The following is a 57671-nucleotide window of genomic DNA, read 5'->3' as shown; positions in this document are numbered from 1 at the left end:
CGCATCGCTTCAGCGTCTAAACGCCGACGCTCGGCTCGCCACCAGAGTCGATTTGCTGCGTCGATATCGGAGTAGCTCTCTTGTTTCGGATGAATCGAACCCTGACACCACGTTTCCGACATCAAAATGAGTTTGTGGATCGGTTTCTGATGACCTCCGTTTTCGAGGAAGGTCGAAGCGAGCCAGTCGAGAAGCCTGGGGTGTGTTGGTGGATCAGAGAGAAATCCGAAATTGTTCGGAGTCCGGACAATGGCTTTTCCGAAATGATGCTGCCAGATGCGATTGACGAGGACTCGCGGCGTGAGTGGGTTTTTCGGGTCGGCAATCCATTCGGCGAGTTGAAGTCGTCTCTGCGAAGTCTTCGCCTCCGGGGAGGGTGATTGAAGTTTCCGCTCCAATGAAGGAATCGAGGAAATTGTTGCAGGAGTGACTTCCTGTTGCGGCGACTCTCTTTCCCCATTCTTCAAAAGAAAGATCGGTTCAGGAGCGCTCGTCAGGTCGGTCCAGCCCAGAACTTTTGCATATCCGAGTTCATCGGCGGAAGGTCCGCCAAGAAGCTTACGATCTCTCGCGGCGATCGGGCCTCCCCAAAAGACTGACGCCATGCGGTAGTAGTCTTCCTGTAGAATTGGATCGAATTTGTGGTTGTGACAACGAGCGCATTTAACCGTCAGGCCGAGTAAGGCGGAAGAGGTTGTGTGAACGAGATCTTCAAGGCGGTCATATTGGTAGTCGAGTGGATCGTTTGGTTCGTCGTTCCAGGTTCCCAGTCGTAGAAATCCGGTCGCGATCGCAGAGTCTTCCGTCGGGGATTCGATTTCGTCTCCGGCCAATTGATGACGAATGAATTCTGAATAAGCCATGTCTTCGTTTAAGGCGTTCACAACCCAGTCGCGATATTTCCACGCATACGGTTTCACCTGATCGCGCTCGTAGCCGCTTGTTTCTGCGAAACGTGCGAGGTCCAGCCAGTAGCGTCCCCAGCGTTCTCCGTAGTGCGGGCTGGCGAGGAGAGAGTCGACTTGTTTTTCCCAGGCATCCGGGCTTTCGTCGGTTTCGAATTGCTGGAGCTGTTCTTCCGTGGGAGGCAGACCGATCACGTCGTAGTAGAGGCGACGAAGGAGCACTCGTTTGGATGCTCTGGGAGTTGGGGTCAATCCGTTCTCAGCGAGTCGATCAAGAACGAATGCGTCAATCGGGTTGATGTGCTTGTCGTTGCTTTCGACTTCCGGAATGTCCGGTTTTGAAACGGGTTGTAAGGCCCACCAGTCTCGTCCGGCCCGCACTTTGTTCGTTGTGGCGAAGGGATCGATGACAACATCGTCCGGCCAATTCGCGCCCTGCTGAATCCAGTCTCTGATGACTGCGATTTCGGCATCCGGGAGTTTCTGGCTTTGGCCGCGTGAGGGAGGAGGCATTTCTCCGGAAATGACTCGATCGAGTAAGTAGCTGTCATCAGCACTCTGTGGGACAACGACAGCTCCGGAATCGCTTCCATCTACTTGAAATTGATTCGAAGCGAGATTGAGTCCGCCCTCTGAGATCTGATCATTGTGGCACTCGACGCATCGCATCGCGAGAATTGGTTGAACGTCCTCCTTGAAATCGACCTCACCTGCCGAAGCGACGTGCAGTCCCGCAAGGATCAGGGTGACGCATAAGAAGAAGGTCCCACTTCGAATCTTAGCCGGTTGCGATTCTATCGATCTTGAACCGTGGAAAGTTGATGCCTTCTCAACGGCGGTGGCTTGAAGTCCTCGTGCATTGGTGCGGTTCATGCAGCGGTTCAGAATCATGCGATGGTGACCTGTCGAGGGTACGGTGGATTTAGGCGATTGTCCGAAAATCACGCACTCACTTTTCTTTCGCTTGAGCTATTCGCAAAAGTGTCGGGCTCTATTTTTTCAGGCGAGTCGTGAGCAACTGATCATCTGGCCAATTCAAGGTAGGCTGTTGTTCTGTAGGTGAGATCGATGCGGGATCGAATTCAGGGAGGAGTTGAATTTTACATGAGTCGTTGCTGATGGGACAAGAGAAGTGGCGAAATACTCGGAAAACTGGGATGTCTCAGTACAAGTTTGATGTGCAGCCCGCCCTGAATGAAGCAGGAAATCGTGGACTTCGGACGATTGGTCCCGGAGAATCAATTGGGGGAATGAGTCGAGTTTGCCGTGAATGACAATCACAGAGCCTAGAGAGCTTGGTAAATTCGTGGAGGTTTGTAAGATTAAGTCGGTCGGATGCCTCTATTTCAAAGGACAGGGAGGATGGTTTCGCGCGCCGCGCTGAAAGAGTCAGAGAGATGTCGAATCAAGCGATAGCAAAATTCATTGACAACCAATCGATTTTCTTCAACACCATTCCCAGATTTCTTCATGGAGTTCTGGGATCGCTGGCAATTTTCGGTCTGGCAGTTGGTTGGCCTTCGAATCACTGGTTTGTGGTGACGATCTGGACCTTGATCGCTTCTTACTCCTTTTTCTGCTGGACAAGTTGTTTTCACGAAGCTGCGCATCAAACGTTATGTGGATCGAAAGCTTTCAGCATTCTCGTGGGGCGCTTCATCGGAACAATGATTTTCGTTCCGTATCACGTCTACCGTGAGAGTCACATCCGTCACCATGCCTATCTCAACAAGCCCAGCGACTGGGAACTGTGGCCGTATTCCGACCCGAATTCGTCGTTGTGGTTTCGCCGGATTTTCTGTTGGCTGGAAATTCCGTTCGGGATTTTCACTTCGCCTTATGTTTACGCTCGGCTCTTCTTTCGGTCCGATTCGCCTCTGACGAATCCTGAAGTTCGTCGAAAGATTCGGAATGAGTATCTGCTAATCGCTGTCACCTGGACGTTGATCCTCGGGACAGTTGCTTTGACTTCGACCTGGATTCCGTTCCTCTTCGCGTGGGTCATTCCTCATGCGATTGCGGGAGTGTTTCAGACCTTTCGCAAGTTCACTGAGCATCTTGGAATGCAGAGCTATGATCCGCTGCTGGGGACACGGACTGTGATTGGTTCGAACGTCATCACTCGAGTCAGTTCGTACTTCAACTTCGATATTTTCGTGCATGGTCCTCACCATCGTCATCCGCGTTATCGACATGAAGCACTCTGTGAGCGGATGGACCAATATCAGGAGGAACACCCGGAACTGTCGTATCCTGTCTTCCAAAGCTATTGGGCGGCGATTGCGGATCTTGTTCCCTCAATGGTCTTCAACCCTGGTGTGGGAATGAATGCGGGAGCACCGGCACCAGCCGTTGAGAAATCGCATGACGTCAATGATTTCGTTCAAGACGTCGCTGCGGAAGTTCTCGGGCAGGAAGATGCTGTGGTCCCAGTCGAAAAACGCAGAGAGCTCTCTTCTCAAAGCGAACCAACTGAGTCGCCCGTCGCTGCTCATTGAGTTGTACGATTTGACAACTCTGCGAATCCTTCATTGATCCGTTTCAAAGTCGTGTGTGAGGACTTTAAACGATCCGGGAAATTGATTCGTGGGCTACTCTCTCGGTGGCATTCTGCTTTCCTGAGATTTCTGGCGTCGATTGCGCGGGAGCACTTCGCGAGTGATTGCTTGGCCAGCGAAGAACGATCTGTGCGCGGAATGTGTTCGATCGGCGAGTGCGAACCGAATGACTTTCTGTCGTTGCTGTGTTCGGAAATTTCTTTGCGGAGGTAAGAAGTGGTGTCGCGAGTGCGTCTGATATGAAGACGACAAGCAAACAGGACTTCATCGCTTGCTGAGAAATTCAAGCACTGTGATGCAGTCGTTCGTCTGGATCGTCGAGAGAGTTCGCGAGGTCCTGCTACGAGTGAGTCCGGTCTTCGTGAAAACCTACGAGACGAGCACAAAGAGCGATTTGCTCTGTACCTCAGCGAACAGAATTTGAACCAAATAAGGAGATGAATATGGCAACGCTTCATGTTAATGATCAAGACTTCGATACCACAGTTCTGAATGGTGACGCCCCTGTCCTCGTGGACTTCTGGGCTCCGTGGTGTGGTCCGTGCCGTGTGATGGGACCAGTTGTGGACGAAGTCGCAGAAGAAGTTTCAGGCCGAGCAAAAGTCGTCAAAGTGAATGTCGACAAAGCTCAGTCTTCAGCAGCCAAGTATGGAATTCAATCGATTCCATCATTTGTCGTCCTCAAGGGAGGAGAAGTCCAAGAGAAGTTCGTTGGTGTTGTCACCAAAGAAAAACTTCTTGAGACGTTGAAGCCTCACCTGAACTGAACAAAGTACTCACATCACACGAGACAGCGAGCTGAGGAGAGATCCTTGGCTCGCTTCTTTATTCAGTTCTGCACTCCGAATCATGAGCTTAAGACGGCGAAGGGTGAAGCTCGGGATGTCCTTGAAGAGTCGGCGTATGAACATCAAACTCAATTGTGAATCGGAAACTGCTTCGGCACGTGTTGAGCGGATCGATTTTGAAGAGTTTGACGTTCGAGTTTCGTTTTGAACGAACATCAACGAAGATAAGGAAGTGCCTTGTTTTCGTCTGTGTGTCGTGTGGAATTGACACACAGAGTGATATTGTGAGGACAGGCACGCAGAGTGTTTTCGAAAAAGGTGTTTCAAAGTCGTAAGGCAAGGATTCAAATATCATGCGACAAACTGTGACGGTTTTTCTTTGTCTGATTGTGTTACTTGTTGCCTGGGTCTCTTTGCAGCAACTGACTCGTCCCGTCCGGGCAAGTGCGACATTCGAAGCTGAAGAATCGGATCTCCAAACAGCGATCTTCGCGGGTGGGTGTTTCTGGTGTATGGAACCTCCTTTTGAAAAACTCTATGGAGTGATCTCTGCAGAGTCAGGCTATACCGGCGGATTCACTGAAAACCCGACTTACGAAGAAGTCTCTCATACAGAGACCGGTCATGTTGAAGCTGTCCGTGTGACATTTGATTCGAGCCGCATTCGCTATGAGGATTTGCTCGAAGTCTTCTGGAGAAATGTTGACCCAACCGATGAGAACGGTCAGTTCGTCGATCAGGGTTCTTCTTATGTCACCGGGATTTTTGTTGCCGACGAAAAGCAGCGCGCAGCTGCGGAAAAATCGAAGCAAGCACTCGAAGAGTCCGGGCGGTTCGATCGTCCAATTGTGACTCCGATTCGAGATGCGACCGAGTTTTATCTCGCGGAAGAATATCATCAGGATTACTACATCAAGAATCCACTCAAGTACAGTTACTATCGAGGACTCTCTGGACGCGACCAGTTTATCAACGCATTCTGGGGCGCCGATCGGGAGTATCATCCGGAGCGACTGGAAACCGATCCCGGGAACGGTCGCACGCTCAGCAGCAAGACTTACACACGACCTTCTCTGGACGAGATTCGCGAGAAGCTCACGCCTTTGCAGTTTGAAGTCACACAGCAGGAAGGCACGGAGCGTCCGTTTCAAAACGAATACTGGAACAACAAAGAACCGGGGATTTACGTCGACATCGTTTCTGGAGAACCGTTGTTCAGCTCACTCGACAAATTCAGATCAGGGACTGGCTGGCCATCATTCACTCGGCCACTCGTCGAAGAAAACGTTGTCGAGAAGACGGACTACAAATTGTTTCTTCCGCGAACGGAAGTCCGGTCGCTTTATGCTGACTCGCATCTCGGACACGTCTTTGATGACGGACCTGCACCCACCGGGCTGCGATATTGTTTGAATTCCGCTTCGCTGCGATTTATTCCGGTCGATGACCTCGAAAGTGAAGGGTATGCGGAGTTCGTTCCAATTTTCGAGGAAGCGAAATCGTTGGCGAAATGATCTGCGATGTGCTTCTTGAAATCGCTGGTCGATGCCTTCTGCGCTTGCCAATGCAGCCTTCATTGGAAGGACTGAGTTCTGGCGTGCGACAAAAAACGATGAAAATGGTTTAAAGCAAAGATGCCCTTGGGCGAGCGATGTACTTGTACGCTTCGTCTATTTCGCATCATAGAAGTGCGGCCGTCCGAGTCTTCACGGCGGCGCGCTGGTAATAAACGATGAACGAAGCCTCACGTGGAATCGCGTCAAATATTGTCATCAAAATCATTGTGGCGATCTCGGTGGTTCTTCTCATCGGTTTCCTGTCGATTCAGTTCGGACAGTATCTATCGCTTGAAGAGCTTGCGAAACAGGAATCGCGTCTGCAGGAGTTTCAGCAGCAACGACCGGCGGTTTTCGTCGGCCTGGCGTTTTTACTGTACGTGCTTGTCACCGGGCTCTCACTGCCGGGGGCGGCTGCGTTGACGATGGTTTACGGTTGGTACTTTGGTTTGCTTCCCGGAGTTCTTCTCGTGAGTTTCGCATCGACAACAGGAGCAACACTTGCGTTTACTTTGAGCCGCTACTTGTTTCGCGACGCAATCGAGCAGCGGTTTGGGAATCGTCTCGAAACGTTTCAAGAGAACTTGCAACGCGAAGGCGCCTTCTATCTGTTCACTCTCAGACTCATTCCGATTGTCCCGTTTTTCGTCATCAATGTCGTGATGGGACTGACACCGATGAAGGTCTGGACATTCTGGTGGGTCAGCCAGATTGGAATGTTGGCGGGGACGTTTCTGTATGTTTTCGCGGGAGCAAGTGTTCCCAGCATTCAGGACCTGGCGGAAAACGGCATCAATTCCGTCTTCTCGTCTGAGCAGCTCACGCAGATTGTCATTGCGATGGTGCTGTTGGGAGTCTTCCCGTTCCTCGCGAAGAAAACGCTCAACTGGTATCGGGGACGCAAAAAGACGTCTCCCGAATCAAGTCGCCCGGGATAGTGAGTGTTCGACGAATGAATTTCTGACCGACGAATCGCTCAGTTCTTGAATGAGACGATGGAATCCTCGCCAATCCATTTCAAACTCGCTGGATGACCGATGACAGCTATGACCTTGCAACCCTTCGATGAACACAACCAGAAACTGGCGTCCAACGTCCGACCTGATGACTGGAGCAATCCGACACCGTCCGGACGATACAACCTTGTTGTGATTGGGGCTGGGACAGCCGGATTGGTGACCGCTGCCGGAGCCGCTGGTCTGGGAGCAAAGGTTGCGCTGATTGAACGTGATCTCATGGGCGGAGATTGCCTGAACGTGGGCTGTGTTCCCTCGAAAGCACTGCTGAGTGCTGCTCGAACAGTCGCCACTGTCCGTGATGCTGGCAGGTTTGGTGTTGAAGTTCCCGGCGATGTGCAGGTGGAGTTTCAATCGGTCATGGAACGCATGCGCCGCCTGCGTGCGGAAATCAGTCCGCACGACTCAGCAGCACGGTTTCGCGATCTTGGAATCGATGTCTTCCTGGGGCAGGGGACCTTCACGTCTGAGGACTCGATTGAGGTCAATGGTCAGTCGCTGCAATTCAAACACGCCGTCGTCGCAACTGGAGCGAGAGCGTCGATGCCTCCAATTCCGGGAGTTGATGACGTCGATGTTCTGACAAATGAAACGGTCTTTTCTCTCACCGAATTGCCTTCAAGAATGGCAATCATTGGGGGCGGTCCCATTGGTTGCGAAATGGCTCAAGCGTTCGCGCGATTCGGAACGAAAGTCACTCTCATTGAAAAGTCCGCCCACATTCTGCCACGGGAAGAAACTGACGCGGCCATGGTCGTTCAAAGTTCGATGGAACGTGATCAGGTTCAATTCCTCTTCAACGCCAAAGTCGTTCGTTTCGAGAAACGAGGTAATGAAACAGTCACGTTTGTCGAGCAGGATGGAGAGACACAAGAAGTTGTCACCGATCGGGTACTGTTGGGAATTGGTCGGACACCAAATATTGATGGAATGGGATTGGAAGTTGCTGGAGTTGAATACGATTCCGGATCGGGTGTTCAAGTCGATGACCGATTGCGAACTACGAATCCGAAGATCTTTGCCGCGGGCGATGTCGCCTCACGTTTTCGCTTTACGCATGCGGCCGACTTCATGGCCCGGATCGTCATTCAAAATGCATTGTTCCTCGGGCGGAAGAAGGTCAGCTCTTTGGTGATCCCTTGGGCGACTTATACTTCTCCTGAAATCGCTCACGTTGGATTGACTCCGAAACAAGCGAGCGAACAAGGAATTCAGATCGATACCTTTACTCAACAATTCACTGGAGTTGATCGCGCCGTGCTCGAGGGGCAGTCGGAAGGGTTTGCCCGAGTCCACTTGAAACGTGGAACCGATCGAATTTTCGGAGCGACGATTGTTTCCGAACACGCTGGCGAAATGATCTCTGAAGTCAGTCTGGCGATGACGAACGGGCTTGGTCTCAAGAAAATCGGTGCGACGATTCATCCTTACCCCACTCAGACAGAAGCTGTTCGTAAGCTTGCAGACCAGTACAACCGCACACGACTTACTCCCTTCGTTGCGTCTCTGATGAAAAAGTGGTTGGAGTGGACGAGGTAGTCGTGCATTCTCCTCATGTGATTGTTTCTGCAGGTAAGAAACCGTTTTCTATCAACGTCTAAAGTGTGAAATGCGTGACAAATCTTCTCTTTGATGGAACTCGTCGGACCTTTGTGCAACACTTTGTGTGTGGAAGGATCAACTGAGTCGGGCAGAAGGAGATTTGTCGTGTCACCTGAACCAGATCGTGATGAATGGGTCACTCGCTTGCGCAGTGATTCAGATGATCGCGATGCCGCAATTGAAGAACTCAGGGGGATCATCCTGCGCGGCCTCTCCCGCTCATTGAACCATCGTTACGGAGGGTGCTTGCAGGCGGAAGATGTCGTCCAGGACGCGCTCCTGAAAATACTCGACTCACTCGACCGTTTTGAAGGAAGAAGCCGTTTTACAACCTGGGCAATGACTGTTGCGACTCGGGTTGGAATCAGCGAACTTCGTCGGAAGCATTGTCAGGATGTGTCGCTCGATTCGCTGAAGCCCGAGGACAGCATGAAGATCGAAGTTGAAGACGATGAAGAGGCTTCTCCCGCTCAGCGTATGGATCGAAAGTTCCTGACTCAAAGACTGAAAGACCTGATCTCCAGCGAACTCTCAGGCAAGCAGAAAATTGCTGTGCGAGCGTTGCTGGAAGGAATGCCTGTTGAAGAAATTGCATCACGAACGGGAAGTAACAGAAACGCCGTTTACAAACTGGTTCACGATGCTCGGTTGAAGCTTCGTGAAGGGTTCGAGCAAGCCGGAATCGTCGCTGACGATGTCACCACGATTTTCGCCTGAGGAATAATCCCAATGCCACTATCAGAAGAACAAATTGCCAAGCTGCTTGGGATGGTCGCTGCCAGTGAAGCGGATTGTATTGACTGCGATAAGTGCTTTGATCACTTGGCGGAGTTTGCGGAAGCAGAACTGACCCATCGCGAAATCCCTGACGCAATGAAACACATTCAAGTGCACCTCGAACAGTGTCCCTGTTGTCATGACGAATTCACCGCACTGATGACCGCACTGAGAACCCTTGAAGGGGAAGTCACTTCGGGGTGAACACTGTGTCCATTTGAAATAAGTGACAGGGCCAAGGCTAAGACTCATCGACGACAGTTTTTCTTAAGATCGAAATTGTCGCGATTCTTTGAACGGGCTGAGCATCCATCGAACGGGCCTTCGGTGATTTGCACGAGGCGACACAGCTTTCTTCCGAATCGATGAGTTCAAGGGTCTGCAGGCGATCAGGAAAATGGGTTAGCTGTCTGACGTCGGGGCAAAGCTTCTGACGATTTCTCTTGCACTCCGCAACCCATCAACAGCTGCACTGATAATCCCTCCAGCGTATCCGGCTCCTTCACCAACAGGGTACAGCCCAGCGCCTCCCGGGATCTGCCTCGTGACGCGATCTCTTTCGAATCGAACCGGAGCACTTCCACGCATTTCTGGACCGACGAGCGTGGCATCTTTGAGAAATGCTCCTCTCATTTTTTCGTTCATGATCGGCAATCCGTCTTCGATCCCTTTCAGAATGGAAGGAGGAAGGACTTGCCGAAGATCGCAGCTGATGGTTCCCCGTTCATACGACGACGGGAGATCGGTCGCTCCAACAGTTTGCCGACCTTTGAGGAAATCATCCGCTGTTTGAATGGGGCATTGGTACGCTCCTCCACCGATTTGAAAAGCGATTTCCTCATACTTGCGCTGAAGCTCCATTCCGGCGAGAGGGTGTGAGCTTCCGAACTCGTTGGGCTCAATGGTGACCATCAATCCACTGTTGGCGAATCTTGAATCGTGGCGCGACAGACTCATGCCGTTCGTGCAGAAGTAGCCCGGTTCGGAAACACTCGGGATGACATAACCCCCGGCGCACATGCAGAACGAATACAAATCTCGTCCCCCTTTCGCGACGATGGAATAATCAGCTGCGCCGAGGAGATCGAGATAGCGATCGTGCCCATATTTCCAGCGATTGACGTTCTCTTGTGGCTGTTCGATGCGCAAGCCCAGTTGAAAGGCTTTGGGCTGAATCGGAAGACCCGCTTCGTGGAGCATTTCGTAGGTGTCGCGTGCGCTATGTCCAATCGCCAGAATCAATTGATCGCACTGGATCGATCCACTCGATGTCTGAATGGAGTCGAGTTGACCATCGACGAGTTTGAAACCTTCGAGGCGGCACTGGAATCGATACTCTCCTCCCATCGATTCAATTTTCCGGCGATAGTTTCGACAGATCATCGGCAACTTGTTGCTGCCGAGGTGCGGACGATGTTCATAGCGAATCGATTCCTTTCCCCCGCAAGCGACGAAGGATTCGAGGACCCAGTCGACGTCTGGTCCTGACATGCGGCAGGTGAGTTTGCCATCCGAAAAAGCTCCGGCCCCGCCTTCTCCAAACAGGTAGTTGTTTTCGGGATCGTGTGCTGCGCCGTGGCGATCGAATGCTCGGATCTGCGGAACGCGCTCTTTGACTGCGACACCCCGCTCAATCAAAATCGGTCGATAGCCTTTCAACGCGAGATAGTACCCAGCCAACAGGCCGGCCGGACCGGTCCCAACGATGACAGGTCGGTGTTTCAGCGGTTTTGTCCCGCAGTCGGGATCATCAAACCGGCTCTCTTCAAAGACTTCTGCGTGTGTTTTCTCCAGAAGTTTTTTGCGTAGTTGTTCATCGTCAGGAAGATCGATTGCGACCGAATAAACGAAAACGAGGTTCTTTCGAGAGCGTGCGTCGAGGCTCTTCCGAAGAATTCGCCAGCCGGAGACGTCTTCTCGGCGGACTTTCAGGGCGCGAGTAATCGCTGCTCCCAATTGTTCCTCCGGGGCGTCAACGGGAAGTCTCAAATTCGTCAGTCGGAGTTTCATAAACGCAGCGTCAATCGTTGGAAAGAGGAGTGTTGATGTCAGTCGAGCGAGTGGCTTTGAAAGTGCAGATCCTCACTCGATGAATTTTCGCCACTGGCTTGGGGGGCACGCGAGTCGTCATGAGAAATGATTTCCAAACTGTGCTCGCCTGGAAGACAAAATAACTGATCCTGGCGAACGGTCTACTCTCATTGAACCGGTTCATCGTCGTGATTTCTGAGTATCATCCCCGCGCGGTTCGAATCGACCGCAATTTCTCCCCCAATTCAGAGGGTGTGGAGTATTGGTTCCTGCCAGTACTCTTTCTACGCTACGGGCGCTTGCAGCATTCATCGAAAGTCGCGAATTCAGGCGGGTGCAAACCAACCGTGGAAATGGTTTAATGAGTTTCAATCTCCTGTTTCGCAACGGAGAGTTTTGATTGGACTCGAATTGACTATGAAATTAAGCGTCATCGCTACTCATTCAGATGTCGTCCATGTCTTGCACGCTATCGACGACAGTGATCAGCTCACCATCGGAAGCTGTTGGACTCCTGATTCCTCGCTCCAAGTTTCCCTGAAGGGGACATTCCCCGCGCTGAAATGGGTCTCTGGATGGGACGAAATGCTCGCTGATTCCAGCCTCGATGCTGTTGTCGTTGTTGGGGCGAGCCCGGAAATTCTGGCGGCCGCCCGGCAGTTTCAGGTGATCGGGAAACCGGTCGTAATTCTGACTTCCGCTCTGAGAATCTCCGAGCTGTTCGACTACACAGCTTTGTGGCAAGAGTCCCCTGAGCTCATTCGCCCACTATTTGCTTCTGCGATCACTGAGTTCGTCCAAACCTCGCTGGACCGGTTTCGTTCTCTCAAGTTAGGGAAATTGTGGCGGGTCGAATTTGATCGCCAATTCGATCAATCGAACTTTCCAAACAGCGGATTTACGAAAGAGTGGGTTTCGGAAACTCTGGAGCAAGATCTGTCTGCACTTTCGGAAATCTGTCCGACGCCTGAACATGTGATGATGCTCGCCACTGGTCCCGACTCAGAACGACCTGTTGAAGTGACCGTCCGTCTGGTCGTCGAAGATGAGATCGAACTGAATTGGAGTTTGAAGAAATCAGCGAACCAAATGGCTCAGATCAAGTTGTCCGGGACTGATGGTGAAGTTGTTGGAGAGCGAAATTCTGACAACCAGATCACGATCGATGGGGGGCCAGCAGCTGATGGAACGATCACTCCCGAAGCTGATCCGGAGAGGACGATCGTCAACGAACTTCGTGTTCAGCTTGAAGAGCTTGCGAACGGAACCAACCAGCGGTCCTGGCAGAAGGTGATTCGCTACGGGGAGATTGGTGCGGCTGCTCAGAGGTCCCTCATCCGAGGACGCAAAGTGCCTCTTCATTTCGAAGAGACTTCGGAGCGGAACCAATTCAAGTCCCAAATGGCGGCGTTCGGTTGCGGAACTCTCTTGTGGACGATGTTCGGTGCAATTGGTCTATTGATTTTCGGTTCGGTGACGGACCCACGCGATCGAGAGTATATCGCCTCAAAGTCTGCCGGTTTCGTTCTTGAAAGCAACGACTTCACCGACGACTCTGCTTCGTTAACACCGAACGGGGAAGTGGAGCTTGAGAAGATTCGGTCGAATTGGACGTCGACGTCACCCGTTTTGATCATCGAGTCCGACGACCAACTTCCCGGAGACATTCTTGATCAGCGGAGATCTGAGGTCGTCGAGAGAATTGAAAACGACGGTCTTCGAAGCGTGGAATCGCGCGTCAGTGTGCGTTCGATTCCGGGAGCATGGTACGAGAACATGATGAAAGTTGGCTGGGTGCTCGTCTTTCTTCCTCTCGGTCTTGTTCTCGTCGCGCAATTGCTTCTCTTTGTCGCACGTCCGACGGAATCGTCGACCGATTGAATAAGCGACAAAGATTCCCCGCGACTGCTGCTTACCATTTCCATTCGCGAAAGTAAGCGTCGCTGTCAAACTCGCAACACGTCGGGCAGTCGCCGAGCGTCGGCATACATGTTCGCGGAGGGGTCACGATGAGCGTGTAAGGGAGGAAGACTGCGTCGGCATAGAAGCAAGCAGCCGACTTGACTGTTGTGAAGCAACCGCAACCGATTCCGCAGCGTTCGAGATTGGGATCTTCGAAATAGAGCGGATTGTGAGTAAAGCAATAGGTGTTGCGGGGCGGATGGACTGCCGAAAAAGTTGGGCCAACGAAATACGCCGGGGAGAGCGGGCGCGTTGCGGTGGCGAGATACGCTTCCGTCTTCAGTCGTGATTCCGGATTGCTTTGAGGTGTTGTGAAATCAGCAATGTCTTTCGGAGGTTCCGTGCTGGGACCTTCAAGATCGATGTCGGTGACCGGTGCGAAGAGATTCGACAATCGATAACGGGCTTCGTCTTCTTCGAGAGTTTGAAGTTTCTCGCTGTCCTCGGGAGTCGGAGGGACTGCCGGAGGATTGTAGGCTTGAGCAACGACTTCCACTTCTTCGTCAACGTCTACTGAAGCTGCAGGTACGGGAGAAACGGGAGATTCGTTGATGAGGATTTCCGGTTCGGGGATCGATGGCACGTCGATTTCTTCGAAGGGAAGTGCTGTCGACTGAACGTTCGTTTCCGCTTTGCTCGGGACGACGACACGGGTTTCGTCGGTGATGCTTCCATCCTCGACGAGTTCTTTGAGTTCATCCAGAAAAACCAGGGAACCTTTCATCTGCGAAGGGGAAGTCTCTGGAACTGTCATCGATTCGATCAAGTGCCCGCTCAGCTTGATGGGCTGAGTCGCCACCGGGGCAGACTCAGCGCGAATCAATCCGTGAAGCTCGCCAAGATAACTCTGTGTTTGAGTTGAGTCGGTCACGACGTTGCTGAGCGGACTGTTGCGATGAATCGTGGGGTACCAGTCGTTGTTCTGTCGCAGCAGGCGATCCACATCTTCGTTGATTTCTTCTTCGTCTGACTGAACTCTCACTTGAACGGGAGTCCATTCAATTGGTGGCGTTGAGAATCGTTCTGCGGCCGAGCGAATTTCCGGGAGGCGATCTGCTTTGCTTGTTTCCAGGGAACTGGAGAGATCGGCACTCACTTTGACGGTGCGCCCCGGATCAGTCGATGTCCATCCTGTGTGAGGAGCGGATGGTTCGATTTGGGTGTCAGCGACCTTTCGCCGCTCCCGGATAATGGGAGAGTTTTGATCTGACGACTGGGCTTCTTTCTGGCCCTTCTCCGGATTGTATGCAGTCCATTCGGCATGACCGCAACTTGTGAGCCCCAGCGTGAGCACCACAATTGTGGAGAATGAAAGAAATTGATGTGGTATGACAATGTCCATTTCAGACTCCGTTCTGAACGTGACCCGTGGATGGAGAAGTTGAAGAAATGCGCAACTCCTCACAATCGTCAAATCGGTCACTCTGTACGGTTGACCCGGAGAAACTCGGCATTCCGATTTGACTTTCGGAAAAGAGACGAGCAAAACCCGCTTAAACATCGTAAATTATCTAATCGGAACTTCCGTCAAAGATTGGTTGAAATCGTTCCTCGGGTAGCAGATGTGTCGATTCTGTGAATATGAGGTGATTTCCAGTCAGGCAATTTGTGAGGGCGTCGACTACTCCCGTTCGCTCTCTACGGATTTTCCGTCCTTCAGAATCTGTTCAGAACTTTAGAGTCAATGTTTCGTGCGAAAATCGATGACGATCGAAATTGGGAACGCACCCTGATGACTCGTTCTGCGATAATGGAATTCTGAGAGGAAGAAGTTCGAGAGCCAAACACTGTGGAACGGTTCACAACGATCTGGAGTCATTCGCAAAGCGATCACGGACCCAAGGGCAGTTATTCATGTCAGACAACTGGTTTACAAACCTCGTGCGGACTTGCTTTGGGACAAAAACACCCTCCGCTCAGACCCGGAAGAAACTTGGGCTGAAGAAGCTGGAAGATCGCCGACTTCTGAATGCTGACTTCACGTTGATGGGTGGCACGGAGTTGATCCTCTCGAACTTCGGGGGAGATGTCACACAGTTGCAGATCACTCAAGGGACTGCTGACCTCGATCCCGATGCAATGGGAACGAACAACGAGGATGTTTACTTCTTTAATCTTGATGGTGAGACCTGGAACAATCTGGGTGGACTCGCCGACGACCAGTTCGAGATTCTTTCAGGTGGCTCGGACGACCGTATTCTCGCAGTCGCTGTGGATGCGTTCACAAGTCTTTCCATCAACGACACGAGTGGCGGGGTGGATGTCGCTGTCGTTTTCGGTGGAGATGATTCTGGAACGAACCGCGACGGCGATACGTTGATTCTGACGTCGCCTGAAGGAATTCAAAACGTCACGGTCACGGATGTCGGGACGATCACGCACGCCGGACAAACCAAAATCACTGAACTCGATGTCGTCAACGCAGAGAGCGTCACCTTTAGTGGGCGCGTCCAGATGGATCTCGATGCGTTCTCTGCGACGACGCGCGCACACGTGGATGTTATTGACACCGACTTCGGAGATTTGGAAACGCCGGGAATTGAAATGACCGGGATCAAGACGGACATCGATCATGGATTCGCCGCTTCCACCGATGGCGATGGTGATATCACCATTCGAACGAATCGCGGAATTCGTGTGACCGGCACCGTGGAAGCCGTTGATGATATGGACGTTCCACAAAACGAGGTTCGCCTGCTGTCGGCGGGAGACATCACGCTGGAAGGAGAGGTGACCGGTTCCACTGTTGCTTTAGTCGGGAATGGGAACATCACTCAGAATGACATGGGAGTGATCACCGCCAACGGGCTGCTTGTTGAGCAGAATGATGATGGTGGGCCATTTAATGTTGATCTCTGTGCTGATAACGTCGTCGACACATTTGCGGGAGTTAACTACTCGGAAGAAGGCGCGATCAACTTTCATAGTACCCAAGACTTGACGATCGGCGACGTCTACTACTTCGGAGATATCGGGGTGACCGGCGTCACCACTTACGACGGCACGATCGGTCTTCACTCCGATGGAGATCTGACCGTTGTTGACCTACAGAATGCTTTTCTCGTGAATTCGAACGGCGGAAGCCTCGCTTTCATTGCGGGCGGCAGCTTCGACATTCCGCAAGAGTTCGTGCTTGGTATGGATCGAGAGATTTATATCGAAGTGGGTGAGGATCTTGACGTTGATTACTATCTGGAAGCAGGCACAGTTCGACTTGTTGCGAATGGTGAAATCACTCAGTCGAGTCTCATCACAGCGACGAATCTTGGTGTTCGACAGGAGTCGACAGATCCTGATTTGGACATCACATTGATCGGCGACAATGCTGTCACCAATTTCGCCGCCTTCAATGCGTCTTCACAGGGAATGGTGACCTTCAAATCGATCAATGATTTGACCATTTCGACGGTCGCAACCGGAGTGGGGAAATTCTCCGAATTTGAAACCACAACGGGAATTCAAACAACCAACGGTGACGTCACGCTTCTGGTGAACAATGGCGAATATGAGACACTGACCATTGATTCACCGATTGTGGCTGGTTCGGGCGTCGTCCGAATGATTGCGAACGGAGAGATCTCCCAATCTGAAACGGGACTCATTTCGGCCAGTGCAGTCGGCGTCCGCCAGATTCACTCCGGGACGGATGATGTTGATATCCAACTCTGCGAAGACAATGTTGTCGGTGTTTTCGCGGCGGAAAATATGTCTTCGGGAGGACAGGTGACATTTCGAAGTGTCATCGATCTCACCGTCGGAGCGGTGACTGGAAAAATGGTGTCGATGGATGAAACGAGTGTCGACTTCGCAGCGACGTCGGGAGTCAGAACTGCAAATGGCAACATCGGCCTTGAAAGCGCGATGGATCTGACGATCACTCACATCATTCAGCCAGGAAACGGGCCAGACGGCGACATCGTTCTCGATTCGGGAGCAACTCTTGAAATCAACGTTGCGCTCGTTACTGCAGGGGATGTTCTACTCGATGCAGAGAATGACCTTGAACTAACCCAAACGATTAACGCAGACAACGTGCGTATCAAAGGGGCCGGGGATATTACCCAGACAATGACTGGGATTATCACGGCTTACGGGCTGGGCGTGATTGCGACCGGTGGCGATGTCACGCTGTGTGAAGACAACATGGTGACCACGTTCGCTGCTTCAAACACCCATGCAGGCGGCGAGATTGATTTTTACAGTGATCGCGGACTGACGATCACAGACGTCGATGCGCAAGCATTTACAAAGAATGTCCAATTCGGCGCGCTGTCGGGAGTGACGAGCAATTCTGGTGATATCGTCGTTGCCTCCGCCAGCTATCTGGAGAATTATTCGGTCGTCGATTCCAACGGCGGTGACATCCTTCTGCATGGGGATTCGTCGGTCTTTCTGGGAGCACGCGTTGAGTCGAATGCCGGGACTGTTCGCCTTCTCGCCAACGATTTTATTGGACAGTCAGAATCAGGTATCGTTGTCGGAGAAGCTCTTGGAGTACGGCTCGAAGCGAGTTACTCGGGGAATCACCTCACTCTTTTCGCGGACAACCGGGTTAATCAGTTCGCAGCGTTTAATGCCTCCGATGGAGGAATGATTACCTATAACAACGCGACGGCGCTCACAATCGCGACGGTCTCCGCAGGAACAGGGAAAGCTGCTGCATTCGCGACCACGACTGGTGTTCAAACAACGTCGGTCGATCAATCGACGAATGATATTACCATTCGAGTTACCGGTCAGAATGCGATGGGCGACAGCTTGCTGGTTAACCAAGTGATCTCAGTCGGTGATTCCAATGATCTCGCCGATGTCCGACTTGTCGCCAATGGGAGCATTCGACAGGACAGCGTTGGTGTCATCACTGCCAATGAACTGGGAGTTCGACAGGTTAACACCGGCGATGACTTTGTGATTTTCCTGTGCGAAGAGAATGTCGTCGATCTGTTTGCGGCTGAAAACCTCTCGAATTCTTCTTTCACCGGAGCGAATCCCGAAGCGTTCATCAGTTTTCACAGCGTTGAAGATTTGACTACCGGAACGGTTGGAGAAAAGATCATCGGCGACGAGCAGTCGCTCTTTGTGTTTGAGTCGTTGACGGGCATTACGACTGACGCCAATGACATGACCAACGGAGGAAAAATCGAACTTCAATCGGATCAGAATCTGGTTTTCCCTGACATGTCGCTCATTAACTCTCATGGGGGAAGTCTCGCCTTCATCGCGGGGAATACATTTGATCTCAACACTTCGATCAGCATTCCCAATAGCGACTTGTATATTAACGTCGGAACCGGTTTTAAAGTCGAGCACGCCCTCACTGCGGATACAATCCGAATCGTCGCGGACGGAGCGATCTCGCAGTCAGAAACGGGAATCCTTACCGCGAACACGCTTGGTGTCCGCCAGGAGAGTACCGTCGTCGACGATGTGGATGTACTTCTGACGCTCAGCACCAACGCGGTCCATGAATTCGCTGCATTCAATGCTTCAATTGGTGGAGAAATTGCCTTCAATACGAGTGAGTCGCTGACCGTTGTGACTGTCGGGCCGGGCGCTCAGAAGTTTGGAACGTTTCTTGAAACGAATGGTGTTGTTTCGTCAGGGACCAGTCAAAACGTTGGGAACAACATTACTCTGCAGGCGACGGATGGAGACGCGTTTACTGTCGAGAGCTTGACGATTGACGCACAGGTGAATTCCGGTTTGGCAGATACCCGGCTGATTGCACATGGCGACATTTTGCAGGACAGCGGCGTGATCACTGCCAACCAACTTGGTGTCAGACAGGAACTTATCTTCAACGAGGATGAAGGGGCTACTTATGACATCGAACTCGTTGGGAACAATGAGGTCGATGAGTTCGCCGCTGACAATGCATACGAAGATGGAATGATTTCATTCCGATCGACTCGCGATTTAACGATTGGAAGCGTCGGTCCATGGACGGTCATCAGCGAATGTAATGACGACACGATTAACTTTGCTGATACCCGTGGAGTGACGAGCACTTCCGGTGTTCTCGGCGGGAATGACATCACACTTGCCTCAGAAGCAAGCCTCTCCGTCGAGCAGGAAGTTTCGGTCGGTGACGAGTTTGACGAAGCCGATGTGCGACTGATCGCTCGCGGCAATATCTCTCAAACTGCATCCGGTGTGATTACCGCCCAGCAACTTGGTGTGCAACAAATCGATGACGTGTTGAACGTCAACATCGAGCTCTGTGAGGATAACGTCGTCAATGAATTTTCGGCTCTTAATCAGTCTGTCGGGGGATTCATCGGATTTCATTCGATCACCGATTTGACAATTAATTCCATCGCAGCGAAGCAATTGTCGACATTGACTCCCACGTTGACCTTCACGCAGGTGGATGGAGTGACGTCGATCGACGGAGACATTGAGGTGACGACCTCTCTGGGTCGAACGTTGACTGTCGATTCAGGAGTCCGTTCCAACAGCGGTAATGTTTACCTCGGAAGTGGCAGTTCGCTGGAACTTAACGATCAGATCCTGGCAGGTTCCGGGACCGTTCGATTGCTTGCCAATGGGGGGATCTCGCAATCGTCTCCCGGAACGATCGTCGCTCAGAATCTTGGCGTTCGTCAGGTTTCTGCGACTACCGAAACAGATGTTGAGTTGGGATTCGAGAACGCCGTCGGTGAGTTCGCAGCTTGGAACGATTCGGATGGCGGGATGATCATTTTCCGCAATAGCACGAGTCTGGCAATTGGCGATGTGGCTGCGGGGACCGGGCTCAAGTCTTCCGATTTCGATTCGACCGTTGGTGTCACATCGACTCTGACGTCAGGGGCTCAGGCGAATCGTGATGATGACGTCGATGGGATTCTCGAAGTCGACGATACGATTAACGGAGACATCTTGATTGATGTGTCGGGATCTCTTGTTATCAATGAAGCGATTCATGCTGGGATCGGCGGATCGAGCGACGGAAGTGCGGACATTCGGTTGACGACCACCGGAGGGATTTCGCAAACAGGGAATGGAATTCTGATTGCGAATGAATTGGGAGTCGACCAGACGAGTGGAACTTCCAATCTCGACATTGAGCTGACACTCGAAAATCGAGTCGACGAGATTTCGATGGAGAATGAATCGAGTGAAGGAGCGATTCGCTTCAACAACTTCAACGATGGGGGGCTGGGAAATACTGCGGATCAGTTGAACGTGAATTTTGTCAGTGATCTGGAAACCGAACAAAACGCTCAGTTCTCGCGAGTCAATGGAATTCGCGCCAACGGTGGTGAGATTGTCATTGAGGCTGGCGGCAATCTGAATGTCGTCGGGTTTACCGATCCGATGCTGGGGAATTCGTTCCGGAGAGATATTGTCTCTTCCCAATCGGTCGATGGGGAACGGATCGTTCTGAGAGCAGTCGATGGAAACATCTCATTAGGGGCCAACGTTAACATCTCAACCGATGGAAATTTGGCTGCTGGTACCTCGGTCGATACAACGAACGATTCTCTGTTGATTGAAGCGGATTCCAACAACGACAGCGTTGATAGTGCGCTCGATGGCTCCTTTATCGTTTCCGAGGGTGTTGTGCTCAGAACCGACGGTGGTGTGGCAACAACATTCGGTCCGCGTCCTCATGCTGATAACGCCGCGTTCTTCAATGACTTAATCCGCGAGTTCAATTTCGAAACGCTCCCGGTGCCGAATTTCTTTCTCACTTCGTTCAGTCTGATGATCGGAGCAGGTGATCCGGATGGCCCTGGCGGTCCGCTCGTTGCTGAAGAGAACTTGCGAATCAGCATTCGCTGGAACGATCCCCAAAATGATGCCACTGGAGACCTGGACGAAGCAGCGAATACCTTGAACAACCAACGCAACTCACGAGACTTCTTCAATGAAGTGACGTCCGATGCCGATATTGTGCCTTCCCCTGATCCGACTTCGAACGAGTTTATGCTTGTTCCGATGGGGGGCGAGATTCACGAGTTTGGCCACATTTACTCCCAGTTCGATGTGAACAGCTTCATTCTCGGAGACAATACGAATGAAGTTCCGGCCGACTTCGGTGTTTCTCATCACGAGTCGATTGTTGTGAATGGTCGGAGCGTTCAACAGAATGATGTCGGGCCAATTGATGTCGGAGAACTCCCGGAAGTGCCTGATCCGGTCGATCCCCGCGAGAATCTCGGCAATCTCAGTCGGACCGGGGATGATGTGAATTTCAATTCTGACAGGTTCCAGAATGGTCGAATTGTCTTCCAGATTCCTGTGCCAGCTCGCGTTTTTGTCGCAGCTGAGCCGGAACCGCCACCGACTGCACTTGCCCCGCAGCCGGCATTCGAGCCCATCGAAGTCGAAGAAGTTCTTGCAGCGAGTCCTTTGATTCCGAGTTATCCGTCGCGGACCAGTGTTTCGACTCAATCGTTTGACTTCTTCGAGCTTCGCAGGGAAGGAGTCGACGAACCGATCATCGACTTTATCTCCGAAGACCAGGGAGACTCGCTTCTCGACCCGGACCAACTCCGTGAGTTTATCCGCGAGAAAGGGATCGGCGATGAAGTTGGATACGAGCTTTGGCTGATTACCAGTAAGCAGAAAAACGGAGAACCGATTCGAATCGAGCGGATCATTCTGAAGTTCGACATCATCGATGAAGAACCAATTCCGGCCGTTGATGCTCTCGAAGGGGAATTCCCTGCATTGCGTCTTGTGCCCGTCGACTCGGAAGGCAACGCCATCGATGAGCAACCCGTAGAGTTGGAAGCTCAGGATGGAGCGATCGAGGAACTGGACCCGTCCGTAATCGGTCCAGACGATCAGGAAGAGCCACCCATGGAGAGTGAGGAGATGGCTCTCTCTGAACCGGGGACAGAGTCGGCAACTCGGACACAGCGAAGCCGGGAGACCAACGAGTTGGATGAGAAATCCGGATCGGTCATCTCGCCATTGACGTCGTCAGTCACAGCAACGCTCGTTGTGACTGCTGCAAATCGTCGTGCCTCCTCAGATTCAACGAATCCCGGAACGGAACGTGCCGCGGGCAGTCGGCTTCTGAATCGATTATTCAGCAAGCGTCACCGCTCCTGAGAGACAGCTTCCATCAGACCGAAATGTTGGTGAATCGGAACTTTGGAATTGGTCTCTCGTGGTTCAGACGAGATTGCGATTGGTGGCATTTTAAGGACGTGCCATAATTGGGGACGTGCCATAATAAGGAACAGGGTTTCGAAGTCGTCCGAACACGAGAATTTCAGTCGGCTCTCCGTCCACACGTTGACTCTGAGGGGGAGAACTCAGGCTCAGCGTCGAGGGAACCGTCAAAGCCTGTCGAGCAATCCAATCCCGGTCGATTCACAAACGCTGCTTTGATTTTTTCGAACATGTCGTAGCAGACAAAGCGTTCATCCGCAGAGTTCATCGAGAGTAGATAATTTGGACGGGTGCTGAGAGACCGTGAAAACGGTCTCGAACTTGTCCTCATCGTAATTGCGACGGAAGTAATGTTTCGGCAATGATCCGATTCGCAGCGTTGAGAATGGCTTTATGAAAGTCATTGACGCGACTGCACAGAAAAGACAACTTGCTTTAGACAAAGTCGGGGACTGACTGTGAGAGATTCATCTAGCTCATCCGATGACAAGAACAAAAAACGTCCGGTCTTCGGGACGCAGATGCCTGGACCAATTGGAACGGACGTTCCCGACTCGGAACCGGGCAGGCATATCGCTGGCACTTACGGTCCGCCCAGTCTTCAAACACCTGCTGGGTCAGGAACCGGGACGGCTAAGCCGGCGCAATCCGCCGCTTCTGGAACGGTTCGGCTTCCGAATCCAGAAGGATTCAAAAGTGTTTACCAAACAAGTACTCCAAAGGACGGCGACGTCCGCCGAGTGATTGGTCAACTCGACGAGACATCTGACCAGTCGAGCAGTTCTCAAGGGGCTGTGAAAAGTGAAGGCTCTGTTTCTTCCAGGAGCCGAGGGACAACGGTCGGAAAAGGAACGTGGAAGCTCTCTATTCGCGAACGAAGCATGAAAGGGGATGTTTCCGGTGTGCGCAACCGGATTCCCGAACAGCCAGATGAAGCGTTTGGATTTCTCTCCGCGCTTGTCGACGACCCGGAAGTTTCGGAGTACGAGATCCTCGGGGAAGTCGGAAAGGGAAACATGGGGATTGTGTATGAAGCGCTTCAATCCTCGCTTAATCGAGAACTCGCAATTAAATCGTTAAAACCGTCAGAGGAGACTTCTGACTACGAGCAGGAGATGTTCGTGTCGGAAGCGGTGGTGACCGCGAATCTGGTCCATCCGAATATCGTTCCGATTCATGATCTTGGTCGCACAGACGACGGCAAACTCTTCTATTCAATGAAGAAGGTCACAGGAAAACCATGGGATAAGGAGATTCGAAATCGTCCGCTTGAAGAGAACCTCGACATCTTCATGAAGCTCTGTGATGCGGTTGCTTATGCGCATTCACGAGGCGTCATTAACCGAGATCTCAAGCCGGAAAATGTCATCGTTGGGCGTTACGGAGAAGTGATTGTTCTCGATTGGGGGCTCGCGGTGACCACTGCTGAGTTCCCCAAGAACGAAAGTATTCTGCAAGACTTTCGCGGAGGGGCAGGAACCCCTGTGTACATGGCACCCGAGTTAGTCAGCGAGGATGTCAATTCGATCGGGAATCACACCGACATCTATCTGTTGGGGGCGATCCTCTTTGAGATTCTGGAAGGCTTTCCGCCTCACTTGCTCAGAACATTCTGGGCGATTGAAAATCCTGACGAACAGTTTGCGTCAATCGTTCACGCTGTGATGACGAACCAGATCGAGCAGGATGTCAATCATCCTGGCGAACTGATGGACATTGCGACCAAGGCAATGTCGACCGATCCTCAAGAACGTTTTTCGTCTGTCGAATCGATGCAGGAAGCGATTCGTCAGTATCGAATTACCGGAAACGCGGAAGAGTTTTATCACAAAGCGACAAGTCAGGACGACGACCAAAGCTACGACAACTACCAGTCGTCGATCGCCTTGTTCACCGAAGCGCTTCACAAATGGCCTTCCAATCAGCGAGCTCTCGTCGGAAACAAGTTGGCTCGAAAGGGTTTCTCGAAGCTTGCACTTGCTCGCGGTGACTACGATCTTGGACTGCATGTGATCGAAGGGCTCACAGGGCCAGACTTCAATGACATTCGCAGGCAATTGCGTCGCAAACGACGAAGTCGAACGATCGTGCGTCGAACTTGGGCAGCGATGGCGGTTCTGATCGTCGGGATGGCGGCATTGGTCGTTTCCATGGAACTTCGCACACGAAGTGCAGCCAAGCGATTGAACGAAGTTGAGTCTCGGCTGACCACGACGAACCTTGAACTCACCACAAAGAATCAGGAGATCGCAGACGCTGAAGACAAGGCACGGACAGCTTTGGACGCGGCGGCAATTGCTGAAAAAGAAGCAGAAGAAGCCAAAGCGACAGCTGAAATACAACTTGCCGAAGCTGAGAAGGCCCGCGAGATTGCTGACAAAGCAATTGAAGAAGCTCAGGTCGCAGCTGCTGAAGCCGAGACGGCAACAGAGTCCGCCAGACAGGCCCAGATGGATGCAGCCAAAGCTCAAATGGAGCTGAAAACTGCGGAGGCGGAACTCAGTAAAGCGGAATCTGCGCAGATGCTGGCAGAGCAGAAAGCCAACTCTGCGAACGCGGCAGCAGAAGAAGCGATCGCCAAACAAGAGATGCTGGAAGAAGCAGTCGAAGCTTCTGAGGTGCAGCTACGTGAAGTGCAAGAACGTATCACGCGGGCAGGATGGGAATCATTCGTCACTCGGTTCGAACTGTTCACCGCAATCGGCCGGTACGAAGAAGCTGAACTCGAAATCAATGAAGCTCTGAAAGCTGCCGAATCGGGAGATGCTGCCTTCGAGAAACGAAAGCGGACGATCTTTAATCTCAAGCGAGATCTCGATCGACAGCGAAGTCTTCCGCTGAGGAGGAATCTTCAAAGTGGGATTCTCGAAGAGGCGACGATCGGTCGCACGGGAAGAGTCATTGCTTCGGTCATCCGTTCGGGAATCGAAATCTTCGTTCGTCAGGGAGCCAATCCTCCCTTTCCTGAATCCGGAAACTCCGAGACTGGTCGTTTGATTGCCTTAAACGGTCGGGATTTGAAACTCGCAATTTCGCCTGTGGAAACACATGTGGCAGCGATCGGCCCGGGAGAGACGCATCTCTGGGATGTTCGTAGCGGAGAAGTCGTAGAAGTTCCGCTACAGGTTTCGCCTTCGCTTGACCAATTAAACAGCGTCACATTCTCTCGCGACGGGAGATACCTATTCATCGCCGGAGACAATGATGGAATGGCGATTGAAGTCTTCGATCTCGGCGGAGAAACACCAAAAAGTGTCCTGCAAAAGACCTGGAAGAGTACCAGTTACAAGATTGCAGATTTTCAAATTCTCGCTGATCGAGTGAACCCGTCGATGTTTCACATTCTGTTTTTGGGTGACATGGATGGTTCTCGAAACTGCAAGTATTCGAATGTGAATTTGCAGACTCAACAGTCAGCGACTCTTACTGACGCGAAAGGTCTTACTCGCCACGATGAGAGAATCCGGGCATTGCCAATCGAGTTCTTTTCGCTCTCTCAGGATTCACGAAGACTTGCTGTCGGAATGGGCGGAGATCGCGTTTTCATCTTTCCCGTTGATCCAGCAGGCGAAAACCCGTTCGAGAACGTCCTCGAAGACTCAAAAGAAAGTCAGATTGCTGAACTGAGAACGGATGGGAAGATCCGGTCATTCGCATTCTCTGAAAACTCAGAACGTTTACTGCTTGGGCTTCAGATCGGGCTCATCGAAGTTTGGGACTGGGACACGGGAGCAAACAGCTATCTCCCGGAGAAAAGCATCGAACTCTGGAGTTTCGACAATCGAGATGATGAAGGTGAGTTGGAGTCTGCCTATCGGATCGCTGGATTTTCTCGCGATGTCCTCGCTGTTGGATTCGTTGATGGGAGTCCGGAGGATGTGATTGCGATTGGAGGAGTTGACAGCAAAGACGAGACAGCAAATTCGATGGTGCAATGGTCGCTTCCCGAGTACTCCGACTATCGAGCGGTGTATACGATCGTGGCCCAGGAACTCGCAAAAATTGAGAACGTCGACGAAGCCAGAATCGATGACAATCAATCGACGAGTCAGCTGGAGTCACCTTCCAAGAAATTGCAGAGCGATTCATCAGTTGCCGGAAGCGTATTCGAATCCGAAGGAATTGACTTCGCCAAACTGATGCCGACGGCACTCATTCAAGAAACAGATGAAGAGGGTGCAAACGGAATCTTCAACAAACAGTGGAAAGTGGCGCGTTCGACTCAATCCGCAAGGTTCAGTCGCGATGGCGAGCGAATCATCGTTGGTGCCGATGACCGCGCTGCTCACGTTTACGAACGCGGTAGTGGCATGTTTATGTGGATGATGGGGGGCCGCCAGTCCAACTTCTATCAGTCTCAGAATGTCTTCGAAGAAGGGCACATCCCGGAGCTTTCACAGATTCTCTTTCTTCCTCCTGACGGAAACCGTCTGGTCACGAGAGATTTTTTCGGATCGATTTCCGTGTGGGATGCGACGAAGGATGAAGATGGTGTGGCTCGTGAGATTTCTCGATTGCTGAGTAGCGATTTCGGTTTCGCTGTTTCTCCCGATGGAAAGTGGATCTTTGCTTCTGGAAGAGAAATAAAAGTCCGAACCGACTCGCAGAATCAGGAAGTCGATGTCACCACATTTATTGGAAACTTGTGGCAGACTTCATCGTTGGAAGAGAGTGTCATTCCTCAACCAACGCGGCAACTCGTGGGCGAACACAACCATTTCTTGACAGCTGCAGAATTCTCCCCTTCGAGTCAGCTTATCGGAACGGCAGATCGTCGCGGGACCATTGTCGTCTGGAACGTCTCGACGGGCAGCGTGATCGCGAGGGCGGAAGGGGAACATGGACGCGATCAAGTTTCGGGGCTTTCATTTCTCAGCGAAGATGAGTTGATCACCACCGGATACGATGGAACGATTCAACGGTGGGTCATCCGTGAGGACAAGTTAGAACCAGCTTCTGAGTCTGAGCAGTTTCGTATTCGGCTCGATGAACAACCATCAGACGTTGGACAGAGTGAGACTCTGACGTCAAATATCGGTGATTATGTCATCGCCCTGTCGATGTCTCCGGATCGGCGACAGTTTGCCACGTTGAGCGTGGTGAAGACCAAACACGATCTCTCATCTCAAGACGAGACGACATCGGACTATGCCGCTCGACCGAAACGTCTGCGATTGATGGTCTGGTCCGTTGAATCGCCTCATGCACCGATAACATTGGCGACGTGGATCTCAAGGAAGCGGGGGGAAGAGTTTCATCAGGGGCTGGCGTGGTCGAGTGATGGGCAGCTTTTGGCACACCTTTATACCGTCGCCTCTCAGAAGGGTGAAACGAGCGTCTTGAACCTGTATCAGACCTCAGACTGGTCCGTCGCTCGTCGTGTCAGTCCGAAAGGGTTGATGCAGTCTTCCTCGCGAATTGCGTTCGCCCCTTCGAAGTCAGAAAGCGGAGAAGAACTTCTCGCGACGTTCGACGGTCGTGTTGCTCACCTGTGGAGTTTGGAGTCTGGCACACATCAAACAGAGTTCCGATCTCACGAAACGGTCTATGCGGCCGACTTTTCTCATGACCGAAAATATGTCGCGACCGCGAGTGAATCGGTTCGAGTCTTCAGCGCGGATGAAGAGAACCCCAACCTCGGTTTGACGATCTTTCGACTCGGCTCAGCCCACAGTGGCCGTGTCGACGATATTCGATTCTCGCAATCGGAGGACTCCTACGACTTCGTAACTCTCGGCGGAGATGGACTCCTCAAGTTCTGGGCGTGGAATCCTGGTCTCAAGAGCGCTCCTCCGACGGAAGCAGCCATCATCCATGAACTCTCTGCACCGCATGACGACGTGGACAGTTGGAAGTCCGATCTCGACTGGTCGGTGTCTATGGAGATTCTGTGTGCGACATTCGATGGCAAATTGACAGTCTTGGAAGCGATGCCTTCGAACCCGGATGAACCACCAGCGTTTCAGGTTGTCGAACTCGAAGAACCACGGGAGAAAATCGAGTTCTACTGTTGTGCGATTTCTAAAGACGAGCAATCCATCGCCGCTGGCGGTGTTCGACTGGGAGCAGACGGCCGCGCTCAAGGAAGTTTTGCTTGTGTCTGGCGACGGAATCCCGATGGAAAGTTTCTTCTTGAAGCGGAGTTCGATGGCGAACACTCATCTCAGGTGTTCAATGATCGTGTCGGCATTACAGCTGTCCAGTTCGTGACAGAAGAAGGATTCGGACTGCTGACCGGTGGAGCTGACGGCTCCGTTCTCGAATGGGATTGGATTGATCGTGATACAGAAAGTGACCCGCCATCGCGCGGAGAACGAATCTATTCGTATCCCGGTCGAAGTGATCAGTCTGCTCATGAAGCGTCCGTGACCTCGATCGATGTTTCCAACAACGGAGACATTGTTTCGACCGCCGAAGATGGGTACGTTTGCTTTTGGCCACTTCCCGAAGAGATTCAGTAGTCGCATTTCGGTTCTTCAGCATTGCACCGCAACCCGCTTTCTGAGGATTGTTGTTTCTAAGCGATCATCCTCCCGGGACCGGTTTGAGAAAGTGCCCGGTCAGGAAGCACTCCATGCAAATGTCTGGCGAAGCAGTCGCAAGAGTCTCCCACTTATGGACATCTTCAGGCCGTCAATTTTCACGATTCCCGTCGAGTACAAGGCACCGGGATTCCCCGATTCGACTTCAATCGACACTCGATACAGCGTTTCGACCGGGGCGTATGTGCCGTCGCGTGGTTCAACGATGAGATACTGATTGTGAATCAACTCACGGGGGATTTCGCGAACGACTTCAGCTCCAATTTCGCTCACCTTGCCGCTGCACACTTCGCCCGGGTTTGAAGAAGAAACGATCCTCACTGAATTGCCTTTGCGGATCAATTCCATTTCCGCTTGAGGAACGAAAGCAATCACCCGCAAGTCTTCGGGATTTCCAACCCATCCAAGAATTGTCTGCTCCTGAAGCCACGCCCCGTCGTTTTCTTTGTCTAAAGGGCAGCCGGACCACGTTTGCACACCTCGCTCCATCGATTGAGTTGCCGGAGTATTTCGAGGAGGAAAGAAGATCCCATCAGCTGGGCTCACGATTCGTAACCGCTTTTGCTGGAGACGTTCCGTATCGAGTCGATCGGCTGCCGCTTTGAGTGAGCTTCGGATTGTGGGGATCGTGGAATTGGCAACCTTCGATGAGGACCGAAACTTCTCCAGGTTGGAGAGGTGAGTGGCTCGCTCCCGGACTTGGGCTTCTGACTGGGAAAGCGAGAGCTCAAGGTCGTCATTCACGAGTGATACGATGAAATCGCCGGTTTTCATTTCGCGGGATAAGAGTTCCTTGGTCGTCAGAAAAGGGGCTGTCAGACGACCTGGCACGGTCACGTAAACCGGTCGGCACTTCCCCGGCTCCAGAATGAACGGAGCATTTGTTGAACGGGGCAGGGGGATCAGAATCAAGATCGCTAGAACGGCAATCGTCGTGAAAACTCCCAACGTCGCGCGGATTGTTTGAGCAGGTGAGACCCCACCTTTCAAACTTCGAAATCGACGCACAAGAAGCGAAAGAATGGACACGATCAGACTCATCAACATGGGGGCCACGATCAGAAACGTGAGTTCTTCCAATCCGTACTGCTTCAAAAACTGATGGACTGCCCAAACGATCATAACGAGAACAAGCACTCGATAGAGACTCGAAGCGAATCCGTAAACGGCAAGCGGAAGGCGTGAGGCGGAGATCGTCGCATCGCCGTCGGTAGACTGACCGAAGATCACTCTTCGAATCCATGATCCGGCCATCTGACGTGATTCGGGGCCGAGGTTTGGGTAGTCGCAAAGATCGGAGAGAATGTAATACCCGTCATAGCGCAGCAAGGGATTTCCGTTTACAAACAGAGTGTTGATGGAACAAATCAGCGTCAGATTGAGAAAAACAAGATTGAGAATCCCGGGCGAACTGGCGACCCACAGCAGGCAGCAAACGCTGGCAATCATTAGTTCCACAAAGATTCCCGCGCCCGCAACTTGTGCTCGTTGCCATCGATTCTGTCGCCACGAATCTGTCGTATCACAATAGAGCAGCGGAAAAAAAGCGACGAGAAGAACACCGAGTTCGTGACATTCTCCCCCGTGATGAACACATGCCAGCCCGTGGGCCATTTCATGAAGGATCTTCACCAGCATCATCGAAATGATAATGACCGGGATATTTTGAACCGTAAAGATCGGCGAAAAGTCGAATGAATTAAGTCCGACCTGCGATGTGCGAAGCGATGCCATCACAATGGCGACGAAGAGAAAAATCAGGCCCAGCACGAGCATTGACGGGCGAAAAATCCAGCCGATCCAACCGTCGAGCCACTTGAGAAAATGTTGAGGGTCCATCCCTCGCCATCGGATTGTGATGATGTTCAGTCGCGCGAGCAGCTTTGCGGGACCCGAATTTTTCGCCGTCGCTCGTCGGGCGACGAGTTGGCCGTATCCGGGGAGAGTGCTGACGACGAGATTCTGCGAAACCAGCTTCTTCACAAACTCTTTCAATTGCCGATCGAAGTCCTCAAAACTCTCCTCGGAATCGAATTGGCGGTAAGCTTCGTTCGGGGTCAGTTGACCATTCAAACTTGTGAGAAGGTCGAATTCTTGTTCGGAGAGGCTGAAGTACTGAAGAGTGATCGGATCTTTGACAACAAAGACCAGACGCCCACCTGTGATCGATTCACTGACTTGCAAATCGAATCGCTTCTTCCATGGGATGGGACGTTCAGAGTCCATTCACATCATTCAGTATTTGGAATCCGGGGAGACTTGGAAATCGCGGACGAACGATATCAGCACAGAAATACGTTCGCTGATGCTCTGATTGGTTCTTTCGTTCAGGCTCACAAAGTTGACATGTTCGTAAAGTTATCAGCTTCACTTTTCGGCCGAAGCTTCCGGGGCCAGCGTAATTTCCACCGATTGCCCGGGACGCATCCGACCATCGGTGTTGTCGACAATCACTTGTATCTGAACCTGCTGATTAACCGGGTCGACTTTGGGGCTGACGTAATTCAATGTCCCTCTCACCGTGTGACTCGATCCGTTTTCATTGAAAGTGACAGCCGCGGGGATGCCCCGCATCGAGTGGTGAATCAGGTTCGCATCGACATAACCTTCCACGAGTAAACGATCGAGCCGCATCACATGAAAAACGGGTTCCCCCGGTTCGAGCCATTCCCCCAGTCGGTGATACTGTTCCGTCAAAACACCAGAGAATGGAGCTGTGAGCATTCGACGCTGTTGACGAATCTGTGCAAGCTTGACTTGCTGGACAAGTTTGTCGATTTCAAGTTCTTCAATCCGGTGTTCGGATTTGGCAAGTCTCAATTCGTGTTCCAGTCGTTTCAATGTCGCCGAAGCAGTGCCGACAGACGCTTCCTCAACCTGAATCTGCAGCGCCGCAATTGTCTGGGCTTCGCGAGCCGCGATAATTTCCAGTTCTGATTGATCTCGAAGATACTTCAGCCGGTCGAGTTCGGAGTCTGAAACACTTCCTGAGAATCTATCTCGTGCAGCCAGTGCACGATTGAGTTCGACCTGCGCGGTGTCTCTCGACTTGATGGCCTTCTCGACAGCCACTGTCGAGTTTGCGTTCTCTTGGGCAATTCGTTGTTTGGTCTGAGACTGTGCAATGACTTGTTCGGTTTCAAGGATCTTGGCGTTTGCGATTTCTTCAGCTAGAGACTGGGTGTGCCTTTGTTTGGAAATCGCAAGTTCCAGTTCGCTCAGGCTGACTGCGATCGCAGCTTCTGAATCATCCAGTTTCGCGAGTACGGTTCCCGCATCAACGTGATCGCCGATTTCACAGAAGACTTCTGTAATTGCTCCACGTTCCAAAGCAGGGATATCAGCTTCTTCGTAAACTCGAACAAAGCAGTTTCTCGCAACGATCGGATTCGCGGGAGGATCGGCAGCGAAGATACCGTTTGCGGGGATCACGAATTGAAAACTGACGACAAGGATCCAGAGTTTCTGCATACTTGCTGTGGGTGCAATATGATGTGTCATTGGAATGTCCCTTCCTCCTCGCACGTTGATTCAATTTCTCGTGACCATTCACTGGAAATCGTCTCGAAACTGCCTTCGCATTCATCAATCATCATCATCGATCTTAAAGGCTATGTGAGGTCACTGATTGGATAACTTTTGAAGTTGGTTTTGAGACTGCATTCGTCGGGGCGGATTGCTGGGCTGTCAAAATGGTGAGTAACGCAACCAGAACTCCGAGAACCCGCGGGTCAGCACGCTGAACCAGGTTCTTTGACCACAATGAACTCTTCCTAAGACCCCGGCACCGAGTCGTCGCTCGAACGGTTGATCGTCTTGAACAGGAGCCCAGGCACGCGTCGACAGATTCCCAGTGCTGTCCATTTCCGTCGCATCCGAAATACGAATGATCTCGGAGGAATGCTCATGCTCCGGGGACGTCTCGAGTAGATAGGTCAATGGAACCAATTCTTCTTCGGTCTGTGCGTCGAGGACATGCCGTAACTCGCGCTCGGGAATCCTGACCACGACTTCCCAATCTGATTTCGGATCAATCAGCTGAAAGAGAAACTGACCTTGCTGGACTGGTCGGCCGAGCAGTTCTTCGCGGACTCGTTCCCGGATTACTTGTCCGTCAAACGGGGCTCTAATCGTTAACGTGTTTAGTTGATCCGTAACGAGTTTGAGCTGTTCTTCCAGTGAAGACACTCGCTCGGCCAGTTCGGACTGTTCAACAGTGACCGGCAATCCTCCGTTGACTGAAGATGTGTTCATCCTCGGAGAAATTGTTTGGAGCGCTGCCAGTCGTGCTTGAGTCGAGATCAACTCTTCACGAATCTGTTCTCGGAGGACTTCGAGGCGATCGCTTCTCAGCTGACAGATGAAGTCTCCTTGTTTCACCTGCTGGCCGTGTTCGACGAATACCTCGGTGATGACCCCTGTTTCGGGAGAAAAAATCTGTTGTCGGACGACTGGGTAAATTTCACCCACGACGTGAATCTTGAGGTCGGTCTTCATCGTCAAAAGAACAATGATGATCATCCCAGCGAACGCGAGCGTTGCCGCTGTCAGCATTCTTTTGATGAACTTTTTCCGCGACCGCTGATGGGCTTGTCGTTTGCGATTCGGCTGATCAATTGCCATCGCGAATTGATCCGCCAGAAGCCTCAAAATGTTGGGGGCATAGCTCGAGGATTCTGAGGAAGCGTCGACGACGCAGGCATACGTTGCGTCCTCCCAACTTCCGGATGGACTCAATGGAAACAGATCGTCGGTCGACTCATTTTTCTCTTGTGCTTCGACTAAGCGAGCGCGCAGCTGATTGATTTCCGAGGAGCGAGACGCAAACGAGTCGGTTCCGGTCGAGCAACAGAATTCCCAATTCCGTTGTGACTTCCGCTTGAACAGTACGATTCGATCAGCACCTGAAAGCAAAGCCCCATCGGTCGCCAATGCGTGAAGCCGCTCCGTTTCAGAGCGATCCATGTGGATTTGTGTAATCCAATGAACGATCTGAGCAGATTTCTGGGAATTCGACGAAAGTGTCGCCAGCAGTTCCCGACGTCTCAGGTCCGACAGTAGATCGGAGAGTTGCAAAGCTGAAGCTTCGTCGATTGATCGATTCTCGGAATCCAGTGCCACGATGACAGACATCGTTCCCGCAAGTGGGCTGCCGGCACACACGATTGTCCGGTTGGGAGATGCCGTTGAATTCTGAAGGACCGCTTGCACAACGGATCCGGGTTGAATCCGCGAGATTTCCGCCTCGAGTCCCAGGCTCTCCGGAGTCGGCTCAACCGGCCACAGGCGAACGCATCGTTGATCGTCAACCTGCCAGAGACCAACGATCCACGTTTTCAGCTGTTGAGAGATGTTCTTGGCAACGATCGGAATCAAGCTGCGGCGTTGATTTCCAAGTTGAGCATGCTCCTCGAAGGATGACTCAAGAACGTCGGCCAATTCAGCTTCCGAAAACATTGCTCGAACGCCGATCTTTCGATGAAAATTAGGGAATGGAACACTTCAGCAAGCAGATTCTTTTCGCTTCGTCGCGGCATTCTTGGAATGAGACGGCGCTGTCCAACCGGTTGGTGGGAACTGTCGGACAGGATTGATTTCGATTGCAGCGAGATTGACCTCAGCTACCGCTTTCGCTCTCCGTGTGAAAGCATTCATTCACTGACGTTGGTATCAGATTCTGGTTGCCAGCAACCGTTCGCGACATTGGAAGAACACTCAATCTGCTCCGACGTGTAAAGGCGAACTTTCGAGCAATGGTAAATTAGGGAGATGTTGAGAGATAGGGGTGCTGAATTGGAGGCCATTGGTGGCAGGATTTGCCGCTGGAACGGGAAGATTTTTCTTCTTCCTGAAGTTTTCACGTTCCCCCGGTCAGATTGCCTTTAACGAATGTGAGAGTTGTGCCGATCTAGCACATGGGATCATGCCAGTTCGACAGTCTGCTCGAACATCAACGGCGAATCCACACTTCGGGGGTAAATGACCGCTGAGTGTTTCTTGCGACGGTCTAAGTGGATTAACAACGATGCCGACGTATCCAGAGAGACATACTCGACTCAAACAATATCTCTCATCGAAAAAGTCACGGGCGGCTTCTCTCTTTCGAACCGTTGTCCTTGCTGTCTCTTCGGCCGGGATTATTGGCTGCGCTTCGAGTCCAGACGTTTGGGACAAGACCGTCTGCAACGACACCTGTGAGATTGATCAAATCTCTGCCACGGTCGACAATCCCGTCCCTGAGATCTATCCAACAAGTTATTCCGGTCCGCCGGTCACTGCTGAGACGTTGACCAGTGGGGAATTCGAGAACTTCCGAGACATCCCACTTGAGGAAGTGTTTCGAATTGCGCTCGAGAACTCGACAGTGATCCGTGAACTTGGTGGGGTTGTCCTGATTAACCCCGACACAGTGAAAACCCGGTTCTCGTCAGCACTCGCAGAATCTGATCCCCGTTTCGGTATGGAAGCGGCGCTGAGCGCATTTGATGCCCAGTTCACCGCGTCGGCGATGTTAAGCGACAACGATCGATTGTTTAATAACTCATTCTTTGCAGGGGGAACATCGGCGTTTGTTCAGGACCTCCACGAGTATGATGTCGGACTGACGAAACGATCAGCGACTGGTTCACAGATCAGCTTGCGGAATCGAACGGTTTATGATGCCAATAACGCGCCGGCAAATAACTTCCCGAGCTACTGGGAATCGATCATTGAAGCGGAAGTTCGTCAACCGTTGCTTCAAGGTGCCGGGTTGGAGTTCAACAGAATTGCCGGGCCAGGGTCAGTGCCGGGGATTTACAATGGTCTGTTGATCGCGAAAGTGACCACCGACATTGACTATCACGAGTTTCAACTCGCTGTTCGAGACTTTCTCAGTAATGTCGAAAATGCCTACTGGGATTTGTATTTCGGATACCGATTGCTTGATGCTCAGAAGAAAGGGATGGAAGAGGCGCTGAGGGTCTGGAATATCAAGAAGGCGACCGCCGGAGTCGGGATCGATAAAGCACCGGAAGAGGCACTCGCGCGGCAGCAGTATTTTGAGTTCAAATCAGACGTTGAGGACTCATTGAGCGGGAGGCTGATTCAGGGGACTCAAACTCGTAACGGAAGTGGAGGGGGAACTCTCCATGGACAGGGCGGAGTTCTTGCTGCGGAGCGGCGTCTGCGATTGCTGATTGGACTTCCGGCTGCAGATGGAAATCTGTTGAGGCCGAATGATGAACCTCCACTGGCAGAAGTTCAGTTCGATTGGGCGACCATTTCTCAAGAGGCATTGACGCAACGGATCGAACTTCGAAAGCAACAGCTTGTCGTCAAGAAGAGTGAAATGGAGTTGCTTGCGGCTGAGAACTTCCTGAATCCTCGATTGGACGCTGTGGCACGCTACCGAGTCCGCGGTTTGGGAGACGATCTTTTCTCGGGAGGATACAATCGCGGCGACACTCCCGCGTCATCGTTCGGGAACATGATGACGGGAGATCATCAGGAATACATGCTCGGATTCGAGCTCGAAGTTCCTCTCGGATATCGACAGGGACATGCTGCCGTCGACAATGCGGAATTCCGGGTTGCTCGTGCTCGTGCAATTTTCAAAGAGCAGCAACGCGATGTCATCAGCAATCTTTCAGGAGCAGTTGCGGAGGCAGTTCGTGCTCGTCGGTCGATTACGAATGCGATGAATCAGTACCTCGCAGCGAAGGAGTATCTCGATGCTCTCGAACGTCGTCAGCGAGAAGGGCTCAACGATCCGGTCGATCTGATTCTCGATGCACAGACTCGTGTTGTTGATGCGGAAATTCGACTGTTCAGAACCCGCTCCGAATATGCAGTCGCTTTGAAGAATGTTCAGTTTGAGAAGGGGACCTTACTGACATACGCCAATCTTCAAATGGTCACCTATGGGCAAGAACCGGCTCCCGCTGAACTGGAGCAAATTGACAGCGTTCCCCTCTCGATTGATGAGGACGTCACATCGACCTTCGAGCGAACTCCGGGGTCAGATGAAGACGCGGGGCAATCGAAAATCATTCAGGTCAGTGCAAATGAAGGAAGTCCCGCAACGATTTTGACCGCAGAGCATCATGACGTTTCAGGAAGTGTTGCTCCAGCTGTTGGTGAGCAAGTGGTTTTGATGAAGAGAGAAGCCAGCCCGACAGAAGCGGAACCATCTGCCAGCACTCCTGAAAGTGCGGGGCAGGCAGCGTCAACAGCGCCACGGCAGTCGTTCATCTCGCGATTAACGAACTGGAAATAGAACACGCTAATGGGAATCGTGCTCTACTGATCGAGCAGATACCACGAGAGCAGAACGAGCATGCAAAGAAGCATCACAGAGAAGATCGCGCTCGCGGTTGTTAATCCGGTCGTTCCGGGTAGCGGATCAATGTGACCTTCCAGCTTGCTTCCCTGAAGTTCAGGCGACGCGTGTTGATGTAACCGTGACTGAAGTTGTTGAGCCCAGAACTTCCTCGCTTCGTCCGGATCAGTCTTGTGTCCGGGCATATCGGTATTCTTTTCCTGAAACGCTCCCTGAATGTCGCCGACAAAGCCAAGGACGACAGCCAGGTAATACAGCTCCGCAACGTCTGGAGATCCCGTGACGAGGCTGTTTTCACCTTGCAGGTAAAATTTCCAGGCGCGGTTTCGTTCGTCGTAGAAGACATGCTCCAGCACGAAGTCTTCCCAGTCATCAATGTGTTGGACGAGGATTTCGTCGACCCAATAGATGAGCCCACGTTTCGCCAGTTGCCAGTCTTCAGGAGAAACTCGCGCCTGACCGGAATTCACTTTGTGCTCAAGCGCCTGCAATTCTGCAGACAGCTCTTTCTGGAGGCGCGACAGATCGCGTGCCGAGTCGTGGCTGCGATCACTGATCAGATTAAGTGACTTAAGGAAGAACGGTTGAGTCAGAGTAATCAGAGTTTCTGCCATAGCCTCGTTTTCATGGAATGAAATGACTCTGTGACGACAGGCCGACAAGGGAATCTTGCTGCAACCTGAATGTTTCGTTGATGAAGCTCAACCTGTTTGCTGCACTCAGTTTCCGAATGATCGTCGAGTCCGTTCTCTATGTCAAATCCAAGTTGCGAGTGTTTCGTTGTCATGATTGCAGTCAATTGACTGGCTGCGAAGCATGATCGTGAAACGACTCGCCTCAATGAGTTCACAGCTGCAGAGACAAGACACTTCCACTCAGCAGGGTGAAGTCAGAAAACGGAGAAAGTTGACAGGTATCTCAGGACTCGACGTGGCGGATCGCAAACAGTGAAAACGCCATTGTCTTGTTCTCGTTCGTGTCACGATTCAAGACAACAATTCTGTCCTCACCAGCGATCTGACTTTCAACAAACTTTTCGTTGAAGCGAATTCCAAGATTGAGAGTTCGTTCAACTTCCGCCCAGGAAGCATCCCGTTCGACTCGATAATAATGCCAGTTCGCACGCGGAAAGACTCGCGGAGGATCGGCGACCGGTGCAATGCGAACACCTTTGCGCCCCATCTTGTAAATCTGATCGACGTCGTCTGTGCTTCCGACTTTCATACCGAGAGCCCGTTCCGAAAGCAGTTCCGAAACGTTCGCTGTCGGAAGATCGCACTCAACGCCGATGTAGAATCTCCAGTCGGGTTGAAGCCATTCCGAGTTGAGACGCACCATCATCAGAAGGCCTTCCGCTCGGAACGGTTCGCGGACGTAGGAGCGTTCTTTCTTCTCTCCTGCTGACATCAACTGGAACAGGAATTGAAAGCTGAGAATCAAATTGTCGTGGTCGTAAGCCGGGATTTGGGGAAAGCTTCGATTTCCCCGGAAAATGGCTGTGAAACCGGCTGCACGGCAGAGTTCTGAGTAAACTTGGAAGGGGTGTAAGCCCCGGCTCGAAGGGAGATGAGCGATTCCGCCGAGACTCGCGTTCACGGCTTGAAGCCGCGAAATCATTTCGAGATCTTCACGATGTCCGCTGGAGAATGCGACGCCTCGATCTCGAATCTGTTGCGCGAGTTGTTGGGACTCTGCTCCCAGCTGATCGCAGATCGAACGAAGGATGTACGAAATCTGAGAGGACGATTCGGTCGTGATCGTCGGGGGAATATATTCAGGATCAATTTCCGGAGGCGATTCCGCGGCAGTTCCGAGTTTCAACTGCATGATGGGAACGGCGTCATAGCCACGGGCTGCTTCGTCGCCTATGAGAATCCGGGGATTGAGAACGCGAACGCCAATCTGTTCGACGTTTCCGGCACTATTATCGTCAGCGACTTCCGCTTCTCGCTTCAAGTAGCGGGATTCAACTTCCGGGCCATCTGCCTCAGCGTTATTCGCTCCGCGTCGAATTTCACGGATTCCCACATAAACTTTGACCCGTGCGTCTGCATTCGGGAGCGCGTCCCGTGGAATTGCTTCGGCCGCGACGTGTGAATCTTCCGGAATTCGAATCAGAGTCCCGTCTGGCAGGCGGACCTGACATTCTGAAAGTGAGACTCGCCAGTTGGAGAGTGAGTCGCGATCGATCACCAGATGGTGAATACCGTAGTGATACGCATTCTCCCAGCGGCAAGACATCGACAATGCCTCGCGATGCAGCTGATCAGCAAGTTGGAAGTGCTGGGGACGAAGGAAGACCCCTTCACCCCAATGAATCGAATGAGAACTCATATCTTGCTCGTATCAAACGCCCGGGAAATACGCAGAGCGTAATCACAAACCGAGGATTTTCCAACGCCGAGATTCTGAATCGATATTCTTGAAGGACGTGGGGTCGATTTGTTTTTGGATTCAACGACTGGGAATTCGCGAATGCAAGCCGGGACGAACTACAAGCTCAACTCACCGGATGCGATCTTCAGTCCGATTTCGGTGAAGACTTTCTGTTTTTCAAATGCCATTTCCGGCTTCTGAAAGACCGATGCAAGAATCGCCCCACCGGAAATTGCTTTTCCCAAGAGTTCGTCCTTCGGCTCAACAGGTGGATTTTCCGCCGGGCCCATGCTTCCGCCCGACCAGAACGCGCCTACCGCAGCCCAACTCGTGGGTGTGGACATTTCGAGAGCTTCTGCCTGCTGCATTCCATTCCGACGAAGCTCGTCGGTCGGATCGATAACCCATTCTTGAACGTGCTTGAGAAGCTTCCCGTCTTCCTCGCCGTGGAGACTTTCGACTTCTTCAATGCATTGAGTGAGCCACCAGACAGCTGCTCGTTTGGGCAGTGCGTACGCCATGAAAGTGACACAATGATTGGGTTCGCCAGTTTCGATCAGTCGATTTGCGAAGCTCTCTGGAGTTTCGTCAGGGTTTGGCGAGATTGGAAAGGCGTCGTTCAATTGAAACCGTTCGACTACCAAAGGCGCCGTTTCTTCGATAAATCCTTCGACTTGAAGCGAAACTCCGACGAAGACCGGGGCAGCTGGTTTGGGAGCCTCCGCAGCTGGGGCCGCTCCGGCCGCAGCAGGGACGACAGTTTGAGCCGAGGCTGGGGGTTCTGGTGAGGTTGTTTCAGCCGCCTTGATCACGAATTCGGTGATCCCGCAGCGGAACGTGTCTTCATTTGCCAGTGTTGAAGAGGTCACAAGGTTGTCGCGGACGAACGTTCCGTTCGTACTTCCCAGATCTTCGATGAGTACAGTCTCTCCGGAACAGGAAATCTGGAGATGGTTCCCCGACATTTGCGAGTCGGCTTCGAAACTGAGATCCACATCAGGGTTCCTTCCAATCACATACTTTTGACCCTCGATCAGATCGACAAGTTTGTGAGTGTGATCCCCCGCGACAACATGGAGCTGAACGGGCATGTCTGGGCCTTCTCTCTACAAGCAGCCTGCTCGGCCATGGAATCAATTCGGGGAATTCGAGGAGGCAGTTGCATGCTCCTCAAAACTCGCTCGAACGAATGACCGCGACATTTGCTGAGTTCTCTACTGAGACATTTAATAAGCCGCTCGAACGTTGTTCTTACGGCATGGGATACAAATCGTTGATTCAGCAGTTCTTCGTTTTCTGTGACTAATCTAGTTAATCATGGTGATTCCGCCCTTGAGCGTCAGCATTCCGTCACCTTTGACAGTTGTCATTGGGGAACTTGCCTCGACCATGGCATCGCCGTTGATCTTGACCATAAGTCCCTTGATTGTAATTCCCGACTGATCAATCTTGATGCTGTTTGATCCAACCTTCAGCTCGATGGACTGCATGGCTTCGGTTTCGATTTTTCCAAGAGAAACCTTGGTTTTCTGGTTCCCCTGAGAAACCGTGAGTGAGTCGTCGCCGGTGTTGAGCGTAACGGTACGGTCTTTGCCAATCTTGATCGTCTGACTTCCTCCATCCGAGTTGCCGACACCAACTGTCAAGTCCTGATTGTTATAGATCTTGACTTCCTGGTTTCCTTCTTCTTGCTTCTCGTAACCAACCTCTCGTGTTTCATTATTCTCGATGATACAGTTCAGGTCACGTTCGGCATGAATATAAACTTCTTCTTCGTCCTTCTTATCTTCGAAACGAAGTTCGTTGAAGTTGTCTTTCCCGCCTTCAAGAGTGCTGCGGGTCTTAATTCCCGTCTGAGTCTTGTTGTCTTCCAACGCATAGGGCGGCATATTGTCCTTGTTGTACAACATCCCCATCACGACGGGATGGTCGATGTCTCCATTCAGAAAGTTCACGACGACTTCCTGCCCGATTCGAGGAATCGCAATCATCCCCCAATTCGTGCCAGCCCAGGGTGTGACCGTTCGGACCCAGCAAGAACTCGTATCGTCCCGCCCTCCTTCAAGATCCCAATGAAACTGAATTCGAACGCGGCCGTATTCATCAGTATGAATCTCTTCGCCACTGGGGCCGACGACAACTGCGGATTGCACGCCATGAATCATTGGCTTTGTGCGAGAGTACCGGGGACGCGGAATTCTTTCGCTGGGGATTGCCCGAAACGTGTTTGAGTAAACTCCTGAAACCGCTCCCGCTCCCGCAAGGTATCCGCCACTATGGGCACGATGCTGCACGTTCATCAACAGCCAATTCGTCCCAGATTCTGAGTCGGCGAAGTGTTCGGTGACTTTGAATTTTCCTCCGGCATAGAAGGTTCGCCGGTCGCTGGAACTGTACAAGGTCTCATGGTCGGCTTCTTCGGCCTCAATTCGGTTCGTGGCACGAGACTTCAATAGACCCGAATCTGGCTTCACGGCTGCAGACGCCGAGGTGTGGTCGTAGACCGTTGAGCCTGCGGAGCCCATCGTTTTGATGACGGTCTTTTCCTTTGTGACAAAGTTTTCTGAAGCCGTCGGATCTTCGAAATCATAGTCTGTTAACTTGAATTCGGAGGAAGTCACCTCGCGAATGTGTTGCCAGGTGGCGAGATGATCAAGGGAGTCTTTGACCGAAAAGTTGAACTTCAGATTCACCTCGTTCTCTGGACAGTCACTGCAGTCCGAGGTGTTGTCACTCATGACGAGCGTGTGTTTTCCTTCTTCATGTGTGAAGTAGTAAAAGATCCCTTCCTCAGCCAGCAAGCGAGTGACGAATTCGAAATCGGTCTCTCGGTACTGGAGGCAATAGTCTCGATTGGAAAGAGTGCCTCTCAAGTTCCACTGATAGTCGGTAAAACTCTTTTCGTCGAAGAGATCAGAAATGATGTCCTGTGCAGATTTCCCTCCTGCGGATTCATGGACTTTGCAGTTCGCTGACTTCGTCAGTTGCCAGAACCAGGGAACAATTTCCATGTGGTAGTAGTGAGCGCGGTCATCTCCGCCACTGTATCGGAATGACTTGACGACTCCGTTAAAGAACCGCCATTCATCGTCAGCCGTCCGAACCTTAATATCGACTGATTTCAAAAGGACGGTTGCCGGATCGAGGTTGTCCTCTCGGGAAATGAGTTCGATATCGAAATGGAACAAGCCGTTCACCATTTCTTCGCCCGAAAAAGACTCGGCGACGGCATCGTCTCCGAAGGGACTCGTCATCTGTAACGGTCGATCATCTTGGTTCAACTCGTGCATTTCACACCTTTTTCGTACGGCACGACTCGGATGGACTTCGTATTTTTAACGTCCACCGGCGATCGCTTTCAAACTTGATGACTCAGTTCAGCCTGACCAATCGTAAACCGGCAAAGCGATATCACAAAAAAAGCTGTGACTTCAACCGCAAATCGAAGGACATGCGGTCGAAGCACACAGCAATCCAGTGCATGAGTACTCTTCCTAAAACGATTTCTGACTCGACGAGTGTATCGAGAAAACTCTGCATTCGCAGGTTTTAGGATCAATTCTCGATCATCTTCATCTCTGGTTATCAGCGACTCGCACTTGCAGCCGTTGCATCAATGAAAGAAACGGAGGCAAGGCGAGTGCAGGAAATCCATGCCAGAAAATCGTCAGTCCATTCCTGGAAGGTCAGCATTCGTTTCCTTACGAAGCTCCCTTTCCTGGGTTGTATTTCGCAGGGACGTTACCCTTTTTGTCCCCAGTCTTCGGATCGATCGTGATGTAGGTCCACTCGACTTCGGTGTAGCCGAGAGTGATTTCTTCGCTCGGAAGCGGATCACCGGTAGCGTTTCCGTGGAAGCTGTAGCTCGTGACGATGACGTCTTTGAGTTTGTAAGTCAGGTAAGGTTCTTGCTTGTTCTTAACGGTTGTGCAGAAGTGGACTTCCACTTCGTCAAAGAAGGTCCCGTTGGCACAAGCTTCCTGGAGCTTGGTTGACGATTTGTCGAGTTCGCGGACGACAACGACGTCTCCCAGAGTGGTTTGCCCTTTTGTTCGCTGTGCGTCTTTGGCACCTTCCGCGATTGAGCGATAGATCGGAGAACTCATCGACTGAATGATGATCCAGTCTTTGTGCACATCGTCTGTTGCTTCGCCCTTGATGTCGCCGAGTTTCATGAAAGCAGGCATGTGAACGTCTCCAGAGTAAAAGTGAAAAGGTGAGTGATTGAAGAGTAGCTGGTCGCTCGTGCGGCCAGTTTTTTGTTGCCCGCTTGATGCTGGCACCCCTATTCTCGAAGATTCCCCGGAAGGGTTGCGTGGTTTTTGGGTGGAAATCAAAAAATTACTCTTACCGCCGATTTCAGCCAGCTTGAGAAGCAATCAATGGCCATCTAATAGGAAGTTGTCAGTTTCTTGACTGATCTCGGGAGAAAATACGAAACTTTGCTTTGACTGCCACGATACTGGAATGTGTCCTGGCCGGTGATCCGTGCGCCCAGAGTTTGGGGATTCCGCGAGAGTCGCGGGCCTGAAGATGATTTTCAGGTGCGTCAGCTCGCTGAAACGCACGAAATCGAGCAGGCCAGAGACTCCTTTTCGCGTTTTTGAAGAGAAACCTGTGAATTTCTCTGAGTCCGCGATCGACGATGAATCACGAGTTTGAATATCGAGGAGAAGAACGATGGGACAGCCCGCAGCACGTGTGACAGATATGCATGTTTGTCCAATGTTCACTGTACTCGTGCCTCATGTCGGCGGCCCGATTCTCCCACCTGGGGGAGTGCCCTGTATGATTGGAGGGCTTCCAGCTGCTCGGATGGGAGACATGGCAACCTGCGTCGGACCTCCGGACGTGATCATCAAAGGCTCAGTCACGTGTCTGATTGGCAAGAAGCCAGCCGCGAGAATGGGTGACATGACAGCTCACGGTGGCACTATCGTCGTCGGCCTTCCGACCGTATTAATCGGCGGCTGATCGACGCGATACCGGGCTCAGACCGAACTTCCCGTTGCGAACCGGCACCAACAAGCAAATTGTTCGCAACGGCCACGCTTCCGTTACTCTCAGGTTCGGATCGGTTCTGCGTCTTGAACCTTGAGCGAAATGCGGTCGACCGGCGGAATCTGAAGCACCCGGGGCATCTCACGACCTGGGGCATTTCACGACACTGTGAAGTAAAACGTGTGCAGCAATTGCTTCACCGCAGGATTGCCGATTCCTGCGGGAAAATGCATCTCTCACCGTGCGAGAACGAGTTCAAGCGAGTGCAGAAAATAATTGAGAGTGCTTGATCGTTTGAAGTGCTTGATCGTCGCTTCTCTGCGACGCATCCTCAATCGCGAGAATGACTTCCGCCCGGTTTACGGCCCTCAAATGCTTCGCGAAACACCCGCTCAATCGCACGCGGTCCCTGGCCAAATGAGTGGACGACCAACAGACCCTTGACGGATGGGTCCGGGCTGAATCCAAGAATCATGTCGTTGCTGTGAGATCCGTACCACGCGAGGTCTTCTCCGTGTTGGACCATATCTGCCCCCAACCCTTGATTGAGAAGCTTCTGGACTTCCTGAGTCCTTCGCCCGTATGCAGATTTGGCCCCGTTCACCTTTCGAACGAACTGGGAGATATCCCGCGGATCGGCCGGATCGATGACATCATAAAGGTCGTAGTCTCCGTGAATCAGAAATCGCCGACCACCTTGGAGCAGAACGACGCATCCATATCTTGGATCGTATTCTGAGTCGATCACTCCATACGTGTCCGGGAGACCATCTCTTCGAATCCCCGGATACAGCTTTTGCATGAAGTCAATCGGCGCACCGAATTCAGGTTCTTTTCGGAATGACTGTTCCATCGTCGAAGCAACCCACTTGGGGGCCCATGAATTCCATGTCGTCACAGCCCGATCAAATCGAGCGACCGAAAAGGAATCAGGAACCATCATCGGGCAAACGACAAGACCGGCATGCGGACCTGTCTCTGCCGTTTTCGCCTTGCAAAGCAGAGGTTTCGGGACGATGTCCGGGTAACCCGGCCCAATGAATTGCAGCGATTCCGGGTTCGTCGCCCGGACCAGAATCCAGACTTTCAGCGAACGAGCCACCTGGAAGAAGATTTTCTGGTGCGCTGAATTCATCCCGCAACCAGATGCTGATTTTCGCCCCATTTTTATTCTCCATTCGCTAAGTAAACAAGAAAATGGATGATCCACGCCGTCACCGCGTCAATTGGGGCGACTCTCTTCGAAATCCTCCATTTTTCAAGATTCCGATATCTCCAAACGTGTGAACACACACGAACGCGCAGCCCGAATCCGGGCTGCAACAGACAGATTATCTTTCAATATCATCGAACGGTTGCGAACATTTCATCCAGATTCTTTCAATCACAACCAATTCGAAAACCGCTTCAAATCGAAAACTGCTTGCCGGTCAACTGAGGAACCGGTTCCGACAACTTCCTCTCTTGAGTCATGATCGGAGAATGCACGAATCAAATCGCTCCGAATTGCTTTGAGAATCTGCCTCAAGGTCAATCGACTCAATTTCTTCAACTCAACCACCGTCTTCAAAAGAAAAATCCGGCGGATTTCTCTCAGTCTGAGGGAGATTCGACGTGAAAGGCCGAACCTGATTGACAACATCCCCCGCGAGAACTAAGTTTTTCACCTCCGCCAAATTGGAGCGAGATTTCTGAATCTCACCCTCCAAAATGACCCCATTCGAAGTGATGGATCGTCAAAATCACGGCGGAAACTAGGAAGATCAGGCCAACATGGTCTGTTTTCTTCGGAGAGATGGCAGAGTGGCCGATTGTGCAGCACTGGAAATGCTGTGTTCTGGAAACAGGACCGGGGGTTCGAATCCCCCTCTCTCCGCTGATGCTATCACCGAAAAGACTTACAGCGAATTTCGATTCCCGACACCCCAGCACTAAATGTGCTGGGGTGTGAAGATCAGCCGGAAACGTCTGGACGTGGGAATCTCACTTCTTCTCACTACCTCGCAATCTGGTGATGGCTTAGACTGGGAGAATGAAATTGATTCTCGAAAAGCAATTCATTGATCTGGTGAACAATGAGCTGAAAGCACGGGGCTGGTCACGATCTGACCTCGCACGGGAAATGGGTGTTCGACCGGGATACATCACTGACTATCTGAACGGTCGATATTCTCCGGGCACAGATGTGATGGAGCGGTTTTTCGATGCGCTGGAGCTGCAGCCAACACTGACAGTCAAGCGATCCAAACGGCACTTGGCATCTGCTTAGTAGGCAACTGTGGAAAATTGGGGGCACCGTGCACTGGTATTCTCTCCGCGCAGCTACTGCTGCGGTTCTCCTTCTGTGTTGCGGTTCAGCGGCCGCTGAACCGCCGAACAAGTCCAAGAGCGCCGAAGCCATCCAGTTGCTGCTGGTTCAGTCAGATGCAGTTGTGGAGCAACTGAAACGTGAACTGAAACGTGGGGATCGAGAAATTCCCCGGATGATTGCTGCGGTAAAAGACAAGAGGCTGGTGCTGCCCACTGTGAACGTCCCGTTGAGTACATTGAAGGTCGGGGACATCTGCGCACCACATATGCACCATGCCGAAGTGGTGAAAATCATTGATGCTGACACTGCCATTCTGCGTCTGGAAGCTGTTGGAAGTGATGCGCAGGAGCGGGAAATCATGGTCAGTGAATTCCCAACGGAAGGGATGGCCCCGGGGCATCAGTTCGAATTCGGACTGAACCACGGAAAGGTGAAATACCCGCTAGTCTTATATGTGTTTGAAACAGTGAAACATGGATCTGGCGTGATACTGCATGCGGTTTCAGTCACTGCTACAGACCGAGTGGAAATCTACCAACGGGGCATTCGAGTGAACTGACGAAGCTAATTCCGCAATCACAAAACCGCGCACTGGTTCTCCGGTGCGCGGTTTTTTTTGCATTTCTTCTAAAGTCCGCCGTTGACAGTATTACTAGGACTCTCGTAAAGCCAAGCCTCATTTCAGACGCGGTGCAGCCGGAACAATTAGCACATCCGGTCATTGTTTGGAATTCAAGGGGGCGCAATGGTCTGCAATTTCGGAACTCGTCAGGAAGTAGGCGCTACGTTTTGGCGTGCGTGCCATGAAGTTTCCGTGAATTGCGATGGAGTCCATCAGGATGTGTTCAGGAACTGTCGGTTGAATGGTCTGCAGGGAGGAAAAACGGAGTCCACGAAATACATCATTGAAGGGCTGCACAATGTCTGCCGCGCTCAAACTCTTCACAGGCGAAACACTCCCACCAGAAAAAAATCCACGTCAGTGGACAGTTCGGGAAGCCTTCGAAAATCGTGTTCTGAAGCGACTCGAACGGATGGAAAGGTCAGATGCGACCGTGGCAAAATGGAGAATTGCCATCAAATACTGGGAACAAATTCAGCCTGCAGACACTCCGGTGGCGCACATCACATCGGATCAGTTGACCGAATTCTGCGACGAACTTTTGAAGCTGCCGAAGATCAACACGCACACCACGGCCAACCAGAAGATGATGCACATTCAAAGCATTATCAAAGCGTGTCCAGACGCGTTCGATACTTCAGTTCCAGTTGGCACGCCACTGCCCGAACAATCTGCTACCCGGCACCGAAAGATTATTCCAGATGCCTCGTTGAATGCGATGTATTCACATTGCGAGTTGGCCACCCTATCCAGAGATCGACGAATACCGCCGCCCATCATCTGGCGAGCACTTCTTTCATTGTTTGTGTCGATTGGCTGCCGACGCGGGGAGGGATGTTTGATGCCACGAAGTGCGTGGAATCGATCGGTGGAGTTTCCCGAATTTCCCGAATTTCCCGAACATCCAGACTTGGAGGTGGACGCAGAATCGCCACATGGGTGGCTGGTTTTTCACACTCCAAAAACGCGTGCCCGAAAGAAAGGTTTGCCACTTGTTCTGCCGGTATCAGGCATGCTGGCACGTCATCTGGAGATTCTCGACAACTACGCGCCTCGTCGGGAGAGGCTGTTTCCAGTTGGGGATCATCCAACGAGCTGGCAAGGGCAACTGGATCGTTTGCAGTGGGGGGTTCGCACGACGCGCGGAAATCGATCTGTGATTTCAGACACTTACTGCTTTCAGGATCTACGCAAGACGGTGAACCGTCGCTACCGGAAACACGCAGGCCGAGAAGTTGCGAAGTTATTTCTTGGGCACCAGCCGCGTGGCGTCAACGCGAGCTATTACGACGATCTGACGGAGGATGCAGTAACTGCCACTCACACGATGAGCTGGCCGCATGCGTTCACTGGATGATCGATTTCTATTCTGAACTCTTCAATCACAGTCCGAGAACGGCAGGTGGCCCGCCTGCATTTCAGTGCTATGGCCCGCAGCACTGATCGTTCTCGGACTGTTTTTGTTAACCATGGAGGACTGAGAATGCCCGCCAAACGCTTGACGCTGAAGACGCTGCACGAATTCGACGGTGGCACCACCGCTGTGATGTTCGATCGAATCATGACGCGCATCCACGATGACATTGTGCAGCGGCCATTCCTGAAAAACGCACGCAAGCTGAATCTGGAAATCAGCACGAAACCGGTGGTGACAGAGGGAGAACTGGAGGGAATCGAAGTCACCATGCAGGTGAATGCCAGCATCCCGAAAGAGGCCACCCGAACCAACAAATGCCAGCCGCTGAATGGTGGCAGCCATGGCCGGGGAATGTTTTTCGATCCGGATTCACGCCACTGCGTGATTGCACCCAACCAGCCGGGGCTGTTCCAAGCCGAACAGAATGAAGCCGACGACAGCGACGACTAGCACGCACGCCGGCTGCGTGTTGAATCGGTCGGCATTGTCCAAACTGAACCGGAGTTTCTGGAATGAGTGTTGAACGAATCATTGCCAAAGTGGCCAAACTGTTTGCCATCGCAGCCGATGACGCAGCCAGCCAAGCCGAGATTGAAAATGCCATCCAGCATGCCCAGCGGCTGATGGATGCACACCAGCTGACAGAACAGGACATCCAGCAAGTGGAAACGAGCGCTGACACCAGCCAGAGAATGGACCAATTCCACGCTGTGGTCGGTCAGCGGATCCACCAATGGGAGGAAGCACTCGCGTTTTTCGTCGATGATTTTGTGGGCTGTCCATCCTATGTCGATCCAGCACTGAGAGAAGCAACCACAGCGGGTGGTTTTCCACGACTGGACGCCAGCGGCCGGCAGCGGTTCGGGAAATCGTTCGTGTGGTACGGCATCGCAGAAGATGCCGCAGCAGCTGCCCGGCTGTTTGAAGAATTGCACATGGTGATTCAGGTTTCGGCACTCGCCAAATTTCGGGGATACTGGAAAGGTGACGGCGCCAAATACGCGCTGGGCTTTGCACATGGTCTGCGTGAACAGATCGAGAAAACGCAGCAGCGGATCGAGTCAGTCACACCGGGCAGCAGCGATTCCCGGGCGCTGATGGTCCAACGCAAAACAGATCTGGCCATGCGATGGCTGGAGAACGAGAAGAAAGTTGTTTTGCGAAAAGATCGAAGCCGGAACCGACCACTGCAGGGCAGTGCCACGGCATACAAGACTGGCCGGGATGATGGACGCCGCACCGATGCCAGCCGCCACCGAGCCGCCAAGCTGGGCAGCCGCTAACCACGAATAACACGCACGCCGGCTGCGTGTTCAATCGGCCGGCATCCCTCAATTCTTCAAGGAATGAAAACCATGCTTTCTGAATTCTTCGAGTCACTCAAAAGCCACGCGCGCGGATGTGTGCAACCCGTTCCACTGATGGAATCATCCACAGAAAAAACGCTGTGGATCGATGGGGAAATGGTCGAGGTTTCGAAACCGAAGCCGGGGCAAGTGGTGTCGGTGGAAAATCTGGAATCACTAATCACCATGCTTGAAACAAAGGACAGCGCTTCGATGCTGTCTGTCGAGCTGGAACAGGTGGTGGCCTATCATGAGCCGCAGAAACGGTTCGGTCTGGACCGGACTATCTGGGCACTGCCGCTGGCACCGCAGTTGCAGGAACTCGAATCTGTCGATGGTTCATGGCTGACACATGAACAAGCGGTGGACGTGTTCCGGCACAAGCTGTCTGGATACGTTCCGTCTGGTGTGCTGGCATCCATTCGGGATCTGAAATTCGGCCGGACCGACACGACGCACAGCCAGTTCCACGATGACGCCACCCGGATGAGTCGGGACACGCTGGCACAGGTCAGCGGGGCTGAGAAGGTGCCGACTGATTTCGATTTTACCGGGCCGGTGTATGTCGATCTGCTGGACCGGCTGCCCGTCACAGTAGACACAGAGCAACGACAGCAGCCGCTGGCTGCAGCTGTGAATCCAGTTGTCATTCCGTGCGTGCTGTCCACGGATGCCAAGAAAGAACGCTTCCGAATTCAAACCATGCCGGGCCGGCTGCGATCTGTGAAAGCGGACGCCATCGAAGCTGTGGCCGAGATGATCACCACCGAGTTTGAAGACCGGGGCATGGTCGATCAGGTGCTGTGCGGTGCAATGCACTTCAATCAGATCTGATCGACGCGAGCGCCACCCGGGCACCCGCCCGCCCGGGTGGTTTCTGAATTCAACGGAGTGAGACAGAATGATTCAATCAATACGCCGGAAGCAGAACCGACTGGCCACCACTCGCAAGCTGGCCGCAGCTGCGGAATTGTCGGGGCCGTTCAATCTGACCGTGTTCTGCATCGATGGATTCCACCGGGGGCTGCTGGAACAGCTGGCCGGCCGCTGGTGCAGTGAACCATTCACGCTGGCAGCACTTCGCCGAGCGGCCAGTTATGGGCTGGTCCAGCCGGATCTGTATCTAGGCGAATCGGAGCGGTGGAAGCTGACCGCAGCCGGCCGAAAGTTTCTGTCTGAAACGGACCATCTGAAACATACCACCGCGCGAATCGTCAAGTTTCGCATGGGGGAATGGAACTGATTGCAAACTGACAACGGACTGACACCACCAAACGAAAGGACATTCACATGGGTTTGATACTTCACCGGAAACAATCAGAAGCGGTGCAGATCCGCTGCCAGTGCGGCTGCGAAATGATCATCACGCCAACACTGACGATGGGCAATGCGGTCAAACTGCGGTTCGATGGACCACTCGACATGCGAGTGGAACGCATCGAGCGGGACGCACCAACACCACCAGCCACGGCACGGAATCGCCATGAAGCAACAAACGTTTGACTGGAAACGCAGTCGGCAACTGCGAGTGTTGCGTGAATGCAAATTGAATTCCGTCCGTCTGCGTGATGGGACCAGCGTTTCAGCATTCGCGATGAAATCGTTACTGCGGGTGATTGATGGCCGCGCGGGACATGCCAGCACATGCTGGGCATCGATTGACACCATGGCCATGGAAATGGGCTGCCATCGCAGAACTGTGCAGCGAGCCATGGCCGCACTGCGTGAACTCTGTCTGATCATCGAGTCACCGCAACGCATCGGGTCAAAGACAGTCCAGCACCGCAGAATCGTCTGGCCGAACTTGGAAGACTTTGTACCGATCAAAGAGACCACCGCCACCGGATCCGACACCAGCGAAACCAGCGGTGGCGGATCCACAGCTGCTGCCGATCATCAGCAGCCAGCCGAGAGAATCGAGCAACCACAGCGACACCAGCCAGCCGGCACGCCACAGCCATCAGCCTACCAGACCAAAGCCACCACCGCCGATGGAACGCGGACCTTTCATGGAGCAGAACGCCGAACCAGCACCGCTGATGGTTTCCCCGTTGTCGGTCTGAATGGCCTGGCAGATCCGCAGCTGGTGCAGCGGTGCGTGGACTGGGCACAGCTGCGCGGACATCTGCCGCGCACTGAGGACGCCCGGCTGGCTGCATTCGCGCTGGCCGCACGCATGCACCGCAAACGCAAGCAAATTCTGAACGCGCCGGGATTCTGGAAACACTGCATCCAGCAAGGTCTGGCCGCAGTCCGTGGTCAATTGGATGACCAGCACGACTGGCCAGCCGGCCGCCAACTGCTGGAGGAACTCCAGCCACAACCACAAGCCACAGGATGAACCGATGCCCAAGAAACACAAGACAGAACACCCACCGGAATATCTGACCATCTTGCGCCACATGCTGGGTGCGAATTCCAGCCGCCCGGGATACCGAAACCATTACTGCGCGGAAGTGAATTCTGCCAGCCACAGCACCCTACTCGATATGGCCATGATTGGACTGGTCAAGCCGGGCCGGATCATCAACCAGGGTGCTGACCGATATTTTCACGCCACACCGGCCGGCATGGCTGCCGTGGGTGTGGAACGGATTCTGGACTAGGAAAGCAAACGAATGAGCCACACGGAAATTGACCAAGAGCTGCGGGACATGCTGCAGCTGGTGCAGACGGGGGACCGCTGGAATAAACCGGGGACATGGTGCTGCGCTTTCAAGACTGAGACGAACCGCAAGCTAATGCAGCTGCAGGCTGCCGGACTGGTGGAACTGATCGGCTATGGGAACGCGAACACGTACCAGCTGTACCACATCACAGACGCTGGCCGGCAGTATCTCGAATCATCACAGACGGGGGATCAATGACCCGGCCGCAGTGGATCCGCTGTGCCACATGCCGGCAGCCGATGGCAGCCGGTGGTGGTGTGGTCTGTGTTCACTGCTGCCGGCTGTTTGATTCCTTTCCGGTGGTGGATGTTCCACCACGGCCAGCGACTGGCCACAAACGTGGCGAGCGAACGAAACGCCAGCCACAGAAACAGAAAACGATTTTTCCAAGGTGACGACATGAACACGCAGCAGAGGCAGGAACTTGAAAAGCAACTGGCCGGCATTCTCGATAACGCCAAAGCCACGACCGGTGCCGAGCATGCCATTGTGATGGTCTACCATCCCGGCCATGGGCTGACGGTGGACACCGATCTGGATGATGACGATTTATTGAGCGCCATCAACTGCGTGCGGACGGCCACGCCGCTGGAACGTGATGCACCGATCGGGACAAAAGCCACGGACGATCTGGAACCAGATCGGGAACCAGAAGAAGCCTGCAGACAGTTCATTCAGTCCATGCAGAGCTTTCTGGGACATTCATCAGTTCAGTATCTGTCTGCAGTGGTGCTGCAATCACAGAAGCTGGCTTTCTTGTGCGGTGGAGATCGGAAACAAGCTGCAGCCACTGCGCTGCCGGTGCTGCTGGCAGAGCAGGCGGGCGCTGCACAGTGTTTGACAATCAATGACCAGCACCGCCACCAGATGGTGGGCATCGTGTTGCAGCTGCTGCCGGATCTGTGCGGGTTTGAATCACTGGGACTGATTGCCACGCCGGGGCTGGCTGATCAGAGTTGCACCGTGTTTGTTTCTGCGAATTCCGCCGAAGCTGCAGAGAAGGTGCCAGAAACCATTCAGAGAATGGCCAGAAGCAAGCCAGTGGACATTCGAGTGGAAAATCCGGATGGATACGACACGGCCGGGCTGGTTTCCAAATTCTGCACACCGGATCCGGGGGCGAACTGATCGATGGCCAAGCGGGGGAAACGATCACGCCGGCCGGCTGGTCCATCGAAACTGGAACTGCATTTCCAGGCAGGGTGGCATTGCTCAATCGAAACGAAGGGTGCCATGTTCTCGCTTGTGTGGACATGCAGTTCGCGTTCTCTGATGGAAAGATCAAGTCTTTACGGTGTAATTCTTCAATGCTTCTAACAGTGGCACTGGCACCCGGCGTCGTCATCCCCTGTTCGATCGTACCGAGCAATTCACGAGAATCGTTTGACTTCGTCATCCTTGCCGAGTCTGGATACGTGATCGTCAATTTCATCGGTCCGCACAGCGGACCCTACTTCGCTGATTAATCCAGTTAGCGTCTCATGACGCAAGTGCATGATCGATACCAAGTTTTAACGAAAATGAATAATTCGAGGCAGTTGTAGACATCGGTTAGATCACGCCCCCGTCCCGTGCACTTGCAGAGAAATCGTCGAATGGAGCGGCCGGAAAGATGGACCTGGCGGCTTTCCGGTCCGCCTCAGCGGCCTCCCCATCGCGTTTTCTGTCGAAATAGAACGCTCGGTGGAAATACGGCTGCCAGCTTCCGTCACTCAACTCGATGCTTCTGTCATACGCATCTCGGGCTTCTTCATGGCGGCCAGAGTGTGAGAGCAACATCCCATGCACAAGGTGTATTTGTGAGAGTTCCGGAGGATCGGAACATTGGTTCAGATATCGCTCAGTAATTTCCGAAGCTTTGCCGTTGTAGAAATCGCTAGTTGTCAATTGTTCCAATTCGATGACAAGTTTCGAGACGCAAGGTCCCTCCGGGTTAAAGAAAACCAAACCCCCTTTGGTCTCCATATTGTCAATCGCAGACCGCAGAATGGATTCCGAGTCGTAGATCGTTGGACCTCGATATGGGGCAGGGGCAAAGCACCCACTCAGAACGAGTATCACTGGGTACAAACAAAAGTTCGCTAGCTTCGGGAGGAAAATCTCTTTCATCGATTTATTGGACTGTCTCTGGTTGTAATTGGTCCGGGCAGGGTGGCATCGCTCGATCGACTCGAAGGGTGCCATGTCCTCGCTTGCGTGGACATGCAGTTCGCGTTCTCTGTTGGAACGATCAGGTCTTTACGGTGCAATTCTTCAATGCTTCTAACAGTGGCACCCGGCGTCGTCATCCCCTATTCGATCGTACCGAGCAATCCCCGTGAATTGTTTGTCCTCACGGTCTCATGCTGTTAGATTCGAAGCGGTATTCGATGTATTCAAAGTCGGGTAGCAGCTTCAAAATGCTTCGCTGCGCAGAGATGATATTGAGCCACCTGCGGCGGAGTATTTTCACCTTGCCAACGCGAGCGAGGGCATGGCACCTGGCGAGATTTTCTCGAACCCGTCTCGACAGCAACATCTTCTGTGGTGATGGCATTGGGCCGTCCGTGAGGCTCTAAGATCTCAATGTGCTTCATTCGAGGCCCCCGAGTTGAGTCACTGCCACACTGACTTCCATCGTCGATTCTGACTGTCCATGATAGCTTCCAGCAACGGGAGGAATCCATTCGGGATGGCGGGCAACTGCTACAGCAATATGGTCGCCACCGGTTCGCGCGCCGATGGTTGCGTCATATCCGCGCCAACCAGCGCCAGTTAAATATACCTCGCACCATGCATGTGTTGCTCCCTCTCCTGGTGACAGGTTTGGGTCGTATCGATAGCCGCTGACAAAGCGTGCTGCCAGCCCGAGGTGGCGACATGCTTCCATAAACAGAGTCGCCAGATCGCGACACGATCCGCTGCCCAAAGAAAGCGTCTCAGAAGGACGTTGAACGCCCGCAGCCTCGCGTTTCCTGTACTTTAGCTGGGCAGGAATCGCTTGATTCATTTGCTCAAGTAAGTCCAATGTGGGAAGAGTCTGACCGGGCTTCCAAAACTCGTCCACCCATTTCCGAATTGTGTCAACTCGTGGTGTAAATAATGGCTGAAGATAGGGAGCCAGATCAGCTCTCTCACCTGCGTCGTATTGGAACGGATAGTGCTTCGCACGATTATCAAGACTGAACTCAACGGGCTTATCTTCGTAGTGCTCAATCACCACTTTGCTGTCGAAATCGAGAAATGCAGCTTCGTTAACGAATTCTACGACTGCAACCGAATTTCCGTGAACGTCCCGATGCCAATGAACTTTATTTTGTGGTTGAATACTGAGACGCGAAGACTCGATTCGAATATCATGCCCTTCGCGCGGACGTAACATGAGTTGGTGCGATTGCAGTTTCACCGGTTGGCTATACCGGTATCGCGTAACATGAGTGATTTGAAGTCGACGCATGTTTTAGTTTTATTCTCCCTGAAACCCTCTGTGCCAGTGCTGTCGATGAGCGACGAGTTTGTCAACTGGATTTTCAAGAGGGCGGTCCCGGCATCCGACTCACTCGAACGTTCATGCTCAAGAGGTCGATTGGGGTACCAAACTGGGTATAGATGGCCACATCAGCGGCATCGCGTCCGTAGGCGATCGCTACTCGACCTCCGTGCAAGTTGGATTGGGTCGCGTCAAATGTGTACCACCGTCCACCGACGAACGCTTCAAACCAAGCATGCAAATCCATCGGTTGGAGGGCTTCGAGATAGCCGACAACCATCCTCGCTGGAATCGAGAGTGCACGACAAAGTGCAATTCCCAAGTGTGCCATGTCTCGACAGACTGCCTTTGAACGACTGTTGACTTCAGCGGCACTGATAACCTCTTGACCGGACCCCGGAACGTAATTGATTGTCTCTCGAATATATTCAACGATTGCTGCACACTGATCATAGCCGGGCCCGCAATTAGAAACGAGCGATGCCGACATTTGCGTAAATCGATCAGATTCGCAAAACCGGCTCGGCAGCAAAAAGGGGATCGTGTCTTCCGGCAAGTTTTGCACTTCGATAAAGCACGCACCTGGGCAGACATCGGCCGCATCAGCAGCTTCGATATCAGCGGAGGTACGAATTGAAAACTGTCCTGCCGGGGCAACGATTCGCTGGCAAAGATTTCCGAATGGGTCAGTAAACTCAACTGCAGGCACACTGGGATCCAACACGTATTGTTCACGGGCAACCCATTGCTGCCGACCACTACGGAGCCGAAGCATCAGAAGAAGTGGGGTTGAAACGGAGGAATTGAATTCCAGAGAACACGACGTCTGTAGCCACATTCTGACGATACGCTCCGTAAGTCAATTTTCACTCGCTACTGTTGAGCACCATTGGGGAGTGTAGACCAGCTGGCCACAAATTGGTATTGGTCGATCATGTTTGACGGTTACTGGTGGCAGTTTCAGGACGTAAATTTTGTCTCTAGTTGGTAAGGTGGTTGCTGTTGTCTTCCTTTGAACGGAGACTTCAGCAATGGTCATTTCCTTGTTTGGTCGGCCGACAAAACGTCGGTCCAATAAAACAGGGGCAACGACGGACTGGCGTGCTCCCCATTTTCTGATCCAGATGTTATGAGAGTCAACCGACCGATTTTGGTTCGAGGAGACTTTGATGACGAAGCGACGACGACGTAAGCCTGAGCAGATTGTGAAGCTGTTGCAGGAGGGGCAAGCGATGTTGGCGGCAGGAAAGTCGCTGGCTGAGGTGTTGCAGAAGCTG

At 52.4% G+C, this 57671-nt stretch carries 39 protein-coding genes and 1 tRNA gene (1 of these 40 running past the window's edge); 25 read left to right on the top strand and 15 right to left on the bottom strand.

What is annotated here, in order from left to right:
- Positions 1-1778, bottom strand: partial view of a DUF1553 domain-containing protein gene (locus KOR42_RS19055; RefSeq protein ID WP_197441348.1) — the 5' portion only. 1279 nt of this gene lie to the left of the window's left edge; the window shows 1778 of its 3057 coding nt (coding positions 1-1778); it begins with the start codon at positions 1776-1778; its stop codon lies off the left edge, out of view.
- Between the two features lie 524 nt (positions 1779-2302).
- Here KOR42_RS19055 and KOR42_RS19050 point away from each other — a divergent pair.
- From KOR42_RS19050 to KOR42_RS19020, 7 genes are all read left to right on the top strand, one after another.
- Entirely contained in the window at positions 2303-3403 is a 1101-nt protein-coding gene (locus KOR42_RS19050) for a fatty acid desaturase family protein (protein ID WP_146511433.1), read from the top strand.
- 503 nt (positions 3404-3906) lie between these two features.
- A complete protein-coding gene (gene trxA / locus KOR42_RS19045; protein ID WP_146511432.1) occupies positions 3907-4230 on the top strand; it encodes a thioredoxin in 324 nt (107 codons plus the stop codon).
- A 374-nt stretch (positions 4231-4604) separates the two neighbouring features.
- Positions 4605-5765, top strand: a complete 1161-nt coding sequence (gene msrA / locus KOR42_RS19040) for a peptide-methionine (S)-S-oxide reductase MsrA (protein ID WP_146511431.1) — start codon at positions 4605-4607, stop codon at positions 5763-5765.
- 218 nt (positions 5766-5983) lie between these two features.
- Positions 5984-6745 (top strand): TVP38/TMEM64 family protein, encoded by a 762-nt coding sequence (locus KOR42_RS19035; RefSeq protein ID WP_146511430.1) that lies wholly within the window; start codon positions 5984-5986, stop codon positions 6743-6745.
- 99 nt (positions 6746-6844) lie between these two features.
- Positions 6845-8362 (top strand): mercuric reductase, encoded by a 1518-nt coding sequence (locus tag KOR42_RS19030; protein WP_146511429.1) that lies wholly within the window; start codon positions 6845-6847, stop codon positions 8360-8362.
- A 168-nt stretch (positions 8363-8530) separates the two neighbouring features.
- Positions 8531-9142, top strand: a complete 612-nt coding sequence (locus KOR42_RS19025; RefSeq protein ID WP_197441347.1) for an RNA polymerase sigma factor — start codon at positions 8531-8533, stop codon at positions 9140-9142.
- Between the two features lie 12 nt (positions 9143-9154).
- A complete protein-coding gene (locus tag KOR42_RS19020) occupies positions 9155-9406 on the top strand; it encodes a hypothetical protein (RefSeq protein ID WP_146511427.1) in 252 nt (83 codons plus the stop codon).
- Positions 9407-9604: 198 nt separating this feature from the next.
- Here the strand turns inward: KOR42_RS19020 and KOR42_RS19015 are convergent, their stop codons facing one another.
- Positions 9605-11212, bottom strand: a complete 1608-nt coding sequence (locus tag KOR42_RS19015; RefSeq protein ID WP_146511426.1) for an NAD(P)/FAD-dependent oxidoreductase — start codon at positions 11210-11212, stop codon at positions 9605-9607.
- 438 nt (positions 11213-11650) lie between these two features.
- On the opposite strand from KOR42_RS19015, the gene KOR42_RS19010 reads away from it, so the two are divergent.
- On the top strand, positions 11651-13114 hold the full coding sequence (locus tag KOR42_RS19010) for a hypothetical protein (RefSeq protein ID WP_146511425.1): 1464 nt from the start codon (positions 11651-11653) through the stop codon (positions 13112-13114).
- A gap of 31 nt (positions 13115-13145) precedes the next feature.
- On the opposite strand, the gene KOR42_RS19005 is transcribed toward KOR42_RS19010, so the two are convergent.
- Complete coding sequence (locus KOR42_RS19005) at positions 13146-14537, bottom strand: hypothetical protein (protein ID WP_146511424.1); 1392 nt, start codon at positions 14535-14537, stop codon at positions 13146-13148.
- A gap of 512 nt (positions 14538-15049) precedes the next feature.
- On the opposite strand from KOR42_RS19005, the gene KOR42_RS19000 reads away from it, so the two are divergent.
- Together KOR42_RS19000 and KOR42_RS18995 are read left to right on the top strand one after the other, a co-directional pair.
- Positions 15050-22258, top strand: coding sequence for a hypothetical protein (locus KOR42_RS19000; RefSeq protein WP_146511423.1), 7209 nt, complete (start codon positions 15050-15052; stop codon positions 22256-22258).
- 584 nt (positions 22259-22842) lie between these two features.
- Positions 22843-28782: a WD40 repeat domain-containing serine/threonine protein kinase gene (locus KOR42_RS18995; RefSeq protein WP_146511439.1), complete on the top strand. Its 5940-nt coding sequence runs from the start codon at positions 22843-22845 to the stop codon at positions 28780-28782.
- Positions 28783-28881: 99 nt separating this feature from the next.
- On the opposite strand, the gene KOR42_RS18990 is transcribed toward KOR42_RS18995, so the two are convergent.
- The 3 genes from KOR42_RS18990 to KOR42_RS18980 all read right to left on the bottom strand — a co-directional run bounded on the left by KOR42_RS18990 (position 28882) and on the right by KOR42_RS18980 (position 34302).
- Positions 28882-31089, bottom strand: coding sequence for an HlyD family efflux transporter periplasmic adaptor subunit (locus KOR42_RS18990; RefSeq protein ID WP_146511422.1), 2208 nt, complete (start codon positions 31087-31089; stop codon positions 28882-28884).
- Positions 31090-31230: 141 nt separating this feature from the next.
- Positions 31231-32364 (bottom strand): HlyD family secretion protein, encoded by a 1134-nt coding sequence (locus KOR42_RS18985; RefSeq protein ID WP_146511421.1) that lies wholly within the window; start codon positions 32362-32364, stop codon positions 31231-31233.
- Positions 32365-32550: 186 nt separating this feature from the next.
- On the bottom strand, positions 32551-34302 hold the full coding sequence (locus KOR42_RS18980; protein WP_231741009.1) for an efflux RND transporter periplasmic adaptor subunit: 1752 nt from the start codon (positions 34300-34302) through the stop codon (positions 32551-32553).
- A 586-nt stretch (positions 34303-34888) separates the two neighbouring features.
- Here KOR42_RS18980 and KOR42_RS18975 point away from each other — a divergent pair.
- Entirely contained in the window at positions 34889-37120 is a 2232-nt protein-coding gene (locus KOR42_RS18975; RefSeq protein WP_146511419.1) for a TolC family protein, read from the top strand.
- Positions 37121-37143: 23 nt separating this feature from the next.
- Here KOR42_RS18975 and KOR42_RS18970 read toward each other — a convergent pair whose 3' ends face one another.
- The 5 genes from KOR42_RS18970 to KOR42_RS18950 all read right to left on the bottom strand — a co-directional run bounded on the left by KOR42_RS18970 (position 37144) and on the right by KOR42_RS18950 (position 43746).
- The gene (locus KOR42_RS18970; protein ID WP_146511418.1) at positions 37144-37797 is read right to left on the bottom strand and encodes a DotU family type IV/VI secretion system protein; all 654 of its coding nucleotides are present in this window, start codon (positions 37795-37797) and stop codon (positions 37144-37146) included.
- 304 nt (positions 37798-38101) lie between these two features.
- On the bottom strand, positions 38102-39517 hold the full coding sequence (gene tssK / locus KOR42_RS18965; RefSeq protein ID WP_146511417.1) for a type VI secretion system baseplate subunit TssK: 1416 nt from the start codon (positions 39515-39517) through the stop codon (positions 38102-38104).
- Positions 39518-39675: 158 nt separating this feature from the next.
- On the bottom strand, positions 39676-40650 hold the full coding sequence (locus KOR42_RS18960; protein ID WP_146511416.1) for an FHA domain-containing protein: 975 nt from the start codon (positions 40648-40650) through the stop codon (positions 39676-39678).
- 216 nt (positions 40651-40866) lie between these two features.
- The gene (locus tag KOR42_RS18955) at positions 40867-42813 is read right to left on the bottom strand and encodes a type VI secretion system Vgr family protein (RefSeq protein WP_231741008.1); all 1947 of its coding nucleotides are present in this window, start codon (positions 42811-42813) and stop codon (positions 40867-40869) included.
- A gap of 447 nt (positions 42814-43260) precedes the next feature.
- Positions 43261-43746, bottom strand: a complete 486-nt coding sequence (locus KOR42_RS18950; protein WP_146511414.1) for an Hcp family type VI secretion system effector — start codon at positions 43744-43746, stop codon at positions 43261-43263.
- Between the two features lie 493 nt (positions 43747-44239).
- Between KOR42_RS18950 and KOR42_RS18945 the strand changes: the two genes are divergently transcribed.
- Positions 44240-44533 (top strand): PAAR domain-containing protein, encoded by a 294-nt coding sequence (locus KOR42_RS18945; RefSeq protein ID WP_146511413.1) that lies wholly within the window; start codon positions 44240-44242, stop codon positions 44531-44533.
- A 358-nt stretch (positions 44534-44891) separates the two neighbouring features.
- On the opposite strand, the gene KOR42_RS18940 is transcribed toward KOR42_RS18945, so the two are convergent.
- Entirely contained in the window at positions 44892-45725 is an 834-nt protein-coding gene (locus tag KOR42_RS18940; protein ID WP_231741007.1) for a hypothetical protein, read from the bottom strand.
- A 624-nt stretch (positions 45726-46349) separates the two neighbouring features.
- Between KOR42_RS18940 and KOR42_RS18935 the strand changes: the two genes are divergently transcribed.
- The 13 genes from KOR42_RS18935 (at position 46350) to KOR42_RS18880 (ending at position 54053) form a co-directional block, all read left to right on the top strand.
- Positions 46350-46436 (top strand) — tRNA-Ser (locus KOR42_RS18935).
- Positions 46437-46592: 156 nt separating this feature from the next.
- The gene (locus KOR42_RS18930) at positions 46593-46829 is read left to right on the top strand and encodes a helix-turn-helix domain-containing protein (RefSeq protein WP_146511411.1); all 237 of its coding nucleotides are present in this window, start codon (positions 46593-46595) and stop codon (positions 46827-46829) included.
- Positions 46830-47043: 214 nt separating this feature from the next.
- A complete protein-coding gene (locus tag KOR42_RS18925; protein ID WP_231741006.1) occupies positions 47044-47430 on the top strand; it encodes a hypothetical protein in 387 nt (128 codons plus the stop codon).
- Positions 47431-47791: 361 nt separating this feature from the next.
- Positions 47792-48850: a hypothetical protein gene (locus KOR42_RS18920; RefSeq protein ID WP_146511409.1), complete on the top strand. Its 1059-nt coding sequence runs from the start codon at positions 47792-47794 to the stop codon at positions 48848-48850.
- Between the two features lie 126 nt (positions 48851-48976).
- Complete coding sequence (locus KOR42_RS18915; RefSeq protein WP_146511408.1) at positions 48977-49360, top strand: hypothetical protein; 384 nt, start codon at positions 48977-48979, stop codon at positions 49358-49360.
- 62 nt (positions 49361-49422) lie between these two features.
- Positions 49423-50193: a DUF2786 domain-containing protein gene (locus tag KOR42_RS18910; protein ID WP_146511407.1), complete on the top strand. Its 771-nt coding sequence runs from the start codon at positions 49423-49425 to the stop codon at positions 50191-50193.
- A 72-nt stretch (positions 50194-50265) separates the two neighbouring features.
- Positions 50266-51090, top strand: a complete 825-nt coding sequence (locus KOR42_RS18905; RefSeq protein ID WP_146511406.1) for a hypothetical protein — start codon at positions 50266-50268, stop codon at positions 51088-51090.
- Positions 51091-51157: 67 nt separating this feature from the next.
- Positions 51158-51499 carry a hypothetical protein gene (locus KOR42_RS18900; protein WP_146511405.1) on the top strand — a complete coding sequence of 114 codons (342 nt, stop codon included), beginning with the start codon at positions 51158-51160 and terminating at the stop codon, positions 51497-51499.
- A 47-nt stretch (positions 51500-51546) separates the two neighbouring features.
- Positions 51547-51759, top strand: a complete 213-nt coding sequence (locus KOR42_RS26850; RefSeq protein WP_197441346.1) for a carbon storage regulator — start codon at positions 51547-51549, stop codon at positions 51757-51759.
- Positions 51740-52597: a helix-turn-helix domain-containing protein gene (locus tag KOR42_RS18895; RefSeq protein ID WP_197441345.1), complete on the top strand. Its 858-nt coding sequence runs from the start codon at positions 51740-51742 to the stop codon at positions 52595-52597. Before KOR42_RS26850 ends, KOR42_RS18895 begins: the two co-directional genes overlap by 20 nt.
- A 4-nt stretch (positions 52598-52601) precedes the next feature.
- Positions 52602-52862, top strand: a complete 261-nt coding sequence (locus KOR42_RS18890) for a hypothetical protein (RefSeq protein WP_146511403.1) — start codon at positions 52602-52604, stop codon at positions 52860-52862.
- Between the two features lie 12 nt (positions 52863-52874).
- Complete coding sequence (locus tag KOR42_RS18885; RefSeq protein ID WP_146511402.1) at positions 52875-53123, top strand: hypothetical protein; 249 nt, start codon at positions 52875-52877, stop codon at positions 53121-53123.
- A gap of 21 nt (positions 53124-53144) precedes the next feature.
- Positions 53145-54053, top strand: a complete 909-nt coding sequence (locus KOR42_RS18880) for a hypothetical protein (protein ID WP_146511401.1) — start codon at positions 53145-53147, stop codon at positions 54051-54053.
- A 423-nt stretch (positions 54054-54476) separates the two neighbouring features.
- Here KOR42_RS18880 and KOR42_RS18875 read toward each other — a convergent pair whose 3' ends face one another.
- From KOR42_RS18875 to KOR42_RS18865, 3 genes are all read right to left on the bottom strand, one after another.
- Entirely contained in the window at positions 54477-54995 is a 519-nt protein-coding gene (locus tag KOR42_RS18875; RefSeq protein ID WP_146511400.1) for a hypothetical protein, read from the bottom strand.
- Between the two features lie 502 nt (positions 54996-55497).
- Positions 55498-56361 (bottom strand): transglutaminase family protein, encoded by an 864-nt coding sequence (locus KOR42_RS18870; RefSeq protein ID WP_146511399.1) that lies wholly within the window; start codon positions 56359-56361, stop codon positions 55498-55500.
- 73 nt (positions 56362-56434) lie between these two features.
- Entirely contained in the window at positions 56435-57232 is a 798-nt protein-coding gene (locus KOR42_RS18865; RefSeq protein WP_146511398.1) for a transglutaminase-like domain-containing protein, read from the bottom strand.
- Between the last annotated feature and the right edge of the window lie 439 nt (positions 57233-57671).

The organism is Thalassoglobus neptunius (assembly GCF_007859735.1).
In the GTDB taxonomy this organism is placed as follows: Bacteria; Planctomycetota; Planctomycetia; order Planctomycetales; family Planctomycetaceae; genus Thalassoglobus; species Thalassoglobus neptunius.
The sequence above is the reverse complement of the archived record's forward strand: the minus strand, read 5'-3'. Positions and strand labels throughout refer to the sequence as shown.

Excerpts from the sequence above, each read along its gene's own strand:
- msrA (WP_146511431.1), top strand. The coding sequence starts at position 4,605 with ATGCGACAAACTGTGACGGTTTTTCTTTGTCTGATTGTGTTACTTGTT.
- trxA (WP_146511432.1), top strand. The coding sequence starts at position 3,907 with ATGGCAACGCTTCATGTTAATGATCAAGACTTCGATACCACAGTTCTG.
- KOR42_RS18905 (WP_146511406.1), top strand. The coding sequence starts at position 50,266 with ATGCTTTCTGAATTCTTCGAGTCACTCAAAAGCCACGCGCGCGGATGT.
- KOR42_RS19000 (WP_146511423.1), top strand. The coding sequence starts at position 15,050 with ATGTCAGACAACTGGTTTACAAACCTCGTGCGGACTTGCTTTGGGACA.
- KOR42_RS18915 (WP_146511408.1), top strand. The coding sequence starts at position 48,977 with ATGCCCGCCAAACGCTTGACGCTGAAGACGCTGCACGAATTCGACGGT.
- KOR42_RS18995 (WP_146511439.1), top strand. The coding sequence starts at position 22,843 with ATGCCTGGACCAATTGGAACGGACGTTCCCGACTCGGAACCGGGCAGG.
- KOR42_RS18865 (WP_146511398.1), bottom strand. The coding sequence starts at position 57,232 with ATGTGGCTACAGACGTCGTGTTCTCTGGAATTCAATTCCTCCGTTTCA.
- KOR42_RS18930 (WP_146511411.1), top strand. The coding sequence starts at position 46,593 with ATGAAATTGATTCTCGAAAAGCAATTCATTGATCTGGTGAACAATGAG.
- KOR42_RS19020 (WP_146511427.1), top strand. The coding sequence starts at position 9,155 with ATGCCACTATCAGAAGAACAAATTGCCAAGCTGCTTGGGATGGTCGCT.
- KOR42_RS18955 (WP_231741008.1), bottom strand. The coding sequence starts at position 42,813 with ATGACGAGTCCCTTCGGAGACGATGCCGTCGCCGAGTCTTTTTCGGGC.
- KOR42_RS18925 (WP_231741006.1), top strand. The coding sequence starts at position 47,044 with ATGATTGCTGCGGTAAAAGACAAGAGGCTGGTGCTGCCCACTGTGAAC.
- KOR42_RS18885 (WP_146511402.1), top strand. The coding sequence starts at position 52,875 with ATGAGCCACACGGAAATTGACCAAGAGCTGCGGGACATGCTGCAGCTG.
- KOR42_RS18920 (WP_146511409.1), top strand. The coding sequence starts at position 47,792 with ATGTCTGCCGCGCTCAAACTCTTCACAGGCGAAACACTCCCACCAGAA.
- KOR42_RS18945 (WP_146511413.1), top strand. The coding sequence starts at position 44,240 with ATGGGACAGCCCGCAGCACGTGTGACAGATATGCATGTTTGTCCAATG.
- KOR42_RS19035 (WP_146511430.1), top strand. The coding sequence starts at position 5,984 with ATGAACGAAGCCTCACGTGGAATCGCGTCAAATATTGTCATCAAAATC.
- KOR42_RS18900 (WP_146511405.1), top strand. The coding sequence starts at position 51,158 with ATGATTCAATCAATACGCCGGAAGCAGAACCGACTGGCCACCACTCGC.
- KOR42_RS18960 (WP_146511416.1), bottom strand. The coding sequence starts at position 40,650 with ATGCCCGTTCAGCTCCATGTTGTCGCGGGGGATCACACTCACAAACTT.
- KOR42_RS18870 (WP_146511399.1), bottom strand. The coding sequence starts at position 56,361 with ATGCGTCGACTTCAAATCACTCATGTTACGCGATACCGGTATAGCCAA.
- KOR42_RS19005 (WP_146511424.1), bottom strand. The coding sequence starts at position 14,537 with ATGGACATTGTCATACCACATCAATTTCTTTCATTCTCCACAATTGTG.
- KOR42_RS19030 (WP_146511429.1), top strand. The coding sequence starts at position 6,845 with ATGACAGCTATGACCTTGCAACCCTTCGATGAACACAACCAGAAACTG.
- tssK (WP_146511417.1), bottom strand. The coding sequence starts at position 39,517 with ATGAGTTCTCATTCGATTCATTGGGGTGAAGGGGTCTTCCTTCGTCCC.
- KOR42_RS19010 (WP_146511425.1), top strand. The coding sequence starts at position 11,651 with ATGAAATTAAGCGTCATCGCTACTCATTCAGATGTCGTCCATGTCTTG.
- KOR42_RS18890 (WP_146511403.1), top strand. The coding sequence starts at position 52,602 with ATGCCCAAGAAACACAAGACAGAACACCCACCGGAATATCTGACCATC.
- KOR42_RS26850 (WP_197441346.1), top strand. The coding sequence starts at position 51,547 with ATGGGTTTGATACTTCACCGGAAACAATCAGAAGCGGTGCAGATCCGC.
- KOR42_RS18940 (WP_231741007.1), bottom strand. The coding sequence starts at position 45,725 with ATGGGGCGAAAATCAGCATCTGGTTGCGGGATGAATTCAGCGCACCAG.
- KOR42_RS18910 (WP_146511407.1), top strand. The coding sequence starts at position 49,423 with ATGAGTGTTGAACGAATCATTGCCAAAGTGGCCAAACTGTTTGCCATC.
- KOR42_RS18895 (WP_197441345.1), top strand. The coding sequence starts at position 51,740 with ATGAAGCAACAAACGTTTGACTGGAAACGCAGTCGGCAACTGCGAGTG.
- KOR42_RS19050 (WP_146511433.1), top strand. The coding sequence starts at position 2,303 with ATGTCGAATCAAGCGATAGCAAAATTCATTGACAACCAATCGATTTTC.
- KOR42_RS18970 (WP_146511418.1), bottom strand. The coding sequence starts at position 37,797 with ATGGCAGAAACTCTGATTACTCTGACTCAACCGTTCTTCCTTAAGTCA.
- KOR42_RS18975 (WP_146511419.1), top strand. The coding sequence starts at position 34,889 with ATGCCGACGTATCCAGAGAGACATACTCGACTCAAACAATATCTCTCA.
- KOR42_RS18990 (WP_146511422.1), bottom strand. The coding sequence starts at position 31,089 with ATGGACTCTGAACGTCCCATCCCATGGAAGAAGCGATTCGATTTGCAA.
- KOR42_RS18950 (WP_146511414.1), bottom strand. The coding sequence starts at position 43,746 with ATGCCTGCTTTCATGAAACTCGGCGACATCAAGGGCGAAGCAACAGAC.
- KOR42_RS19015 (WP_146511426.1), bottom strand. The coding sequence starts at position 11,212 with ATGAAACTCCGACTGACGAATTTGAGACTTCCCGTTGACGCCCCGGAG.
- KOR42_RS18985 (WP_146511421.1), bottom strand. The coding sequence starts at position 32,364 with ATGACACATCATATTGCACCCACAGCAAGTATGCAGAAACTCTGGATC.